Annotated in this window: 51 protein-coding genes, 1 tRNA gene and 1 pseudogene (2 of these 53 cut by a window edge); 43 read left to right on the top strand and 10 right to left on the bottom strand. The window is 60.8% G+C overall.

Features of this window, described 5'->3' with window-relative positions:
• From Q8R10_RS16640 to Q8R10_RS16610, 7 genes are all read left to right on the top strand, one after another.
• Positions 1-569, top strand: the 3' portion of a protein-coding gene (locus Q8R10_RS16640) for a TIGR04282 family arsenosugar biosynthesis glycosyltransferase (protein ID WP_305654961.1). Its footprint begins 49 nt before the window's first position; the window shows 569 of its 618 coding nt (coding positions 50-618); its start codon lies beyond the left edge, outside the window; the stop codon is at positions 567-569.
• 143 nt (positions 570-712) lie between these two features.
• Positions 713-2,374 carry a phosphoglucomutase (alpha-D-glucose-1,6-bisphosphate-dependent) gene (gene pgm / locus Q8R10_RS16635; protein WP_305654960.1) on the top strand — a complete coding sequence of 554 codons (1,662 nt, stop codon included), beginning with the start codon at positions 713-715 and terminating at the stop codon, positions 2,372-2,374.
• Positions 2,375-2,575: 201 nt separating this feature from the next.
• The gene (locus Q8R10_RS16630; protein WP_305654959.1) at positions 2,576-2,932 is read left to right on the top strand and encodes a metalloregulator ArsR/SmtB family transcription factor; all 357 of its coding nucleotides are present in this window, start codon (positions 2,576-2,578) and stop codon (positions 2,930-2,932) included.
• A 42-nt stretch (positions 2,933-2,974) separates the two neighbouring features.
• Positions 2,975-3,691 carry an arsenical resistance protein ArsH gene (gene arsH / locus Q8R10_RS16625; RefSeq protein ID WP_305654958.1) on the top strand — a complete coding sequence of 239 codons (717 nt, stop codon included), beginning with the start codon at positions 2,975-2,977 and terminating at the stop codon, positions 3,689-3,691.
• Between the two features lie 29 nt (positions 3,692-3,720).
• Positions 3,721-4,725 (top strand): ArsJ-associated glyceraldehyde-3-phosphate dehydrogenase, encoded by a 1,005-nt coding sequence (locus Q8R10_RS16620; RefSeq protein WP_305654957.1) that lies wholly within the window; start codon positions 3,721-3,723, stop codon positions 4,723-4,725.
• A 136-nt stretch (positions 4,726-4,861) separates the two neighbouring features.
• Entirely contained in the window at positions 4,862-6,091 is a 1,230-nt protein-coding gene (arsJ, locus tag Q8R10_RS16615) for an organoarsenical effux MFS transporter ArsJ (protein ID WP_305654956.1), read from the top strand.
• 95 nt (positions 6,092-6,186) lie between these two features.
• Positions 6,187-6,888: a peptidase C39 family protein gene (locus tag Q8R10_RS16610; protein ID WP_305654955.1), complete on the top strand. Its 702-nt coding sequence runs from the start codon at positions 6,187-6,189 to the stop codon at positions 6,886-6,888.
• A gap of 37 nt (positions 6,889-6,925) precedes the next feature.
• On the opposite strand, the gene Q8R10_RS16605 is transcribed toward Q8R10_RS16610, so the two are convergent.
• Positions 6,926-8,209, bottom strand: a complete 1,284-nt coding sequence (locus tag Q8R10_RS16605; RefSeq protein ID WP_305654954.1) for an FAD-binding oxidoreductase — start codon at positions 8,207-8,209, stop codon at positions 6,926-6,928.
• A 183-nt stretch (positions 8,210-8,392) separates the two neighbouring features.
• On the opposite strand from Q8R10_RS16605, the gene Q8R10_RS16600 reads away from it, so the two are divergent.
• Together Q8R10_RS16600 and Q8R10_RS16595 are read left to right on the top strand one after the other, a co-directional pair.
• Positions 8,393-8,469 (top strand) — tRNA-Val (locus tag Q8R10_RS16600).
• A gap of 132 nt (positions 8,470-8,601) precedes the next feature.
• Positions 8,602-8,997, top strand: a pseudogene (locus Q8R10_RS16595) (SDR family oxidoreductase); the annotation flags it as partial.
• 35 nt (positions 8,998-9,032) lie between these two features.
• Here Q8R10_RS16595 and Q8R10_RS16590 read toward each other — a convergent pair.
• On the bottom strand, positions 9,033-9,959 hold the full coding sequence (locus tag Q8R10_RS16590) for a LysR family transcriptional regulator (protein WP_305655145.1): 927 nt from the start codon (positions 9,957-9,959) through the stop codon (positions 9,033-9,035).
• A 68-nt stretch (positions 9,960-10,027) separates the two neighbouring features.
• Here Q8R10_RS16590 and Q8R10_RS16585 point away from each other — a divergent pair, with 68 nt between their 5' ends.
• Entirely contained in the window at positions 10,028-10,639 is a 612-nt protein-coding gene (locus Q8R10_RS16585) for a LysE family translocator (RefSeq protein WP_305654953.1), read from the top strand.
• A gap of 243 nt (positions 10,640-10,882) precedes the next feature.
• Here the strand turns inward: Q8R10_RS16585 and Q8R10_RS16580 are convergent, their stop codons facing one another.
• The 5 genes from Q8R10_RS16580 to Q8R10_RS16560 all read right to left on the bottom strand — a co-directional run bounded on the left by Q8R10_RS16580 (position 10,883) and on the right by Q8R10_RS16560 (position 14,411).
• A complete protein-coding gene (locus tag Q8R10_RS16580) occupies positions 10,883-11,188 on the bottom strand; it encodes a hypothetical protein (protein WP_305654952.1) in 306 nt (101 codons plus the stop codon).
• A gap of 74 nt (positions 11,189-11,262) precedes the next feature.
• Positions 11,263-11,703 carry a hypothetical protein gene (locus Q8R10_RS16575; protein ID WP_305654951.1) on the bottom strand — a complete coding sequence of 147 codons (441 nt, stop codon included), beginning with the start codon at positions 11,701-11,703 and terminating at the stop codon, positions 11,263-11,265.
• 112 nt (positions 11,704-11,815) lie between these two features.
• Complete coding sequence (locus tag Q8R10_RS16570; RefSeq protein WP_305654950.1) at positions 11,816-12,154, bottom strand: DUF2834 domain-containing protein; 339 nt, start codon at positions 12,152-12,154, stop codon at positions 11,816-11,818.
• A 105-nt stretch (positions 12,155-12,259) separates the two neighbouring features.
• The gene (locus tag Q8R10_RS16565) at positions 12,260-12,859 is read right to left on the bottom strand and encodes a DJ-1/PfpI family protein (RefSeq protein WP_305654949.1); all 600 of its coding nucleotides are present in this window, start codon (positions 12,857-12,859) and stop codon (positions 12,260-12,262) included.
• A 91-nt stretch (positions 12,860-12,950) separates the two neighbouring features.
• Complete coding sequence (locus tag Q8R10_RS16560; RefSeq protein ID WP_305654948.1) at positions 12,951-14,411, bottom strand: hypothetical protein; 1,461 nt, start codon at positions 14,409-14,411, stop codon at positions 12,951-12,953.
• Positions 14,412-14,843: 432 nt separating this feature from the next.
• Here Q8R10_RS16560 and Q8R10_RS16555 point away from each other — a divergent pair, with 432 nt between their 5' ends.
• The 10 genes from Q8R10_RS16555 to Q8R10_RS16510 all read left to right on the top strand — a co-directional run bounded on the left by Q8R10_RS16555 (position 14,844) and on the right by Q8R10_RS16510 (position 27,735).
• A complete protein-coding gene (locus Q8R10_RS16555; protein WP_305654947.1) occupies positions 14,844-16,598 on the top strand; it encodes a carboxylesterase/lipase family protein in 1,755 nt (584 codons plus the stop codon).
• Positions 16,599-16,759: 161 nt separating this feature from the next.
• Complete coding sequence (edd, locus tag Q8R10_RS16550; protein WP_305654946.1) at positions 16,760-18,586, top strand: phosphogluconate dehydratase; 1,827 nt, start codon at positions 16,760-16,762, stop codon at positions 18,584-18,586.
• Entirely contained in the window at positions 18,583-19,557 is a 975-nt protein-coding gene (locus tag Q8R10_RS16545; RefSeq protein ID WP_305654945.1) for a glucokinase, read from the top strand. Before edd ends, Q8R10_RS16545 begins: the two co-directional genes overlap by 4 nt.
• Positions 19,558-19,660: 103 nt before the next feature.
• A complete protein-coding gene (locus Q8R10_RS16540) occupies positions 19,661-20,389 on the top strand; it encodes a response regulator (protein WP_305654944.1) in 729 nt (242 codons plus the stop codon).
• Positions 20,382-21,833, top strand: coding sequence for an ATP-binding protein (locus Q8R10_RS16535; protein ID WP_305654943.1), 1,452 nt, complete (start codon positions 20,382-20,384; stop codon positions 21,831-21,833). Before Q8R10_RS16540 ends, Q8R10_RS16535 begins: the two co-directional genes overlap by 8 nt.
• Before the next feature lie 170 nt (positions 21,834-22,003).
• A complete protein-coding gene (locus Q8R10_RS16530) occupies positions 22,004-23,257 on the top strand; it encodes an ABC transporter substrate-binding protein (RefSeq protein ID WP_305654942.1) in 1,254 nt (417 codons plus the stop codon).
• 154 nt (positions 23,258-23,411) lie between these two features.
• Entirely contained in the window at positions 23,412-24,320 is a 909-nt protein-coding gene (locus Q8R10_RS16525; protein ID WP_305654941.1) for a carbohydrate ABC transporter permease, read from the top strand.
• The gene (locus Q8R10_RS16520; protein WP_305654940.1) at positions 24,313-25,158 is read left to right on the top strand and encodes a carbohydrate ABC transporter permease; all 846 of its coding nucleotides are present in this window, start codon (positions 24,313-24,315) and stop codon (positions 25,156-25,158) included. The genes Q8R10_RS16525 and Q8R10_RS16520 overlap by 8 nt, the downstream gene beginning before the upstream one ends.
• Positions 25,159-25,243: 85 nt before the next feature.
• A complete protein-coding gene (locus Q8R10_RS16515) occupies positions 25,244-26,401 on the top strand; it encodes an ABC transporter ATP-binding protein (RefSeq protein WP_305654939.1) in 1,158 nt (385 codons plus the stop codon).
• A gap of 110 nt (positions 26,402-26,511) precedes the next feature.
• Positions 26,512-27,735, top strand: coding sequence for a carbohydrate porin (locus Q8R10_RS16510; RefSeq protein ID WP_305654938.1), 1,224 nt, complete (start codon positions 26,512-26,514; stop codon positions 27,733-27,735).
• 49 nt (positions 27,736-27,784) lie between these two features.
• On the opposite strand, the gene Q8R10_RS16505 is transcribed toward Q8R10_RS16510, so the two are convergent.
• Positions 27,785-28,645: a MurR/RpiR family transcriptional regulator gene (locus Q8R10_RS16505; RefSeq protein ID WP_305655144.1), complete on the bottom strand. Its 861-nt coding sequence runs from the start codon at positions 28,643-28,645 to the stop codon at positions 27,785-27,787.
• Between the two features lie 171 nt (positions 28,646-28,816).
• Between Q8R10_RS16505 and zwf the strand changes: the two genes are divergently transcribed.
• Genes zwf through Q8R10_RS16485 form a run of 4 tightly spaced genes read left to right on the top strand, consistent with a single transcriptional unit; the run spans position 28,817 to position 33,372 of the window.
• Entirely contained in the window at positions 28,817-30,283 is a 1,467-nt protein-coding gene (zwf, locus tag Q8R10_RS16500; RefSeq protein ID WP_305654937.1) for a glucose-6-phosphate dehydrogenase, read from the top strand.
• Positions 30,270-30,986 (top strand): 6-phosphogluconolactonase, encoded by a 717-nt coding sequence (gene pgl, locus Q8R10_RS16495; RefSeq protein WP_305654936.1) that lies wholly within the window; start codon positions 30,270-30,272, stop codon positions 30,984-30,986. The genes zwf and pgl overlap by 14 nt, the downstream gene beginning before the upstream one ends.
• 19 nt (positions 30,987-31,005) lie before the next feature.
• A complete protein-coding gene (locus tag Q8R10_RS16490) occupies positions 31,006-31,698 on the top strand; it encodes a bifunctional 4-hydroxy-2-oxoglutarate aldolase/2-dehydro-3-deoxy-phosphogluconate aldolase (protein WP_305654935.1) in 693 nt (230 codons plus the stop codon).
• A gap of 48 nt (positions 31,699-31,746) precedes the next feature.
• Entirely contained in the window at positions 31,747-33,372 is a 1,626-nt protein-coding gene (locus Q8R10_RS16485; RefSeq protein WP_305654934.1) for an NADP-dependent glyceraldehyde-3-phosphate dehydrogenase, read from the top strand.
• A 98-nt stretch (positions 33,373-33,470) separates the two neighbouring features.
• Here the strand turns inward: Q8R10_RS16485 and pobA are convergent, their stop codons facing one another.
• The gene (gene pobA / locus Q8R10_RS16480) at positions 33,471-34,655 is read right to left on the bottom strand and encodes a 4-hydroxybenzoate 3-monooxygenase (RefSeq protein WP_305654933.1); all 1,185 of its coding nucleotides are present in this window, start codon (positions 34,653-34,655) and stop codon (positions 33,471-33,473) included.
• A gap of 139 nt (positions 34,656-34,794) precedes the next feature.
• On the opposite strand from pobA, the gene Q8R10_RS16475 reads away from it, so the two are divergent.
• The 13 genes from Q8R10_RS16475 to pcaC all read left to right on the top strand — a co-directional run bounded on the left by Q8R10_RS16475 (position 34,795) and on the right by pcaC (position 48,101).
• Positions 34,795-35,664 carry a helix-turn-helix domain-containing protein gene (locus Q8R10_RS16475; protein ID WP_305654932.1) on the top strand — a complete coding sequence of 290 codons (870 nt, stop codon included), beginning with the start codon at positions 34,795-34,797 and terminating at the stop codon, positions 35,662-35,664.
• A gap of 77 nt (positions 35,665-35,741) precedes the next feature.
• Complete coding sequence (gene pcaQ, locus Q8R10_RS16470; RefSeq protein ID WP_305654931.1) at positions 35,742-36,671, top strand: pca operon transcription factor PcaQ; 930 nt, start codon at positions 35,742-35,744, stop codon at positions 36,669-36,671.
• Between the two features lie 267 nt (positions 36,672-36,938).
• A complete protein-coding gene (gene pcaH, locus Q8R10_RS16465; protein ID WP_305654930.1) occupies positions 36,939-37,658 on the top strand; it encodes a protocatechuate 3,4-dioxygenase subunit beta in 720 nt (239 codons plus the stop codon).
• Positions 37,659-37,670: 12 nt separating this feature from the next.
• A complete protein-coding gene (gene pcaG / locus Q8R10_RS16460) occupies positions 37,671-38,276 on the top strand; it encodes a protocatechuate 3,4-dioxygenase subunit alpha (RefSeq protein ID WP_305654929.1) in 606 nt (201 codons plus the stop codon).
• 236 nt (positions 38,277-38,512) lie between these two features.
• Positions 38,513-39,604, top strand: coding sequence for an extracellular solute-binding protein (locus Q8R10_RS16455; RefSeq protein ID WP_305654928.1), 1,092 nt, complete (start codon positions 38,513-38,515; stop codon positions 39,602-39,604).
• Positions 39,605-39,663: 59 nt separating this feature from the next.
• Positions 39,664-40,503, top strand: a complete 840-nt coding sequence (locus Q8R10_RS16450) for an IclR family transcriptional regulator C-terminal domain-containing protein (protein ID WP_305654927.1) — start codon at positions 39,664-39,666, stop codon at positions 40,501-40,503.
• A gap of 319 nt (positions 40,504-40,822) precedes the next feature.
• Positions 40,823-42,172, top strand: coding sequence for an MFS transporter (locus Q8R10_RS16445; protein ID WP_305654926.1), 1,350 nt, complete (start codon positions 40,823-40,825; stop codon positions 42,170-42,172).
• A 346-nt stretch (positions 42,173-42,518) separates the two neighbouring features.
• Positions 42,519-43,385 (top strand): CoA transferase subunit A, encoded by an 867-nt coding sequence (locus Q8R10_RS16440; protein WP_305654925.1) that lies wholly within the window; start codon positions 42,519-42,521, stop codon positions 43,383-43,385.
• On the top strand, positions 43,382-44,164 hold the full coding sequence (locus Q8R10_RS16435; protein ID WP_305654924.1) for a CoA-transferase subunit beta: 783 nt from the start codon (positions 43,382-43,384) through the stop codon (positions 44,162-44,164). Before Q8R10_RS16440 ends, Q8R10_RS16435 begins: the two co-directional genes overlap by 4 nt.
• On the top strand, positions 44,161-45,366 hold the full coding sequence (pcaF, locus tag Q8R10_RS16430; RefSeq protein ID WP_305654923.1) for a 3-oxoadipyl-CoA thiolase: 1,206 nt from the start codon (positions 44,161-44,163) through the stop codon (positions 45,364-45,366). Before Q8R10_RS16435 ends, pcaF begins: the two co-directional genes overlap by 4 nt.
• A gap of 152 nt (positions 45,367-45,518) precedes the next feature.
• Positions 45,519-46,880 carry a 3-carboxy-cis,cis-muconate cycloisomerase gene (locus Q8R10_RS16425; RefSeq protein WP_305654922.1) on the top strand — a complete coding sequence of 454 codons (1,362 nt, stop codon included), beginning with the start codon at positions 45,519-45,521 and terminating at the stop codon, positions 46,878-46,880.
• 9 nt (positions 46,881-46,889) lie between these two features.
• The gene (pcaD, locus tag Q8R10_RS16420; RefSeq protein WP_305654921.1) at positions 46,890-47,693 is read left to right on the top strand and encodes a 3-oxoadipate enol-lactonase; all 804 of its coding nucleotides are present in this window, start codon (positions 46,890-46,892) and stop codon (positions 47,691-47,693) included.
• A gap of 15 nt (positions 47,694-47,708) precedes the next feature.
• On the top strand, positions 47,709-48,101 hold the full coding sequence (pcaC, locus tag Q8R10_RS16415; RefSeq protein WP_305654920.1) for a 4-carboxymuconolactone decarboxylase: 393 nt from the start codon (positions 47,709-47,711) through the stop codon (positions 48,099-48,101).
• Between the two features lie 30 nt (positions 48,102-48,131).
• Here pcaC and Q8R10_RS16410 read toward each other — a convergent pair whose 3' ends face one another.
• Complete coding sequence (locus Q8R10_RS16410) at positions 48,132-48,596, bottom strand: MarR family winged helix-turn-helix transcriptional regulator (protein WP_305654919.1); 465 nt, start codon at positions 48,594-48,596, stop codon at positions 48,132-48,134.
• A 165-nt stretch (positions 48,597-48,761) separates the two neighbouring features.
• Here Q8R10_RS16410 and Q8R10_RS16405 point away from each other — a divergent pair, with 165 nt between their 5' ends.
• From Q8R10_RS16405 to mhpT, 6 genes are all read left to right on the top strand, one after another.
• On the top strand, positions 48,762-49,862 hold the full coding sequence (locus Q8R10_RS16405; protein ID WP_305654918.1) for a polyamine ABC transporter substrate-binding protein: 1,101 nt from the start codon (positions 48,762-48,764) through the stop codon (positions 49,860-49,862).
• Positions 49,863-50,216: 354 nt separating this feature from the next.
• The gene (locus Q8R10_RS16400; RefSeq protein WP_305654917.1) at positions 50,217-51,047 is read left to right on the top strand and encodes a p-hydroxycinnamoyl CoA hydratase/lyase; all 831 of its coding nucleotides are present in this window, start codon (positions 50,217-50,219) and stop codon (positions 51,045-51,047) included.
• 70 nt (positions 51,048-51,117) lie between these two features.
• Positions 51,118-52,566 carry an aldehyde dehydrogenase gene (locus Q8R10_RS16395; protein ID WP_305654916.1) on the top strand — a complete coding sequence of 483 codons (1,449 nt, stop codon included), beginning with the start codon at positions 51,118-51,120 and terminating at the stop codon, positions 52,564-52,566.
• A 138-nt stretch (positions 52,567-52,704) separates the two neighbouring features.
• Positions 52,705-54,585 (top strand): feruloyl-CoA synthase, encoded by a 1,881-nt coding sequence (locus Q8R10_RS16390; protein WP_305654915.1) that lies wholly within the window; start codon positions 52,705-52,707, stop codon positions 54,583-54,585.
• On the top strand, positions 54,582-55,916 hold the full coding sequence (locus tag Q8R10_RS16385) for a thiolase family protein (RefSeq protein ID WP_305654914.1): 1,335 nt from the start codon (positions 54,582-54,584) through the stop codon (positions 55,914-55,916). The genes Q8R10_RS16390 and Q8R10_RS16385 overlap by 4 nt, the downstream gene beginning before the upstream one ends.
• A gap of 11 nt (positions 55,917-55,927) precedes the next feature.
• On the top strand, positions 55,928-56,659 hold the 5' portion of the coding sequence (mhpT, locus tag Q8R10_RS16380; RefSeq protein WP_305654913.1) for a 3-(3-hydroxy-phenyl)propionate transporter MhpT. It continues 501 nt past the right edge of the window; 732 of the gene's 1,233 nt are visible here — the first part of the coding sequence; the start codon lies at positions 55,928-55,930; its stop codon lies beyond the right edge, outside the window.

The following is a 56,659-nucleotide window of genomic DNA, read 5'->3' as shown; positions in this document are numbered from 1 at the left end:
CGCCGCAGCCGGGCTTGGCCAAAACCCGCTTGATCCCGGCGCTAGGCGCTGCGGGCGCGGCGCAACTGGCGCGGCGCATGCTGGACACGACCCTGGCCAACGCCGTTGCCGCAGACATAGGCACCGTTGAGCTGTGCCTGACGCCGACGCCGCACGATCAGGCTTGGCAGGGTTTTGTTTGGCCGCCGGCGGTGCAACTCAGCGGGCAAGGCGAGGGCGATCTCGGTCAACGGCTGGCATCGGCCGCCAGTCGTGGTCTGCAGCAGGGCGAGCTGATTATGCTGATCGGCACCGATTGCCCAGCATTGACGCCGGCGTTGTTGCGCGCGGCGGCGGTCGCGCTGCAAACCCATGACGCGGTATTGCACGCCACCCATGACGGCGGCTACGCCTTGCTGGGCCTGCAACACGACAACCCACGGGTGTTTGCCGAGATCGCCTGGAGCACCGACAGCGTGGCCGCCAGCACCCGGGCGCGGATTGCCGAGCTGGGCTGGCGCCTGTTCGAGGGCGTGCGTTTGCACGATATCGATACCGGCACCGATCTGCAGTGGTTGCCAGCAGACTAGCGCGTGCCGAAGTGAAGGAACTCGCTGCCGGGCTATATTTATTGCTTGGGCGCAGTTGCCGGTCGAAATGATCCGGTTAGACTGCGCGCCTTAATCCAGCCATCATCTTTGCAGTCAGCATATTTTAGACATGGAGTATTTCGATGAGCAGTGCACCTGGTATTCATCCACTGGCTGGCACGCAGGTTTTGCCGCACATGCTGGTCAATCTGCCGGCGCTGGTTAGCGCCTACTACACCGGCCAGCCGGACCCCGCGATCAGCAGCCAGCGAGTGGCTTTTGGCACCTCGGGGCATCGCGGCTGCTCGTTTGATCTGAGTTTCAATGAGTGGCATGTGCTGGCCATCAGTCAGGCCATTTGCGAATACCGCCATATTCAGGGCATCAGCGGCCCGTTGTTTCTCGGCATCGATACCCATGCCTTGTCGACCCCGGCCAGTTGCAGCGCGCTGGAAGTGTTGGCGGCCAATGGCATCGAGGTGATGCTGGCGGCGGATGATGAGTACACGCCAACCCCGGCGATTTCCCATGCGATTCTCTGTTTTAACCGTGGTCGCACCAGCCGATTGGCCGATGGCATCGTCATTACGCCATCGCACAACCCGCCGGAAAGTGGCGGTTTCAAGTACAACCCCACTAATGGTGGCCCGGCCGACGCTGATATCACCCGCTGGATCGAAAATCGCGCCAACGAGTTGCTCGCCGACGGCCTGAATGGCGTCAAACGCATGGGCTACGCCCAGGCCCTGCGCGCGCCCACTACCCATCGCCGGCACGACTACCTGCACCATTACGTGCGCGACCTGAGCAATGTAATCGACATGCAGGCCATCGCCGACTCGGGCTTGCGTCTGGGCGTCGACCCACTGGGTGGTGCGGGTGTGCACTACTGGTCGGCGATTGCCGAGTACTACAAGCTCAATCTGGATGTGGTGAATAAGCAGGTCGATCCGACCTTCCGCTTTATGACCCTCGACTGGGACGGCCGGGTGCGCATGGACCCGTCTTCCAAGCACGCCATGCAAGGCCTGCTGGCACTGAAAGACCGCTATCAAGTGGCCTTTGCCTGCGACCCGGACCACGACCGCCACGGCATAGTCACGCCGAGCATGGGGCTGATGCAGCCGAATAATTACCTGGCAGTGAGCATCGATTACCTGTTCCAGAATCGCCCGCAGTGGCGCGCGGATGCGGCCATTGGCAAAACCGTGGTGAGCAGCGCCCTGATCGACCGCGTCGCGCGCAAGCTCAACCGCCGTTTGTATGAAGTGCCGGTAGGCTTTAAGTATTTCGCCCCAGGGCTGTTCGATGGCTCCCTGGGTTTCGGTGGCGAAGAAAGCGCCGGGGCGTCGTTCTTGCGCCGTGACGGCACGGTTTGGAGCACCGATAAAGATGGTCTTATTCCGGCCTTGCTGGCTGCCGAGATGACCGCTTGTACGGGGTGCGATCCGGCTGAGCGCTATCAGGCCTTGGTGCGCGAATTGGGCGAGCCACAGTCCACCCGCATCGATGCGGCCGCGACGCCTGCGCAGAAGAAACTGCTGAGCAAATTGTCGCCTGAGCAAGTGCATTCCACCGATTTGGCGGGCGAGAAAATCACCCAGATCCTCAGCCATGCACCGGGCAACAACGAAGCCATTGGCGGCTTGAAAGTGATGACCGAAAACGGCTGGTTCGCCGCAAGGCCGTCCGGCACCGAAGATATCTACAAGATCTACGCCGAAAGCTTTCTTGGCACCGAGCATCTGCAGCGTTTGGTGGCTGAGGCGCAGCAACTGGTCGATGCCGCCATCACGCCAAGCTAACAGGCTGTGTGAAAACTACTGCGCTCGGTTATGCGGTCTGCTAGGCAGTAGTTTTGTCATGTAAACCAGAGGCTCAGCTCCTTCAGGACTGAGCCTCTGTCGTTTTACCCCTCTTTAAAACTTCACTGCGAATCATGGGTCTTTACAGGATATGCGAATTTTCATATATTCGATTTCCCGTATATCTATGGCGCGCCGCTGATGACCGAAGTCCTAACGCCGGTAACCCTGTTCAAGGCCCTGGCCGATGAAACCCGTTTACGCATCGCCTTGCTGGTGACCCGCGAGCAGGAGTTGTGCGTGTGCGAGTTGACCTGCGCGCTGGACCTGAGCCAACCGAAAATCTCCCGCCATCTGGCGCAGCTGCGTAGCGCCGAAATTTTGGCCGACCGCCGTCAAGGCCAGTGGGTCTATTACCGCCTGCATCCGCAATTACCCGAGTGGGCGCACAACCTGCTGCACGGCACGCTGGCGGCCAATTTGCAGTGGCTGCAGGGCGATTCACTGCGCCTGCAAGACATGGGCGAGCGCCCGCAACGGCTGGTTAGCTGCTGTTAATCCGCTTGGCGTCCTCGATCCCCCAATTCAGGAGTAACCCTTATGCATGACGAACAGATGCCCAATCTGGCTGCCGAGCTGGTCGATTTGCCCAGTCTGGCAAAGCTTGCTGGCGCCGCGGATTTCAATCATCCACCGCGCATCCTGCTGCTCTATGGCTCGACTCGCGTGCACTCCTATAGCCGGTTGATGGTGCAGGAGGCGGCGCGTCTGTTGCAGCTGCTCGGCGCCGAGACGCGGATCTTCGATCCGTCCGGTTTGCCGCTGCCGGATGACGCGCCAGACACGCACCCCAAGGTGCAGGAGCTGCGCGAATTAATGCAGTGGTCGGAAGGTCAGGTCTGGTGCTCGCCGGAACGCCACGGTTCGATGAGCGCGGTGTTCAAGGCGCAGATCGACTGGGTGCCGCTGGCAATCGGCGCGGTACGGCCGACCCAGGGCAAAACCTTGGCGGTGATGCAGGTTTGTGGCGGCTCGCAGTCGTTCAATGTGGTCAATCAACTGCGGGTATTGGGCCGTTGGATGCGCATGTTCACCATCCCTAATCAGTCGTCGGTGCCCAAGGCTTTTCTGGAGTTCGATGCCAGTGGGCGGATGAAACCCTCATCTTTCTATGACCGGCTGGTGGACGTGATGGAGGAATTGGTCAAGTTCACCCTGCTGCTGCGCGAACGCCAGGACTATCTGGTCGACCGCTACTCGGAGCGCAAAGAGTCGGCCGAGGCCTTGTCCAAACGAGTCAATCAGCGCGCGCTGTAAATCGTTCTATTCAATCTGAGAGTGAGTTCATGGCTATAAAAGTCGGTATCAACGGTTTCGGTCGTATCGGTCGCTTGGCGCTGCGCGCTGCCTGGGGCTGGCCGGAATTTGAGTTTGTGCAGATCAACGACCCGGCCGGCGATGCGGCCACCCATGCGCACCTGCTGAATTTCGACTCGGTGCATGGCCGCTGGCAGCATGAAGCCAGCAGCGAAGGCGAGTGCATCGTGATCGATGGCCAGCGCATCACCGTCACGGCTAACAAGGCGATTAGCGATACCGACTGGTCCGGCTGCGACCTGGTGATCGAAGCCAGCGGCAAGATGAAGACCGTCGCCGTGCTGCAGGGCTATCTCGACCAAGGCGTCAAACGGGTGGTGGTGAGCGCACCGGTGAAGGAGGCGGGCGCGTTGAATGTGGTGATGGGCGTCAACCAGCAGCTGTTCGATCCGGCCTTGCATCGCATAGTGACCGCCGCGTCGTGCACCACGAACTGCCTGGCGCCGGTGGTTAAGGTGATTCATGAAAAGCTCGGCATTCGCCACGGCTCGATCACCACCATCCACGACCTGACCAACACCCAGAGTATTCTCGATCAGCCGCACAAAGACCTGCGCCGCGCCCGCGCATCTGGCATGAGTTTGATCCCCACCAGCACCGGCTCGGCCACGGCGATTGCCGAGATTTTTCCCGAACTCAAGGGCCGGCTGAATGGTCACGCGGTGCGCGTACCCCTGGCCAACGCCTCGCTGACCGACTGCGTGTTCGAGGTTGAGCGGGCGACTACGGCGGAAGAGGTTAATCAGTGGTTCAAGGAGGCGGCGGCGGGCGAGTTGGCCGGCATTCTGGGTTATGAGGAGCGGCCGCTGGTGTCGATCGATTACCGCACCGATCCGCGCTCCTCGATCATAGATGCGCTGTCGACCATGGTCATCAACGGCACCCAGGTGAAAATCTACGCCTGGTACGACAACGAGTGGGGCTACGCCAATCGCACCGTCGAGCTGGCGCGGCTGGTGGGTTTGGCGGGCTGATGTGCACTCCGTCGGTGGGTTACGCCGCTTCGCGGCTAACCCACCCTACGAAACTCGCGCCATCGAACGAGACAGTTCGTAGGATGGGTTGAGCGTAGCGATACCCATCAAACCTTAAGCACAACAGGACTCTCCGATGCACGCCTTATCTCGTCTCGCTCCAGAAGTACGCCAATATTTGCTGGTCACCGGCAATTATTGGGCGTTTACCCTGACCGACGGCGCCTTGCGGATGTTGGTGGTACTGCACTTTCATGGGCTGGGTTACAGCCCGCTGCAGATCGCCATGCTGTTTGTGTTCTACGAGCTCTTCGGCGTGGTGACCAATCTGCTCGGTGGTTATCTGGGCGCGCGGCTGGGGCTTAATCGCACCATGAATGTCGGTTTGGCGCTGCAAGTGTTGGCGTTATTACTGCTGACAGTACCGGCTGCACTCTTGACCGTGCCTTGGGTGATGGCGGCCCAGGCGCTGTCGGGCATCGCCAAAGACCTGAACAAGATGAGCGCCAAAAGCTCGATCAAGTTGCTGGTACCGGCCGGTGAGCCGGGCAGGTTATATCAGTGGGTGGCGATCCTGACCGGCTCGAAGAATGCGCTCAAGGGCGTCGGCTTCTTCCTCGGTGGGGCATTGCTGGCGCTACTGGGTTTTCAAGGTGCGTTGCTGCTGATGGCGGCCATGCTGGGGCTGATCTGGTTGGCCAGCCTGTGTCTGCTGAAGAAGGACTTGGGCAAGGCTCGCGCCAAGCCTAAGTTTCGCGAACTGCTGTCCAAGAGCCGGGCCATCAACCTGTTGTCGGCGGCGCGCTTGTTGCTGTTCGGCGCCCGCGATGTCTGGTTTGTGGTGGCCTTGCCGGTGTACCTGAATACGGTGTTTGGTTGGGATTTCTGGCAGGTGGGTGGTTTTCTGGCGCTGTGGATCATCGGCTATGGCCTGGTGCAGTCCTTTGCGCCGGTCATCACCGGTAAGCGCAACGGGCAGTTGCCGGATGGGCGCGGCGCCTTTGTTTGGGCGGTGGCGCTGGCTGGTCTGCCGGCGGCCATTGCCCTGGGGCTGGCTGCGGGGTTCTCTGCGCATATCGTATTGCTCGGCGGCTTGCTGCTGTTTGGCGCACTGTTTGCGGTCAATTCATCGCTGCACAGCTACCTGATCGTGTCCTATGCCAAAGAGGACGGCGTGTCGCTGGATGTGGGTTTCTATTACATGGCCAATGCCATGGGCCGGCTGCTCGGTACCTTGCTCTCCGGCTGGGTGTTTCAGGCCTATGGGCTGGCGGCCTGTTTGTGGATCTCGAGCCTGTTCGTGCTGCTGGCGGCGTTGATTTCCCTGGGTTTGCCGCGTCATCCGCAGCCCTTAACTGCTGCCTAACTATCGAACAGGCGAAAAACGCAGGGTTCTGTCAATATCAGGCCCATCTTGCCGGCGCGATTCTAGCGTGCGGCGTTGCTTAGAAGGACATCCCTTTGTTGCATCTTCGCCATTGCGCACCTGGTCTATCGCTGCTGTTTACCCTGTGCATCGGTTTGGCCGGTTGCGGCGGTCCAACGGCCTTGCAGCAGTCGTTGCGGCATATGCCCGAGCGCGTCGAGTTAACGGGCGTGCCGGCATTTCCGGAGCGCGCTTATTTTGGCGCGCCGAGTGCGCTGAGCAGCTTGTTGGTGCAGCAAGGGGTAGACACCTCGCCGGGGGCGGTCTCCAAACAACTGCAATTGCCCCAGCAAGAGGCGCTGCTGGAGCAAAACATCCAGGCGCAAGTGAATGCCAATGGCTTGCTGGTTTATCCATTGCAGCCGCACTTGGCGGACTTGCTCAAACAAGTCGCCGCCGGCTACCCGGTATTGCTGCGTTTTAATGAAGGCCTGTCCTGGATCGATATGCCGCTTTATGCATTGCTGATCGGCTACGACCGTGAACAACAAACACTGCTGCTGCGCGCCGGCAATAGCCGGCGCTGGGAGACCAGTTTTTCCAGCTTTGAGTCGTCTTGGGTATCGTCCGGCGCCTGGGCGGTGCTGGTGCTGGCGCCGTTGCAGCTGCCCGCCGAGGTCGATTCGCAGCGCTGGCTGCAGGCGGCAGATGAGTTGCAGCGCGCCGGGCATACTGCCGCGGCGGCCAATGCCCGGCAGGTATTGCAGCGCCGCGCGGGGGTTGCTGCGCAGAAATAAAAACGGCGCTCAGAGCGCCGTTTTTGTTGAGTTCGGTTTAAATGCCGAACTTGTCGCGCAGTGCGTAGTACCAGGCGCCGATGGCGGTGAAGGGTATGCGCATTAACTCGCCGCCTGGGAACGGGTAGTGCGGCAGCCCGGCGAAGGCATCGAAACGTTCGGCTTGGCCGCGCAGTGCTTCGCCAAGGATCTTGCCGGCCAGGTGGGTGTAGGTGACGCCGTGACCGCTGCAGCCTTGCGAGTAATAGATGTTCTCGCCGATGCGGCCCACTTGCGGCAGACGCGACAGGGTCAGCAGGAAGTTGCCGGTCCAGGCGTAGTCGATCTTGACGTTTTTCAGTTGCGGGAAGGTTTTCAGCATCATCGGCCGGATGATCGCTTCGATGTTGGCCGGGTCGCGTGCGCCGTAGACCACGCCGCCGCCGTAGATCAGGCGGTTGTCGCCGGTCAGGCGGAAGTAGTCGAGCAGGTAGTTGCAGTCTTCCACGCAGTAATCTTGTGGCAACAGGCTCTTGGCCATTTCTGCGCTCAATGGCTCGGTGGCGACCACTTGGCTGCCGCACGGCATGGTCTTGGCGGCCAGTTCGGGTACCAGGTTGCCCAGATAGGCGTTGCCGGCAACTACGATAAACTTGGCTTTCACTCGGCCATTAGGGGTGTGCACCACTGGATTGGCGCCGCGCTCGATACGGGTGGCAGGTGATTGTTCGTAGATGGTGCCGCCGAGGGATTCCACCGCAGCCGCTTCGCCGAGCGCCAGGTTGAGCGGGTGAATGTGACCGCCGCTCATGTCCAGCAGGCCGCCAAGGTAGTTTTCGCTGCCGACCACTTCACGAATGCGTTCTTGATCGAGCAGTTCCAGCTGGGTGTGGCCGTAGCGTTCCCAGAGCTTTTTCTGCGACTCCAGATGGCCCATTTGCTTCTTGGTAAAGGCGGCGAACACGCCACCGTCTTTCAAATCGCACTTGATGTCGTACTTGGCGATGCGCTCGCGAATGATCCGGCCACCTTCGAAGGCCATTTGCCCTAGCAGTTGTGCCTGCTTGGGACCGACGCTGCGCTCGATTACATCGATATCGCGGCTGTAGCTGTTAACTATCTGCCCGCCGTTACGGCCGGAGGCGCCGAAGCCGACTTTGGCCGCCTCAACAATACACACCTTAAAGCCGTTTTCCAGCAGGGAGATGGCCGTCGACAGACCGGTGTAGCCAGCGCCGATCACGCACACGTCTGTCTCAACATCGCCTTGCAGTTCAGGGCGGGCAGGAACCGGATTAGCCGAAGCGGCGTAAAAAGATTCTGGATATGGAGTGTGCGTCATCTTGCAACCTCTGTTAATTATTCTTTACGGATGTTGAGATGCTACCCGAGTTGAAAATCGCCGGCTAGCCCCTGTGCAAAATTTAAAACACCCGACACTGAAGTAAAAAACGCGCATTTTCATGCAGTTATGGATAAAGCTCTTGACGCTGATGGCTTTCTCCGTAGAATGCGCCTCCATTGCAGACGCGTAGCTCAGTTGGTTAGAGCACCACCTTGACATGGTGGGGGTCGCTGGTTCGAGTCCAGTCGCGTCTACCAAACAAACCCGCGTTACGCTGGGCTTAGAGGCCAATCCGAAAGGGTTGGCCTTTTTCGTTTGGGCAAACTTTGGGCAAACGATTTTTAAGACTGTAGTTTAAGGTCTGCGCCGACGCGCATGAATGCCACCTCAAGGGCGGCGCGACGGTGCAGGCGCGGATTATCAACACCAGCTCCGGCGCCGGCTTGCAGGGCTCCATTGGCCAGTCCAACTACGCCGCGGCCAAGGGTGGCATCGCCGCCCTGACCCTGGTGCAGGCCGCCGAACTGGGTCGCTACGGCATCACCGCCAACGCCCTGGCCCCGGCCGCGCGCACCGGTATGACCGAGCAGGTGTTCGCCACGATCATGCAGAAGTCAGAACACGGTTTCGACTACTTCGCCCCGGAAAACATCGCGCCACTGCTGGTCTGGCTTGGCTCGGCAGAGTCCCAGTCGGTCAGTGGCCAGATCTTCGAGGTCGAGGGCGGCAAGCTGTCGATCGCCGATGGCTGGCGCAAAGGCCCGGAGCTGGACAAGGGCGGCCGCCGTTTCGCTTCGTGTCCTTATGCCATCGTTGCTGCTCAGTTCTTTGCGGCCTGGCGTAGCCAGGTGAGCAGTTGTGCCGCTGCACCTTTTTCGCCAATGGGCTCTGGCGTTAACAAGTAGTAACTCGAACCGTCGGCGATAAAACCCAGCGGCGCTGCCAGCAAGCCATTGGCCAGGTCATCCCTGACCAGCTGCCGCGGGCCAATTGCCAGACCGAGGCCGGCGCTGGCGGCTTGCAGGCTGAAGTAGAAATGCTCGAATACCTGCTCGTCACCCTGCGCCGCAGACATTCCGCTTTGTTCGGCCCAGGTGCGCCAGGCCGAGGGGCGGGTCGCGCTTTGCAGGCGTGGGGCGTCGGCTTTCAATTGCAGCCCATCTGCTCCTGCCAGCGTCCAGTCAGCGACTCGGGAGGGGTGGCAGACGGGGCTGATTTCCTCATCGAACAACCAGTGTGCGTGCATCCCCGCTGCCCATGGGAAGTCATTGCGCCTGATCGCAAAATCAATGCCTTGGCTGAAAGAGAACGCTCCCCCGCCAGCGATCAATTGCACGGGGATTTCTGGATGGCTGGCCATGAAGGCCGGCATGCGTGGAATCAGCCAACGCATAAGCAGCGTCGGCTCGCACGAGACTCGCATGAGATTTTCCTGGGCGGGCTTGCGTATCTCGCGGGTGGCGTCGTCTATCAGCGCGAATGCGCGCTCAGTGGCCGCCAGCAGCTTCTCACCCGCAGCGCTGAGATAAACCCGCTGGTTGCGTCGCTCGAACAGCACGCTGCCAAGGTCGTCCTCCAGTGAGCGGACAGCACGGCTGACAGCTCCGTGGGTCAGGCACAGTGCTTCGGCGGCCTTGCTGAAGTTCTCCAGTTGTGCGGCCATTTGAAAACAACGCAAGGCGTTCAGAGAGCGCAGAGGGCGTTCCATATATTGTGATTTTTTATCACCACTGTTGTCAGTATTCATCGCTTTCAACTGGGCTATAGGCCTTGATAGATTCGGCTCTATATTCAACACAATGAAAGAGTTCGTAAATGCCTGAGTTGTTAGCTTTTATCACAATAACCTTGCTGGCTGTGATCAGCCCAGGACCAGATTTCGCCATGGTGTCAAGGAACAGCCTCGTGCACTCCCGAAGCGCCGGGGTGATCACCGCTGTTGGCATCGGACTGGGCGTGATGGTGCACGTGAGCTACAGCATCTTCGGCATCGGCATTCTGGTTCGTGAATCGGTACACCTGCTCGGGGCCCTCAAGTTGGCTGGCGCCGCCTACCTGGTTTACCTGGGGCTGCGCATGCTGCTATCCAAAGCGCAGCCTAAACAGGAGATGGCGTCGCGGCCAACTGACTCGGCCATGGCCATGCTGCGTACGGGGTTTCTTACCAATGCGCTAAACCCCAAGACCTGTATCTTCGTTGTGAGCCTGTTCGTTCAGGTCATCGAGCCTGGGGCAGGGGTGGGTGTGCAACTGGGCTATGGGGCCTTTATTGTCTTGGCGCATGTGGCTTGGTTTAGCCTGGTGGCCTATTTCTTCTCGGCGGCGAGCATTCGTTCGAGACTGATGAGGGTTCGGCAGCGAATTGATCAGGTATTCGGCGTCATGTTGGTCGGATTCGGGGCCTTGCTCGGGGTGAAAGGGGCTTGAGCAATGCTATGTAAAACCGGCCCGAGTTTGCGTAATCAGCAGAGACAGAGTTCGTATAGAAACGCGATCTTCGCTCCCGCTTAGGCCGCCAAACCAATCCCCAAACGTTTTTACCCTGCCTCGGCCAATAGCGGATCGACCTGTTGAACACTCCACAGCTGCGTGCTGCCTTTTGGCTTACTGACATTTACCGGTGAAATTAGCGAAGCGAACGTAACAATCTTGAACGATTTGTTCGGCGCGTTACTTGAATGAACCTGCTTCAATTTTGTCTTCATATTGGTTCAGCTTGGATGTAACTTGTTTGTTGTTGATGTACTTAGATTTTAGTTTCGCTAGAGCTGCATCGGTGCCAGTACACAGCTCTAACATGTTTTTCTCGAGAAAGGCTCGGCGCTCTTCATTGTATGGATCTTCACCGCGAAAATGATCGCATAGATCTCTTTGCTCGACAAAGGATGAAGCATCTGTTGGTAATGAAATATTGTCATCGGCAGCGTATGTGATACTTGATATAAGAAGTAGAAAAGCAATGGTTGGTATTTTCATAAGTTCCTAACGTTTAGGTTAAGGGGCTGCGGTACGCAGTCCCAGAGAGCGAAGCGAACGATTTTAACCGCTTGTTATACGCTGGTAGAAATTTCAGGTGGGATTGTTTTTTTGCTTTTAAAGTATAGATAGCTAAATGTAATAAGCAATAAAAACGCAGATGAAAAATAACCTATAAGCATGGGGGTTTTAACGAAGTCAAAAGCAGTATTGAAATTCAAGCTATTAACCTCCATTGCGTGATATATGACTCCAAAACTACCGCCTGAAATAGTACACATAATTAATGAGAGCAAATAACCCATAAGCGAAACTACTTGCGGGATGGTGTTATTGAATTTGTTGGTGCTGAATGCAACGCAATATAGATATGAAATTACTGCGGCGCTTATGAACATTCCAAGCGTCATCGCCCAGCGTGCTAAATCTTTACCTTCAGATGGAGCGGCATATATAGCAAGCAGGGTGGCGAGCACGCCTAAGCTAGCTGTGATTATTATATTTGCTGAACGCATGATTTTCTCTTGTGTATAACGCCCGGCTCACCGAGCAAGTTTTTGATGGCGACATTTTTGCGTGTCTTTGCAGGAATAGTGACTGCGAACATTTGTCCGGCGGGGCTGTTTGTTATGCATTTTTTGATACCTGAGTAATTTGGGGATGACGAATCAAAAAATACACTGCAAAGCCTACAGCTACCCCCGGAACTATACCAAGTACTAGGCACATCCAACCATGTTTTACTGATAAGGCCTTGGCCTCATAAGCAACCAAAATCGCCAAGGCTAACCAGCAAGATAAAACATCGGAGGAATAGCCAGCAGCATAAGGGTTTACAAAGCCTGCTGCAAATGCGCCTAGCACATCGGGATTCTCAATTAAGGGAGGCACTACTACAACACAGAAAACCAATGAAAAGCCAATAGCTACCAATACGAGAGCTAACTTGTAATGCTTATCGTTCATCTATAAACCTATCGATTACTTTGATTACAGTGCCTAACGTTTAGATTAAGGGGCCGTGCGAAGCGAACGATTTGAACCGTTTGTTGGGCATCATATGACGTAGGACTACGGGAGATAAGAAGCGATATTTTTCATTGCTCGGGAAACGTATTCTTCCTTTTCGCCGACTGGGGCGACGTAGTGAAGTGCGCTCTTTGCAGCTTCCTCTCCCTCAGTGCGCGCGATGATCCATGCGGCAAGATACTGCGACGCAAAGCAGCCACCGGCGGTTGCAACGTTACCTTGAGCGTAGAAAGGCTGATCGAGAATCTCGATGCCAGCCTCCTGTACCCATGGTTTCGTTATTAGGTCAGTACACGCAGGAACGCTACCAAGGAGACCGAGCTTCGCCAGCAGCAGCGTGCCGGAACATTGGGCGCCGATTAACTGGCGTGCAGGATCTAACCTGAGCTTTGCCATGATCTCTGGGGTGTTTGCGATATCCCTAGTTTGAATGCCGCTCCCGATGATGACCGCATCCGCCGCGCAGGCTTCGGCCAACGTTGACTGTGCACGAACGGTTACTCCGTTCATCGAAGTTACAGACGGTGTGGGGCATGAGAGCGTTACTCGCCAGCCAGGTTGCTTGACACGGTTGAGCACGCCCAGCGCGATCAAGGAGTCGAGTTCGTTGAATCCTTCGAAGGTGAGGATGGCTATGTGCATTGCTATATGGCCTATGAGGTCCAACGCCGCGCTCTGCGGAAATTTAGGAGCGCTAGCGAGTAAATTTTCCGTAGTAGCGCCTGGTTATATTTCATTTCCCTTTTGCTCTCGAGATCACGCCCATCATGGAGTGAGAAAACTGTCCAACTTCAGCTTTTTCGTCGAATTTATCGGAAACATATTTACCTGTAGCTACAGTCGCCCCCAAGGGGAGTAACCCGCCTAAGAAAGGAGCTAAAACGGGAAGCATTGTTACTGCCAATGTGCCCCCAGCAATTAAAGCCGTGTATTTATGTTTTGCTTGATATTTATCATTAAATGATGAAATCTGCCTCTCATGTTTCGATATTGCCCTTTCAATATGAGAGCATACTTCGGCAGCAACATACCCTAAATCTTCAAGCTTGGTATTAGGTAAACTGTTAACTAAATCTCTTAATTCTCTCCTGAATTCTACATTCTCATCTGTCTTTCTCAATGCCACGAGTTGCGAGTCTTTGATGTTAGCCAAAAAATCGAGTCTTTTAGACATGAGAGACTGTAAAATTGCTGAGGTAGATGGATCAAATGACACGGCTTCTCCAGCAGATTCATTCTTCATGCTTGCGATAAGTTGGTAATAATGCGCCTGTGCATTGATACACAGAAATGGATGACTTCTGAGCTCATCAGCATTTTCCAGTAAATGGTAGATTGGCATAATACGTTCAAAAATCGCGTTAGTTACAACACTAGCATCACCTTTCGTAAATAACTCATTACACCAATCTTCTGACCTCCACTGTCTCATTTCAGCCTTGTAATTTTCTAACTCTACCTTTATGTGCTCTCCAGGTTCCGAGCCCGGCGAGACAAAAAGCCTTGCTTCTTCGATTCTTTTAAAGTACTGGCCAGGGTGTTTTGTAGCAAATTCCATAATATCTTGAGGGTGCGCTATACCTGAATCTACATAATGTGAGAATACATCGGTGATAAGTTGAATACTATTTTCTTGCGTTTGCTGATCATGCTCTTCAAGCAACTTCTCAAAGCTTGGAAATACAAAAAATGGTGGAAGGTCAAATTCATCCCCTTTAAGGTCACATAAATGCAATAAGAAAAATGCCATCTGAAGAGGAATGACATGATCAAACTGTTCTTCATCACGTTTTTTCTCTAACCATGGCATTACGGGATCTGGAATTAAAACTGTATCGGAATATAGTAGTGATTTGCGTGTGGCATTTAACTGTGTTTGTAAGAAGCGGCTGCTTCCACCCAAATTCAACTTACATGCATCTAATTTCTTAGCTGCGCTAAAAGCTTTGCCACCTTCTTCCGAATATAATATCTTAAGTTTTTTTTCGAGAGTTGAAAATGCCATCATAGACTTTTCAGCTCTACTAGGGTTGTCTCTTAAAGTAATGGCCATTCTTTGGATAGATTCGGAGAAGCTATCCAGAGCTGAAAAGTCACGTGGCAGACAGCCTGTCACGTTGAGGAAAAACTCGGTCAATATCTCAAAGTATCTATCTTGATAAATAATTAAGTCGTGTAATTCCTGCTGGCTCACTTAAAAACTCCGTTTGAAATCTAACTATTTATTAAGCGACATGCGATAACGCGCTTACTGTCGCAATAGCGTGTCGCATAACTTTCCTTGTCGTTCTAATCAGTCCTTATCTAGCTTCGAGATGGTCGCAGCCAACGCGACACAAATCAGGGAGAAAGGAGGTCTGGATAACGGCAAGCCCTGCTGCCTTCTAGCAGTCGAAAGCAGCAGCGCTGACGCTATCTATTTGCCATCGCGCTGTCCACCGCCTGTTACTGGCCGCTTTCCGCCTGCTGTTTGAACGGTAAAGTCGCTGACTAGAAAAGACGCGAAATTCCACTGCCCACGCTTTTGCGCTTACTTCTGTTGTCCAACGGATTAGCGGTTAGGCTCACCAGCCTGAATCCTTTCCTAAGTCCGCTGATCACTCGCGGCCAGATCGAGACAATACTTATGAAATGGATTTCGCAACAGCTCCTGCGCGGCTGCCTGCTTGGCAGCTCCCTGTCGCTACTCACTGCTTTGGCCGGCAGCGCTCAGGCCGCCGATAGTCAGTCACTTACTCGATCCATCACCTCCCTGGGTGGCGCGCAGGTGCTGGGTGTCGCCGATACCAACAACACCCAATCCTGGCGCGCGATTCCCTACGCGGCACCGCCGGTGGCTGGTTTGCGTTGGCGCGCGCCGCGTAACCCGGCGAGCTGGAGCGGTGTACGCGACGCCAGCGGGTTCTCCAGCATCTGTTCGCAACTGGGCAGCTACTTTGGCGCGCCGAATCCCAGCACCTTCGGTCAGCCCATAGGTTCGGAGGACTGCCTGTACCTCAACGTTTGGCGGCCAAAGAGCACGGCAAGCAACTTGCCGGTGCTGTTCTGGATTCACGGCGGCTCCAACCTCAAGGGCGCCGCTTCCGAGCTGCTCTACAACGGCGCCAATTTCGCCCGTAACGCCAACGCCATCGTGGTGTCGGTGAACTACCGGGTGGGCAGTCTGGGCTGGCTGTATAACAGTGCCCTGCACGATGGCGATGCCTTGGATAATTCCGGCAATTTCCTCACCCTGGACCTGATCAAGAGCCTGGAGTGGGTGCGCGACAATATCAGCCAGTTTGGCGGCAATCCCAATAGCGTCACCATCGCCGGGCAGTCAGCCGGTTGCATCAATGCCTGGGGCCTGCTGCAGTCGCCGCTGGCGGATGCCTTGGTCGACCGCATGATCTGCATGTCGGGCCTGCCCAATGCCTACCCGACGGCACTGGGTCAGCTGCAGTCCAACGCCATGCTTGAGCAGTTGCTGATCGAGAAGGGCTACGCCAACGACAAGCAGCAGGCGGCCGCGTTTCGCCAAGGGCAGAGCGCCAGCTGGGTTCGCGCCTTTCTGCGTGGCCTGCCGGCGGCCGACATAGTGCGCCACACGCCGTCGCCGGTGGTGATGGGGCACTTTACCGACGGCACCGTGATCCCCTGGGACGGTTACGCCGACCTGGTACTCGGCGGCTACAACCAAGTGCCGATGATCCTGGGCACCACTAAGGATGAGGGCAGCTATTTCGCCGGCGAGCTGCAGAGCTACTTCAAACCGGATCACGCGCAGATGTGGGATATGGTCAACAACCAGAACCCGGCCAACTTGAGCATTACCGATGTGGTCAAGCCGGAGCTCTACTCGAGCTTCCGTCCGGCGCATCGCGCCCTCAGCCTGGGCATAGATCTGGCGGTGGACAATATCTGCCGCTATTTGCGTCTGCTGCAGGGCAATATCTACCGCTACAACTTCGACTGGGACGATGCTCCGGCGCCCTGGAAGGAAGCCTTTGGTGCGGTGCACGGCATCGATATCCCGTTTATGTTCGGCAACTTTCCCGTGGCGCCGCAGCAGGACCTGATGCGTTTTATCAGTAGCAGCGCCAACCAGAGTCAGCGTACGGCGCTGTCCGCTAAGTTCACCAAGTACCTGGCCCAATTTATGCGCACCGGCAACCCGAACAAGGAGTTTGACGGCTTGCCCGACTGGCCTGACTGGTCGAATTTCTGGATTTTTCAGAAGCGTCTGGTGCTGGATAACACGGTGAGCAGCAGTGCGCGCAACCTCTGGCGGTCGGACGTCAACGATGCGCTGAATCAGCTGGATACCGACGATAGGCAAAAGGTGCAGGAGGCCATGAGCGGCCAACAGGTGCCGCTGGAGGACGCCGACGTCAGCGACTAAATAGTTGTGTTCGAAGGTACGAGACGGAGCCCACACAGCCGATCCGACAAAATGTTGTTTATATAATAAAATAAAATCCAATTAATAGTTATTTATTCAAATTTATAGGAGTATTGTGGTTAGTATGACGATATGTAAATTCGCCACCTGGAGTCGATCCCATGCATCCCCGCGTTCTTGAGGTAACCGATCGAATTGTCGTGCGCAGTCGTGCCATGCGCGAGCGCTATCTGGCCATGATTCACGCGGCCGCCAGCGAGGGGCCGCAACGCGGCAAGCTGCAATGCGCCAACTTCGCTCACGGCGTGGCGGGCTGCGGCAGCGCAGACAAGCAAACCCTGCGCCTGATGGATGCGGCCAACGTGGCGATTGTCTCGGCGTATAACGACATGCTCTCGGCGCACCAGCCTTACGAGCCTTTCCCCGAACAGATCAAGCAGGCCTTGCGTGAGATCGGCTCGGTCGGCCAGTTCGCCGGTGGCGTGCCGGCCATGTGCGATGGCGTGACCCAAGGCGAGCCGGGCATGGAGCTGGGTATCGCCAGCCGTGAGGTGATCGCCATGGCCACTGCCGTGGCGCTGTCGCACAACATGTTCGATGCCGCCCTGTGCCTGGGTATCTGCGACAAAATCGTCCCCGGCCTGATGATGGGCGCCCTGCGTTTCGGTCACTTGCCGACTCTGTTTATACCGGCCGGGCCGATGCCTTCCGGGTTGTCGAACAAGGAGAAGGCCGACGTGCGTCAGCGTTATGCCGAGGGCAAGGCCAGCCGCGACGAGTTGCTGGAAGCCGAGATGGCCGCCTACCACAGTCCCGGCACCTGCACCTTCTACGGCACCGCCAACACCAACCAGTTGCTGATGGAAGTGATGGGCCTGCATTTGCCAGGAGCCTCCTTCATCAACCCCAACACCCCGCTGCGCGCTGCGCTGACCCGCGAAGCGGCGCAGCAGATCACTCGGCTGACCAAGCAAAGCGGGCAATTTATGCCGCTTGGCGAGATCGTCGACGAGCGCTGCCTGGTCAACTCGATAGTCGCGCTGAGTGCCACCGGCGGTTCGACCAACCACACCCTGCATATGCCGGCCATCGCCCTGGCGGCGGGCATCCAGCTGACTTGGCAGGACATGGCCGACCTCTCCGCCGTGGTGCCGACCCTGGCCCACGTTTATCCCAACGGCAAATCCGATATCAACCACTTCCAGGCGGCCGGCGGCATGGCCTTCCTGATTCGTGAACTGCTCGACGCCGGGCTGCTGCACGAGGACGTCAACACCGTGGCCGGTCATGGCCTCAGTCGCTACACCCGCGAGCCGTTTCTTGAAGAGGGCAAGCTGGTGTGGCGCGACGGGCCGAGCAAGAGCTATGACGAAAACGTGCTGCGCCCAGTGGCGCGGCCGTTCTCCCCGGAAGGTGGCCTGCGGGTGATGGAGGGCAACCTCGGCCGTGGGGTGATGAAGGTCTCGGCCGTAGCGCTCGAGCATCAGCTGGTCGAGGCCCCGGCGCGAGTATTTGAGGATCAGCAGGAGCTGGTCGATGCCTTCGAGGCCGGCGAGTTGGAACACGACTTCGTCGCGGTGATGCGTTTCCAGGGCCCGCGCAGCAACGGCATGCCGGAGCTGCACAAGATGACGCCGTTCCTTGGCGTGCTGCAGGATCGTGGCTTCAAGGTGGCGTTGGTCACCGACGGGCGGATGTCTGGTGCCTCGGGCAAGATCCCCGCGGCTATCCATGTCTGCCCCGAAGCTTACGGTGGCGGTCCGCTGGCACGGGTGCGCGATGGCGACATGATCCGCCTCGACGGTCACACCGGTGAATTGCAGCTGCTGCTCAGTGCCGAGGAGCTGGCGGCGCGTGAGCCGGCAATCGGCACGCTGGACAATGCCGTGGGTTGCGGCCGCGAGTTGTTTGCCTTTATGCGCCAATCCTTCAGTTCGGCGGAGCAGGGCGCCTGCGCCTTTACCGGTAGCCTGGAGTCGTTGCAGTGAAGCTGGCGCTGGTCGGTGATATCGGCGGCACCAATGCGCGTTTCGCCCTCTGGTGTGACGACCAGCTGGAGTCGGTGCGGGTGTTGGCCAGCGCCGATTATCCGGGACCGGAGCAGGCGATTAGCGCCTACCTAGCCGAGCTGGGGCTGCCGCTTGGCGCAGTCGATTCGGTGTGTCTGGCCTGTGCCGGCCCGGTCAGTGGCGATCTGTTTCGTTTTACCAACAATCACTGGCGCCTCAGTCGCGCGGCGTTCTGTCGCGACTTGCAGGTGCGCGAACTGCTGCTGATCAATGATTTTTCAGCCATGGCGCTGGGCATGACCCGCTTGCGCGATGACGAGCGTATCACCGTCTGCCCTGGGCTCGCCGAAGCGGACCGGCCCGTCGTGGTGATCGGCCCGGGCACCGGTTTGGGGGTCGGCACTTTGCTGGCCCTGAGCGATGGCAGCTGGCGGGCGTTGCCGGGCGAGGGTGGGCATGTCGATCTGCCGATTGGTAGCCCGCGTGAAGCCGAGCTGTGGCAGCAGTTGTATCGCCAGCTTGGGCATGTGCGCGCCGAAGATGTGCTCAGCGGCAACGGCTTGCTGCTGCTCTATCGGAGCATGTGTGCGCTGGATGGTCATGCGCCGCGCTTGCATTCGCCGGCTGAGGTCACGGCTGCGGCGCTGGCCGGCGATGCGCTGGCCGTGGCGGTGTTGGAGCAGTTCTGTTGCTGGCTTGGCCGCGCTGCCGGCAACAATGTGCTGAGCCTGGGAGCGCGTGGCGGGGTGTACATTGTTGGCGGCGTGGTGCCACGGTTTGCCGAGTTATTTCTGGCCAGCGGCTTTGCCCGCTGTTTTCGCGACAAGGGCTGCATGAGCGATTACTTCAGCGGGATTCCTGTATGGTTGGTGACGGCCGAGTATCCGGGTTTGCTGGGTGCGGGCGTGGCCTTGCAGCAAGAGCATTCCCGTAGGATGGGTGGAGCATAGCGATACCCATCGCTCAGGATTGATGGGTATCGCGCAGCTCAACCCATCCTACAAAGTTGGTTCTTGCTCGAGATTTCTATCAGAACGTCAAAGGACGGCAGATGTGAGCCAGCCCGGAAAATCGATACTGCTGGTCGATGATGACCAGGAAACTCGCGAACTGCTGCAGACCTACCTGAGCCGTGCCGGTTTTCAGGTGCGCACCGTCGGCGATGGCGCAGGCTTTCGCCAGAGCCTCAGCGCCGAGGTGGCCGACCTGGTGATTCTCGATGTGATGCTGCCTGACGAAGATGGCTTCAGCCTCTGTCGTTGGGTGCGCGAGCATCAGCGTTTCGCCCAAATGCCAATCATCATGCTCACCGCCAGTTCGGATGAGGCCGACCGGGTTATCGGTCTGGAGTTGGGTGCCGACGATTACCTTGGCAAGCCCTTCAGTCCGCGCGAGTTGCTGGCGCGAATCAAGGCCCTGCTGCGCCGCGCGCATTTCAGTCAGGAGCGTGGCAGCGAGGTGTGGGCCTTCGACGACTGGCGCCTGGATATGGTCAGCCATCGCCTGTTCCACTGCGACGGTGAAGAGGTGTTGCTCTCCGGCGCCGACTTCGCTTTGCTCAAGTTGTTTCTCGATCACCCGCAGCAGATCCTCGACCGCGACACCATCGGCAATGCCACCCGTGGTCGTGAGCTGATGCCGCTGGAGCGCATCGTCGATATGGCGGTCAGCCGTCTGCGCCAGCGCCTGCGCGACACCGACAAGCCGGCGCGCTTGATCCGTACGGTGCGCGGCAGCGGTTACCAGTTGGCGGCGGCGGTGACGCCCTGTAGCCATGTTTAACCTGCGAAAATTGTTGCCGGTGCCACGCTCGCTGCTTGCGCGCATGTTGCTGTTGACCTTATTGGTGGTGGTGCTGGCGCAGACCTTGTCGAGCGTGATCTGGGTGTCGCAACTGCGCGCCAGCCAGATGCAAGGCCTGCTCACCAGCTCGCGCAGCCTGGCGCAGTCGATGGCCGCCAGCGTCAGCTATTTTCGCTCGCTGCCCCTTGGCTACCGGCCAATGGTTCTCGACCAGTTGCGCAATATGGGCGGCACACGGTTTTTCGTGTCGCTCAACGACAAGCCGTTGAACATGCAGGTATTGCCGCAAACCCCGCGCAAACGCGCGGTGCTCGATGCGGTGGACGCCACCCTGCGCGAGCACCTGGGCAGCAAGCTGGACCTGTTGGTGCAGTTCGTCAGCCCGGATGACCTGCGCATCTTCAATAGCGCGCTGAAGCTCGATGAGTTGCCGCGTTCCTGGGCCCATTACGCCCTGAGCCTGGAGCCGCTGAACCCGCCGGTGTTGGTCACGCAGATCCAGATCGCGCCGAACCAATGGCTGTATCTCGCCTCCTTGATGCCTGAGCCCTATACCGCTCTGGAGCAGCAAGGGCTGCCGGCCCAGCAACTGTGGTTCATCATCCTCACCAGCGGTTTCTTGCTGCTGTTCATCGGTATTTTGGTGCACTGGCAGAGTCGGCCGCTCAAGCGCTTGGCGGTGGCGGCGCGGGAAATGTCCCTGGGTTGCGAGGTCGAGCCGCTGACCGAGGCGGGCGGCAGCGAAGTGGTCGAAGTCAGCCGTGCATTCAACAGCATGCGCGAGCGCATCGGCCGTTACCTGCGTGAGCGCAGCCAGTTGTTCAGCGCCATTTCCCATGATTTGCGCACGCCGATCACCCGGTTGCGGCTGCGTGTCGAGTTGCTCGAAGACGAAGCCGTGCAAGCCAAGTTCAGCCGTGACCTCGACGAGCTGGAGATGCTGGTCAAGGGCGCGCTGCAATGCGTCAAGGACACCGACATTCACGAAAATATCGAGCCAGTAGACCTTAACTACCTGCTCAACTGCGTAGTTGAACCCTATCTGGCACCGGCTGGGAATGGCCGGGTCACGCTGGATGGTCAGATCCAGGCTGCCTATCCAGGCAAACCGTTGGCGCTTAAACGCTGTATCGGCAACCTGGTCGATAACGCCCTTAAATATGGGCAAAAGGCCCATCTGCATATCGAAGATGATGCGCGTGCCTTCGTTCTGCATGTCGATGATGAGGGGCCGGGCGTGCCCGAACAGCGCCTGGAGCAGGTGTTCGAGCCGCATTTTCGCCTGGCCGGGCAGCAGCAGGGCTACGGCCTGGGCCTGGGCATTGCGCGCAATATCGCTCACAGCCACGGCGGCGAAGTGAGCTTGCGCAACCTGCGCGAAGGCGGCCTGCGCGTGACCCTGGTGTTACCGCGTTTTGCGTAGGATGGGTTGAGCGCAGCGATACCCATCGAACAGCCCCTAGCACTTATGTAACCAGCCCGTGACCTTTGCGCATCCCTTCGTTACCCGCAGCCGCGGCGCCCGTGGTTAAACTCGACTGCAACGCAAGCACCAGACTTGCCCGTGAATAACAACAAAAAAGGAACCTACCTATGAATGTCTATTCTCGCCTGGTAACTGCAATTTCCCTTGCCTCCCTGATATCGCTGAGTGCTCATGCCGGTGAAGTCGAAGTGCTGCATTGGTGGACCTCCGGTGGCGAAAAGCGCGCCGCCGATACCCTGCAAAAACTGGTCGAGGCCAAAGGGCATGTCTGGAAGGATTTCGCCGTCGCCGGTGGTGGTGGTGAAGCGGCCATGACTGTGCTGAAAACCCGTGCGGTTTCCGGCAACCCGCCTGCCGCCGCGCAGATCAAGGGGCCGGATATCCAAGAGTGGGGCGCCCTGGGTCTGCTCGCTGACCTTAACGCCATTGCGGCCGAGCAGAAATGGGACAGCCTGCTGCCCAAGCAGGTGGCGAACATCATGAAGTACGAGGGCGACTATGTGGCGGTGCCGGTCAATGTGCACCGGGTCAACTGGCTGTGGATCAACCCCGAGGTGTTTGCCAAAGCCGGCGCCACGCCGCCGACCACCCTCGATGAATTCTTCGTCGCCGCCGACAAACTCAAGGCTGCCGGTTTCATCCCCCTGGCCCACGGTGGCCAGCCTTGGCAGGACGGCACCATATTCGAAGACTTGGCCTTCAGCATCCTGGGTGCCGACGGCTATCGCAAAGCCTTCGTTGAGCAGGACAAGGCCACTCTGACCGGGCCGAAGATGGTCGAGGTGTTCGCCGCCCTGCAAAAACTGCACGGTTATATCGATGCCGACGCCGCCGGTCGCGACTGGAATACCGCGGCGGGCCTGGTGATCAATGGCAAGGCCGGGATGCAGGTGATGGGCGACTGGGCCAAGAGTGAATGGACCGCCGCCGGCAAGGTCGCCGGTAAGGATTACCAGTGTCTGCCGTTCCCTGGCACCCAGGGCAGCTTCGCTTACAACATCGATTCCCTGGTTATGTTCAAGCTGAGCGATGCGCAGAACCGCAAGGCCCAGGAAGACTTGGCGCGAACCGTCATGGAGCCTGAGTTTCAGCAGTTATTCAGCCAGAACAAGGGCTCGATTCCGGTGCGTCAGGACGTGGACATGAGCACCTTCGATGCCTGCGCCCAGCAGTCCTCGCTCGACTTCAAAGCGGCCGCCGCCAGTGGTGGTTTGCAACCGAGCTTGGCCCACGGCATGGCTGCCTCCAGCTATGTGCAGGGCGCGGTGTTCGATGTGGTAACCAACTTCTTCAACGACCCCAAGGCCGACCCGAAACGCGCCGCTAAGCAACTCGCCGCGGCCATCCAGGCGGTCCAGTAAAGCACGCCTAGCCGCCGGTTTGCCGGCGGCTTTCCCTATCGCTGATTTCAGGTGCCCGAACGGGCGCTAGGGATTGGTGCACTCCGAAAACGCCCTTGCCCCCGGTTTCTTTGCCGCAGGCCGTGGGGGATGAGCCCAATCCAGGAGCCCCGTTATGAGTTCAACCGTCGTGTTTACCAAGGTCTCACCGCTGGATGCGCTGCAGCGCTGGCTGCCCAAGCTGGTGCTGGCGCCGAGCATGTTGATCGTGTTGGTTGGCTTCTACGGCTACATCCTCTGGACCTTCCTGCTGTCATTTACCAGTTCGCGCTTTATGCCCAGCTACCAGTGGGTCGGCTTGCAGCAGTACGAGCGGCTGCTGGACAACGACCGTTGGTGGGTGGCGAGCAAGAACCTGATGGTCTTTGGTGGCCTGTTTATCGGCATCAGTCTGGTGGTCGGCGTGCTGCTGGCGGTATTGCTGGATCAGCGCATTCGCCGTGAAGGCTTTATCCGCACCATTTTGCTCTATCCCATGGCGCTGTCGATGATCGTCACCGGCACCGCCTGGAAGTGGCTGCTCAACCCCGGCCTGGGTATCGACAAGATGCTCCGCGACTGGGGTTGGGAGGGCTTTCGGTTCGACTGGTTGGTGGACCCGGATCGGGTGGTTTACTGCCTGGTGATCGCCGCCGTGTGGCAGGCCTCGGGCTTTGTGATGGCGCTGTTTTTGGCGGGGTTAAGAGGCGTCGATCAGTCGATCATCCGCGCCGCCCAGGTGGATGGCGCCAGTTTGCCGAATATCTACCTGCGTATCGTTTTGCCGAGCCTCGGCCCGGTGTTCTTCAGTGCGCTGATGATCCTTTCGCACATCGCCATCAAGAGCTTCGACCTGGTTGCCTCGATGACCGCCGGCGGTCCCGGCTACGCCTCCGATCTGCCGGCGATGTTTATGTATGCACACACCTTCACCCGCGGCCAGATGGGCCTCGGCGCCGCCAGTGCGATCCTTATGCTCGGCGCGGTGCTGGCGATCCTGGTGCCGTATCTGTACTCCGAACTGCGAGGCAAACGCCATGACTAGTCTTGTCGGCAAATCCCCGATCCGCCTGAGCCGGTTGGCGATCTACGCCACCTTGCTGGCAGCCTGCGCGGTCTACCTGATCCCGCTGCTGATCATGCTGTTGACCAGCTTCAAGAGCCCGGACGACATCCGCAGCGGCAACCTGTTGTCCTGGCCCGAGGTGTTTACCGCCATCGGCTGGCTGACGGCCTGGGACAGTGTCGGCGGCTACTTCTGGAACTCAGTGAAGATCACCGTCCCGGCGGTGCTGATCTCCACCGTGGTCGGTGCGCTGAACGGCTATGTGCTGGCCATGTGGCGCTTCCGTGGCTCGCAGCTGTTCTTCGGCCTGCTGCTGTTTGGCTGCTTCCTGCCGTTCCAGGTGGTGCTGCTGCCGGCGTCCTTTACCCTCGGCCATCTCGGCCTGGCCAATACCACCAGCGGCCTGGTGCTGGTGCATGTGGTCTACGGCCTGGCCTTCACCACGCTGTTCTTTCGCAACTACTACGTCAGCGTGCCGGACGCTCTGGTGCGCGCCGCGCGGCTGGATGGGGCGGGGTTCTTCACCATCTTCGGGCGCATCCTGCTGCCCATGTCGACCCCGATCATCATGGTCTGCTTGATCTGGCAGTTCACCCAGGTCTGGAACGACTTCCTCTTCGGTGTGGTGTTCGCCAGTGGCGACACCCAGCCGATCACCGTGGCCCTCAATAACCTGGTCAACACCAGCACCGGGGCCAAGCAATACAACGTCGACATGGCCGCGGCGATGATCGCCGGGCTGCCCACCCTGGTCGTTTACATCCTGGCTGGTAAGTACTTCCTGCGCGGCCTAACCGCCGGCGCCGTCAAAGGTTGAAAGCTGCTGCGCTCGGTCATGCAGCGTTGGAATCCGGCTCGCCTGACCTTCGCTCGCGACGCTTCAACGATATTGGAGAGATGAAATGGCAACGCTCGAACTGCGCAACGTCAACAAGTCCTACGGCAGCGGCCTGGCGGACACTTTGAAAAATATCGACATCCAGATCGATTCCGGCGAGTTTCTGATTCTCGTCGGGCCGTCTGGCTGCGGTAAATCCACTCTGATGAACTGCATCGCCGGGCTGGAAGAAATCAGCGCTGGCGAGATCTTGGTGGATGGCGCCGATATCAGCGGCATGAGTCCCAAAGATCGCGACATCGCCATGGTCTTCCAGTCCTATGCGCTGTACCCGACCATGACGGTGCACGGCAACATCGCCTTCGGCCTGAAGATGCGCAAGATGGCACCGGCAGCGATCGAGGCGGAGGTCGCGCGGGTGGCCAAACTGCTGCAGATCGAGCACTTGCTGGCGCGCAAGCCCGGCCAGCTTTCCGGTGGCCAGCAGCAGCGGGTGGCCATGGGTCGGGCATTGGCGCGGCGGCCGAAGATCTACCTGTTCGACGAGCCGCTGTCCAACCTCGACGCCAAGTTGCGCGTGGAGATGCGCACCGAAATCAAGTTAATGCACCAGCGCTTGAAGACCACCACGGTCTACGTCACCCACGACCAGATCGAGGCCATGACCCTCGGCGACAAAGTGGCGGTGATGAAGGACGGCATCATCCAGCAGTTCGGCACCCCGCAGCAGATCTACAACGACCCGGCCAATCTGTTCGTGGCGAGCTTTATCGGTTCGCCACCGATGAACTTCATCCCCCTGCGTTTGCAGCGTCGCGACGGCCAGCTGTGGGCGCTGCTCGACAGTGGTCAGGCGCGCTGCGAGTTGCCGCTGGGGCTGATGGAGGACGGCTTCGAGAGCCGCGAAGTGATCCTCGGGATTCGTCCGGAGCAGATCCAGGTGGCGCCTGCCGGTAGCAGTCTGTTGCCGTCGATCCGCGCCGAGGTGCAAGTCACCGAGCCCACCGGACCGGACACCCTGGTGTTCGTCGAACTCAACCAGACCAAGGTCTGCTGCCGTATGGCCCCGGACGCTGCGCCGCAGGTGGGGCAAACCCTGGAGCTGCAATTCGATCCGAGCAAGGTGCTGCTGTTCGATGCGCAAAGCGGCGAGCGCCTGCTGGCAGGGCAAGCCCGCAGTGCTGAGCGTACGGCCAAGGTCGCGCAGTTCAAGGGGCGCTAAACGAAGTTGCAAACAAGCAGTCGCTTCGGGGTGTGCCTGTCGTATCCGCGCCCCAGAGCCCTGTGTCATGAGCGGTTAAAAAATAAAAACAATAATTGAGAGGATTGGATATGAGAGCAGCAACGAGTCTCGGCCTGGCGTTGTCCCTGGGCTACCTGGTGTTACCTCATACGGCGCAGGCCGTGGAGTTCACGGGTTATGTGCGCAGTGGCGCAGGCAGTGCGGAAAACGGCGGCTCGCAAAGCTGCTTCCAGTTGCCCGGCGCCCAGTCGAAGTACCGCTTGGGTAACGAGTGCGAGCAGTACATGGAGCTGGATCTGCGTCAGGATTTGCTCACCCTCGACGACGGTTCGGTACTCAGCGTCGAAGGCATGGCGCAGCTGTACAACGAGTATGGCCACACGCCGAAATTCACCGGCGACTACGGCTTCGCGCGGATGAACCAGATGTACGCCGAGTGGAGCAAGATGCCGGCCTTAAATGGTGGCTCGTTGTGGGCGGGGCGGCGGTTCTACAAGCGCAACGACATCCATATCTCCGACTTCTTTTACTGGAACCAGAGCGCCACCGGCTTCGGTGTCGACGAGATGGTGATCGGTGACCTGAAGTACAGCTATGTGTTCTCGCGCAAGGACAGCTACGACCAGAAACCCTATATCAACCGGCAGGATTTCAACGTCGGCGGCTTCCAGACCAACCCCGGCGGCGAACTGGAACTGGGCGTCAGCTACATCGACAAGCCCGACAGCACGGACGCGCACAGCGGCTGGGCGGTGACCGCGCAGCATGTGCAGGACGAGTTTCTGGGCGGCATTAATACCCTGGCCCTGCAATATGGCGAGGGCCCTGGTACGGGCCTGGGTTACACCGGCGACCCGACCCTGGACGCCAATGCCAAGAGCTGGCGTGCGGTGGAGTTCTTCGATTGGCAGATCACCCCGCGTCTCGGTGGTCAGGTCGAGGTGGTTTACCAAAAGGACACTCGCGTCGATGGCGCCGACCAGAATTGGCTGTCGGTGGGCGGGCGCAGCAGTTATGCCTTCACCGATCAGTTCAAGCTGGTCGGCGAGCTGGGTCGCGATCAGGTCGAGGCCGCAGGCGGCACCCGCAAGCTGACTAAATTCACCGTGGCGCCGACTTGGTCGCCGGCCGGTCCGGGCTTCTGGGCACGTCCAGAGCTGCGCCTGTATTACACCTATGCCAACTGGAACAAGGCGGCGCAGCGTGCCGCCAGTGAACTGGCGGCGGGCTCGGCGTTGTCCGATAGCGGCGCCTTCGACACCGCGCGGCATGGTTCCAACGTCGGCGTGCAGGTTGAGTACTGGTGGAAATAAGGCGGCTTGAAACTGTGTTTTGGCCGGGTTTTGCGTGCTGTCTAGCGCACTAGCCTGGCTCTTCATCGCTCGGGTAGCGGCTGGCGTTGAGGCTTTCCTTGATCTTGCGCAGGTGTGGCTGGAAGTCCACGCCGCGGCGCAGAGTCACCCCGGTGGCAAGGACGTCGAGCACGGTGAGCTGAATGATCCGCGAGGTCATCGGCATATAGATGTCGGTGTCCTCAGGCAGTGGGATGTCCAGGCTCAGGGTGCTGGCTTTGGCCAGGGGCGAGCCGGCGGCGGTCAGGCCGAGCACCGAGGCGCCGTTCTGCCGGGCCAGGCGCGCGACCTCCACCAGTTCGCGGGTGCGGCCGGTGTAGGAAATGATCACAAAGAGGTCGCCGGTGTGGGCCACCGAAGCCAGCATGCGCTGCATCAGCACATCGGAATGGGCGGATACCGCAAGGTTGAAGCGAAAGAATTTGTGCTGGGCATCCAGGGCCACCGAGGCCGAGGCGCCGAGGCCGAAGAAGTGGATCTGCCGGGCCTGGATCAGCAGATCGACGGCGCGGCTGATCAGTTGCGGGTCGAGGCTCTGGCAGGCGCTGTCCAGGGAGGTGATGGCACTGCCGAAGATTTTGCGGGTATAGGCCTCGGGGCCGTCGTCGGCTTCCACCGCGCGGCTCACGTAGGCGGCGCCGCTGGCCAGGCTTTGGGCCAGCTGCATCTTCAGTTCTGGGTAGCCGTTGACGCCGAATGCGCGGCAGAAGCGATTGACTGTCGGCTCGCTGACCTGCGCGGCCTGGGCTAACGCTGCGATGCTGAAGCGGGTGGCTTCCTGCGGGCCGCGCAGAATCACTTCGGCAACCTTGCGTTCGGCCTTGCTCAGCTCTTCGAGGCGGTTCTGGATCTGCTCCAGAAGATTTCGCACGCGGTCCATCTCTCGTCCTTAGGTCGGGGGGGTGCCTATCGTACTGAGGGTGCCCGGTTGCGGCCAGATGAATATGTGGATTGCATAAATATTGTTGTTATTACTACATAAATTTAGTGATTGCGGCTAATATCCCCACTGAAAGCTAATTTTGATAGAGGAATTGATATCATGGCTTCAACCGCTGTCGAGCCCTGTGCCTTCGCCCTGTTCGGGGCCCTGGGTGATCTGGCGCTGCGCAAGCTGTTTCCTGCTCTCTATCAGCTGGATCGTGCCGGCCTGCTGCATGCCGAGACGCGTATCCTCGCCCTGGCCCGCGAGAGCGACGAGCCTGCCACACACCTGGCGGCCATCGGCGAGCACCTGCAGCGTCATGTACCGGCTAGCGAGATCGATGCGGCGGTCATGCAGCGTTTTATGGCGCGTCTGGACTACCGGTCGATGGATTTCCTCCAGGCGGCGGACTACCCCGCACTGGCAGACAGGCTGGGCCCGGTGGAGCGACTCATCGCCTACTTCGCAACGCCCGCCTCGGTGTACGGGGCGATTTGCGCCGGGCTGGCGCAGAGCGGCTTGGCGGAGCGCACCCGGGTGGTGCTGGAGAAACCCATCGGCCACGACCTGGGCTCTTCCCGCGAGGTGAACGATGCGGTGGCGCTGCACTTCCCGGAGAACCGCACCTACCGGATCGATCACTACCTGGGCAAGGAGACGGTGCAGAACCTGATCGCCCTGCGCTTCGCCAACAGCCTGTTCGAGACCCAGTGGAACCAGAATCATATTTCCCATGTGGAGATCACCGTGGCCGAGCAGGTGGGTATCGAGGGCCGCTGGGGCTACTTCGACCAGGCCGGCCAGCTGCGCGACATGATCCAGAATCACCTGCTGCAGCTGCTCTGCCTGATCGCCATGGACCCGCCCAGCGACCTTTCGGCCGACAGCATTCGCGACGAGAAGGTCAAGGTGCTCAAGGCGCTGGCGCCGATCACCGCCGAGCAACTGGGACAACAGGTGGTGCGCGGCCAGTACATCGCCGGCGGCATCCTCGGCAAGTCGGTGCCGGGCTACTTGGAGGAGGACAACGCCAACGCCCAGAGCGACACCGAGACCTTCGTCGCCCTGCGCGCGGAAATCCGCAACTGGCGCTGGTCCGGCGTGCCCTTTTACCTGCGCACCGGCAAGCGCATGCCGCAGAAGCTGTCGCAGATCGTCATCCACTTCAAGGAGGCGCCGCATTACATCTTCTCCCCGGAGCAGCGCCCGCTGATCAGCAATCGCCTGATCATCCGCCTGCAACCGGACGAGGGCATCTCCCTGCAGGTAATGACCAAGGACCAGGGCCTGGACAAGGGCATGCAACTGCGCAGCCGCCCGTTGCAGTTGAGCTTTTCCGATAGCCACGGCTCACGGATTCCAGACGCCTACGAGCGATTGTTGCTGGAAGTCATGAAAGGCAACCAAAACCTCTTCGTGCGCAAGGACGAGATCGAGTACGCCTGGAAATGGTGCGATCAGCTGATCGCCGGCTGGCAGCGCCAAGGCGACTCGCCCAAGCCCTATGCGGCGGGCACCTGGGGGCCGATGGCGGCGATGGCATTGATCACCCGCGATGGCCGGAGCTGGTATGGCGATCTGTAATCTCGACCTGCCGGTGCAGGTCAGCGGGCTCAGCCTGAGCGGCCCCGAGCAACTCGCCGAGGAACTGGCACTGACGGTGGCCCAGGCCTTGCGCACGGCCATCGAGGCGCGGGGCAGGGCGTCCCTGGTGCTGTCCGGCGGGCGTAGTCCGATTGCCTTCTTCGAGCGCCTGTCCGGCCAGGAGTTGGACTGGTCGCGGGTGGTCGTGAGCCTGGCGGACGAGCGCTGGGTTGCGCTCAGCCATGCCGACAGCAACGAGGGGCTGGTGCGCCGTCATCTGCTGCGCGGCAACGCCGCCAGGGCAGGTTTTATCGGTCTGTATCGGCCGGCGCAGAACCTGGATGAGGCGGCGCAGCGGGCGGACCAGGCGTTGGCCGAACTGCCACAGCCCATCGACGTGTTGGTGCTGGGCATGGGCGAGGACGGCCACACCGCCTCGCTGTTCCCGAGCAGCCCGAACCTTGCGTCGGCGCTGAGCCCCGACTGCCGGCAGCGTTGCCTGCCGATGCAGGCCCCGACCGCGCCCCGGCAGCGCCTGAGCATGCCGCTGGCGTTGCTCGCCGGCGCCCGCCTGACGCTGCTGGCCATACAGGGCCAGGCCAAGCTGGCGACCCTGAGCGAAGCGCTCGCTGGCGAGGATCTGGCGCAGATGCCAATTCGCGCCTTTTTCCTTCATCCCCTCGAGATTTACTGGTGCCCATAAGCCCTAAGGATCAGCCGATATGACCAACATCCAGAACCACCGGGTGGCAGACCGTGGGGCCGTGCCGAGCATGGCCGAGAAGATCGCCCTGATCGACCAGCTCTGCGAGCGGGCGCGCATCCTTCCCGTCATCACCATCGAGCGTGAGGCGGACATCTTGCCACTGGCCGACGCCCTGGCCGCGGGCGGCCTGCACACGCTGGAAATCACCCTGCGCTCGGAGCACGGCCTGACCGCCATCCGCCTGTTGCGCGAGCAGCGCCCGCAATTGTGCATCGGTGCCGGCACGGTGCTCGACCTGCAGATGCTGGCCGCTGCCGAGGCCGCCGGGGCGCAGTTTATCGTCACTCCCGGCTGCACCACCGAACTGCTGCAGGCCGGCGTGCAAAGCCCGCTGCCGCTGCTGCCGGGGATCAGCAGTGCCTCGGAAATCATGCTCGGCTACGCCCTGGGTTATCGCCGCTTCAAGCTTTTCCCGGCTGAGATCAGTGGCGGCGTCGCGGCACTCAAGGCCCTCGGCGGCCCGTTCGCCAGCGTCCGTTTCTGCCCGACCGGGGGCGTCAACGCGAGTAATGTGCAGAGCTACATGGCGCTGCCCAATGTGATGTGCGTGGGCGGCACCTGGATGATGGGCAGCAACTGGATACGCCAGGGCGACTGGCAGCGCATCGCCGCCTGCAGCGCTGAGGCCCTGGCCAACCTCGACGCCTGAAAGGATCGACCGCTCCACCATCACCCGTTCGTTTCAGAGGGATAAGTAATGACCCACGACAAGAACCTCGACAGCCTGTTTCCTACTGCCGCCGAGATCCCCGAGCGTTATCGCCTGGGCGAACCCATCGAACAGCGCGAGTACCTGGTGAACGGCGCACTGCTGCGCTGGGACGGGCCGCTGGCTAAGGTGCGCAGCCCGATCTTCCTCGCCACCGAGCGGGGCGACGAGCAGGTGGTGCTCGGCAGCACGCCGCTGCTCGATGCCGGCGCCGCACTGACCGCGCTGGACGCTGCGGTGCAGGCCTACGATCACGGCCGGGGCGCCTGGCCGACCCTGCGTGTGGCCGAGCGGATTCAGCATGTCGAGGCCTTCCTGGCCCGCATGCGCGAGCAGCGCGAGGTGGTGGTTAAACTGCTGATGTGGGAGATCGGTAAGAACCTCAAGGATTCAGAGAAGGAGTTCGACCGCACCTGCGACTACATGGTCGACACCATCGAGGCGCTGAAAGAACTGGATCGCCACTCCAGCCGCTTCGAGCTGGAGCAGGGCACCCTCGGCCAGATCCGCCGCGTGCCGCTGGGCGTGGCACTGTGCATGGGCCCCTACAACTACCCGCTGAACGAGACCTTCACCACACTGATTCCGGCGTTGATCATGGGCAACACCGTGGTCTTCAAACCGGCCAAACTCGGTGTGCTGCTGATCCGCCCGCTGCTCGAAGCCTTCCGCGACAGCTTTCCGCCGGGGGTGATCAACATCATCTACGGCCGTGGCCGCGACACCGTCAGCGCGCTGATGGCCAGTGGCAAGGTCGACGTGTTCGCCTTTATCGGCACCAACAAAGGCGCCAGCGACCTGAAGAAGCTGCACCCGCGGCCGCACCGCCTGCGCGCGGCGCTGGGCCTGGATGCGAAGAACCCCGGAATCGTGCTGCCCCAGGTCGACCTAGATAACGCGGTCAGCGAGGCCATCACCGGCGCGCTGTCGTTCAACGGCCAGCGCTGCACGGCGCTGAAAATCCTCTTCGTCCACGAGCAGGTGCTGCAACCCTTCCTCGACAAATTTTGCGCCAAGCTGGCCGCGCTCAAGCAAGGCATGCCCTGGGAGGAGGGCGTGGCGCTGACGCCATTGCCGGAGCCCGGCAAGGTCGACTACCTCAATACGCTGCTGGCGGACGCCGTCGCCAAAGGCGCGCGGGTGGTCAACCCAGGTGGCGGCACACACCGCGAAAGCTTCTTCTACCCGGCCGTGCTGAGCCCGATGAGTAGCGAGATGCGCCTCTATCACGAAGAGCAGTTCGGCCCACTGATCCCGGTGGTGCCGTACCGCGAGCTGGAGGAGGTGATCGACTATGTGCTGCATTCCGACTACGGCCAGCAGCTGAGCATCTTCGGCAACAACTCCAAGGAAGTGGGTCGGCTGGTGGATGCCTTCGCCAACCAGGTCGGCCGTATCAACATCAATGCGCAGTGCCAGCGCGGTCCCGATACCTTCCCCTTCAACGGCCGCAAGAATTCGGCCGAAGGAACGCTCTCGGTGCATGACGCGCTGCGCGTGTTCTCCATCCGCACCCTGGTGGCGACCAAGTTCCAGGCGAACAACCAAGCGCTGATCAGCGAGATCATCCGCAACCGGGAGTCGAGCTTTATCACCACCGACTACATCTTCTGACAGGCTGCTAGGACAAAGTCAGGACAAGTCCGGCCATAGAGCTTTCTCACCATGCTGGTGTCGTTGTGACCAAGCTGGCGCGCAGCTGAGCCGGAAAACTATTCGATAGGTTCGTAGGGTAACCCGACGTAGTTTTCCGCGATGGTCTTGCGCCCGGCCTCGGAGCCGACGAAGTAGTCCAGTTCGGTCTGCTGCATGCGTTGGCTGAAGGCATCGGTGCCGGGGAATTTGTGCAGCATCGAAGTCATCCACCAGGAAAATCGCTCGGCTTTCCAGATGCGCTTCAGGCATATCGATGAGTAGCGCTCGAGCAGATCCGTGCGGCCTTCGCGATAGACCTTGAGCAGGATGCGATACAGCGTGCTGACATCGCTGGCGGCCAAGTTCAGGCCCTTGGCACCGGTGGGCGGAACTATGTGCGCGGCATCGCCGACCAAAAACAGGTGGCCGTACTGCATCGGCTCGACCACGTAACTGCGCAGCGGTGCGATGCTCTTTTCGAGCGACGGGCCAGTGATCAGGCGGGCGGCGGTTGCGGCCGGCAGGCGGCTTTTCAGCTCGTCCCAGAAACGCTGATCGGACCAGTCCTCGACCTTCTCCTCGCTGCCGACCTGCACGTAGTAACGGGTGCGGGTTGGCGAGCGCATGCTGCACAGGGCGAAGCCGCGTTCGTGGTTGGCGTAGATCAGTTCCTCGTTGACCGGCGGCGTGTCGGCCAGCACCCCCAGCCAGCCGAACGGATAGACCCGCTCGAACTCCTTGAGTACGCCCTGTGGGATCGATTGTCGGGAGATGCCGTGGAAGCCGTCGCAGCCGGCGATGTGCTCGCAATCCAGGCGCACGGTCTCGTCATTGAGGGTGAAGGTCAGGTAAGGCTTCTCGCCTTTGAGTTCGTGCAGCAGCACGTCTGGCACGCTGTACAAAGTGGTGGCGCCGCTGGCTTGGCGGGCTTCCATCAGATCGCGGGTGACTTCGGTCTGGCCGTAGATCATTACGGTCTTGCCACCGGTCAGTTGCTTCAGGTCGATGCGCTCAAGGCGGCCGTCGAAGGCCAGCTCGAAGCCGTCATGCACCAGCCCTTCGCGGTCCATGCGTTCACTCACGCCGGCTTCGCGCAGCAGGTCGACCATGCCCTGTTCCAGTACGCCAGCACGGATGCGGCTGAGCACGTAATCGGGGCTCTGGCGTTCGATGATCACGTTGTCGATGCCAGCCTGGTGCAGCAACTGACCGAGCAGCAGGCCGGACGGGCCAGCGCCGATGATGGCGACTTGAGTCTTCATTGTTATTGTCCTTAAGGAGCTTGGTGATGATCTCGCGGGTTCTGTCTTGGTTTGAAGTGCCTGTATTTTTGGTGGATAGCTGTCGCCTTTGAAGGCACTATCTGATTATCTTTCTGGATTTTTCGAGGATTTGTCTGTCATGCATAAAGGACCCGCCAGCGCCGTGCCGGTGTTCAAGCTGTATGGTGAGACGGCGGTCTGGCCGACTCCGGATCTACTGCATTGCGAGTCGATTGCCGAGCGCAGTCACCGGCACGACTGGGAGATCAAGCCGCACCGGCACAGCGATCTGGTGCAGCTGTTGTATGTGCAGAGCGGCACCGCCGAGCTGGAAGTGGAGGGCGTGGTGCATCGGGTGCAGCAGGCCTCGTTGCAGGTGGTGCCGGCGCTCAGCGTGCATGGTTTTCGGTTTTCTCAGGACGTGCAAGGTCATGTGCTGAGCCTGGCACTGCCGCTGGTGGAGCAGCTCGGTGCGCTGCTCGAGCACCGGCCATTGGCGCGCGCCGCCTGTTATCCGGTGGCGGGGCAGCAGCGTTATCTGGATACCCTGTTTGACTCCATCGCCCAGGAGTACAGCGCGCAGCAGCCGGGACGCGAGCTGATGCTGCAGTCGCTGATCAGCGCGCTGCTGGTGTGGGTTGGGCGCCGCTCGCTGGACCTCACGCGGGCCGAGGCCCAGGTGCAGGATCGCGGCCGTGAACATCTGCAGGGTTTCACTCGGCGACTGGAAACACAGTTTCGCGAGCACCTGCCAATCGAGCACTACGCCACCGAGCTGGGCATCAGCGCCGCGCACCTGAATGCCCTGTGTCGACGTCTGGCCGGCCAGTCGGCGCTGCAGATGATCAATCAGCGTCTGCTGCTAGAGGCCAAGCGCAGCCTGGTCTACACCGCCATGACCATCAATCAGGTGGCGGATAGCTTGGGGTTTTCCGAGCCGGCGTATTTCTCGCGGTTTTTCAAACGCGGTACCGGGCAGTCGCCGAAGGACTTCCGCTTGCAGCGTTAGGGTCATAACCATTTGGTTGGCTATCGGGTCGCTCAGCGTTAGTCTTGCAGACGTTCCCTTTAACGCGCAGAGCCACCGTGAATATCGATACCCGGATCAAGTTTCGTCATCTTGTGTGCTTTCTCGAAGTGGCGCGCCAAGGCACTTTGGCGCGGGCGGCCAGCAAGCTGGCGGTGAGCCAGCCGGCGATCTCGAAAACCCTCAAGGAGCTGGAAGAGTTGCTCACCGCCAGCCTGTTCGCGCGCAGCAAAACCGGCGTCAGCTTGACCGAAGCCGGGGTGGCGTTTATGCGTTACGCCGGCCCTTGCGTGCAGGCGCTGCGCGATGGGGTGAACAGCCTGCGTGAGGCGCAATATGCCTCGGGCACCTTGCGCCTGGGGGTGCTCTCGACCGTGGAGAGTCTGCTGATTCCCGAGGTGGTGCGCCGCCTGCACGAGCGCCATCCGGCACTGGTGGCTAGTGTGATCACCGGACCCAGCGCCTATCTGCTGTCTCAGTTGCATGTCGGCGAGCTGGACCTGGTGGTCGGGCGGATGACCGACAGTCCGCAGATTCAGGGCCTGACCTTCGAGCACCTGTACAGCGAGTCGATGACCCTGGTGGCGCGCGCCGGGCACCCGCTGCTGTCGGCACCGCTGCTGCGTGAACAGTTGCAGGACTATCCGCTGGTGTTGCCATTGGCTGGCACCACCATCCGCAAGTATGCCGATGCGCTGTTCGTGCAATGCGGCATCCGCCAGCCGCGCCAGCGTCTGGAGACCTTGTCGCTGGCCCTGAGTCGGCGCTATGTGCAGACCAGCGAGGCGTTGTGGATCGCGCCCTTCGATGCGGTGCAGCTGGATTTGCGCCGCGGCGAGCTGGTCGAACTCGACTTGGGGATCCGCGAGCCAGGGGGCTCGGTGGGTATCTGCAGCAACCCGAGCCTGCCGTTGTCGCTGGCCGGGCACTGGTGTGTCGAGGTACTGCGAGAACTGGGACAGGCCTACCGCGAGGGTGCCTTTCCATAGTGGCAGCGACAGCGCTTTTCGTAGGATGGGTTGAGCTTGCGATACCCATCAAGCTAAGCGACGACGCGTAAATCGCTGATGGGTATCGCTGCGCTCCACGCCATCCTACGGGCGGTGTCCAGTGCTTACGGGCACATGGTTTTCCATAACCGTATGGTTATGCGTGAGACATTTATTTTCAGTTTTACTCAGTGCCCTGACATTGGAGACTGCCGCTCAGCTTGCTGCTGATGCAGCTTTATCACTCCAAATAAGAGGAACCCCGCCATGTCCGATGCGCCGCAGAGTCGCTTCGCCATTCGCGACCGTAACTGGCATCCAAAGCCCTTTACACCCGACTACAAGACCTCGATTGCGCGCTCGCCGCGTCAGGCGCTGGTGAGCATCCCGCAGTCGATCTCGGAAACCAGCGGCCCGGACTTTTCCCATCTGCAGATGGGGCAGCACGACAACGACTTACTGCTCAACTTCAACAACGGCGGTCTGCCAATAGGAGAGCGAATCATCCTCGCCGGACGGGTCTGCGATCAGTACGGCAAGCCGATCCCGCACACCCTGGTGGAAATCTGGCAGGCCAACGCTGGTGGCCGCTACCGGCACAAGAACGACCGCTACCTAGCGCCGCTGGACCCCAACTTCGGCGGTGTCGGTCGGGTGCTGACCGACCGTGACGGTTACTACAGTTTTCGCACCATCAAGCCGGGCCCGTACCCTTGGCGCAACGGCCCGAATGATTGGCGGCCGGCGCATATCCATGTGTCTATCAGCGGCCCGTCGATTGCCGCCCGGCTGATCACTCAGCTGTATTTCGAAGGTGATCCATTGATCCCGATGTGCCCGATAGTCCGCTCGATTGCTAACCCTGACGCGGTGCAGCGGCTGATCGCCAGGCTCGACATGAGCGCGGCCAATCCCATGGATTGCCTGGCCTATCGCTTCGACATCGTGTTGCGTGGGCAACGCAGCACGCATTTTGAAAACGTCTGAGAGGGGTAAATCATGCCTATTGAATTGCTGAAAGAAACCCCATCACAAACCGCCGGTCCCTATGTGCATATCGGTCTGGCCCTGGCTGCCGCCGGCAATCCGAGTCGCGAGCAGGAAGTCTGGAGTCAGATGGCCAAGCCCGATGCGCCGGGTGAGCACATCACCTTGATTGGCCATGTCTACGACGGCAATGGCCATCTGGTGCGCGATGCCTTTCTGGAGGCCTGGCAGGCGGACCATGAGGGCCGCTATGACAAGTCCTTCAACCTGGAAAAGCCGTTCAACAGCTTCGGCCGTACCGCCACCACCTTCGATGCTGGCGAGTGGGCGCTCACCACCATCAAGCCGGGTGTGGTCAACAATGCTGCCGGGGTGCCGATGGCGCCGCATATCAACATTTCGCTGTTCGCCCGTGGGATCAATATTCATCTGCAGACTCGCCTGTACTTTGCCGACGAGGCCGAGGCCAATGCCCGCGACCCGGTGCTCAATCTGATCGAGCAGCCGCAGCGCCGCGAGACCCTGCTGGCCCAGCGTTGCACTGTGGATGGCGAGCCGGCCTATCGCTTCGATATCCGCATTCAGGGGGAGGGTGAGACGGTGTTTTTTGATTTTTGACGGCACGCCCAGGCAGCCGGCACGACCCAAAAATACAATTTTAAAAATGGCTATGTACCCGTTAACTGTTGCAGCTGTGGGGCTCGTCGTAGGATGGGTTGAGCTTGCGATACCCATCAAATAAGCGACTACGCAGAAATCCCTGATGGGTATCGCTACGCTCCACGCCATCCTACGGCCGGTGTTCCAGCGCTTAACCGGGGAAGGGTACATGCCCTTAAAAACAGGGGTAGTGAATGTTTCGTTTATATAGCTTGCTGGTACTGCTGCTGACGCCACTCTTGGCCTGCGCTGAAGAGGTTATTACGGTCTACAACTGGGAAGGTTACATTGCCCTACCAGTGCTGAAGAGCTTCGAGGCCGAGACGGGTATTCGGGTGGATTACCACACCTATACCTCGCCCAAAGAGATTGAGGGTGCATTGAGCAGCGGTGCGGCGATGGATATTTCCGTGCAGACCCACAACGACCTGCCGCGGCTGATCAAAAGCGGCAGCATTCAGGCTTTGGATTTCAATCAACTGCCTAATCGCAAGTATTTAGCCCCTCATCTGCTGGGTGCCTTGAAGGCCCTTGACCCTGGCAATCGCTATGCGGTGCCTTACCTGTGGGGGGCTACCGGTTTGGCGATCAATACGCCTCTGGCTGAAGCGGCCTTTGGTGGGCCGCTGCCCAATAGCTGGAGTCTGTTGTTCGATCCTGAGCAAAGTCGTCGTCTGGCCAGTTGTGGTGTCAGCTGGCAGGAGGGGGCCAACGAAGGCCTGACCACCTTGCTGCGTTATCAAGGTCGAGACTTAATGCGCAGCTCAACCAGCCGAATAAAAAAAGCCGGCAAACTGCTGATGGAGTTGCGCCCCAACCTCAGATACGTCAGCAGCACGCGTTATATTAATGATCTACGCGATGGCAAGCTGTGTGTCGCCATGTCTTGGGTCGGCGATGCGTTGGCCGCAGCGGCGGCGGGGCAGGATGTACGCTTTGTTATCCCGGATGAAGGCGCGACTTTTTTTATCGATAGTTTGGTCATTCCAGCGAGTGCTAAACGTCCGGATCTTGCCATGCGCTTTATCAACTATCTGCTGCGTCCGGAAATAGCCGCGCAGATCACCACAGAAACCCTGTACGGCAGTGGCACTCTGCAAGCCAAGGAGTTTGTCGACGAAAGCTTGCGCGAACAACCCGGACTTTATCCGGATAATCAAACCAAGCGCCGGCTCACCCTCTTGGAAAATATGCCGCAGAAACACGCCGATGTTAGTCAGGTTGTCTGGGCCGAATTTATCAACGCGCAAGCGCCAGCTGAGGCATCTGCTGGCGCTGCACCTTGAGTGTGCTCAGTCGCTACCGTCCTGTTGAATGAGTTGCGGCTGTTGGTTGAGGAAACTGTATGAGCGATACGCGTCTGCCCCTGTCGACCCTGGCGCCACCGATAATTGCCTCGCCAGCCAAGCGCATCGAGGCGCTGACCGGCGATCCTAATTTCATGAGCTCACTGGCCCGTGGTTTGGCGGTGATTCATGCGTTCCAGGAGCGCAAGCGCCAGCTGACCATCGCCCAGATCAGCCACCGCACCGAGATTCCCCGCGCCGCCGTACGCCGCTGCCTGCACACCCTGATCAAGCTGGGCTACGCCACCACCGATGGTCGCACCTATTCACTGCTGCCCAAAGTGCTGACCCTCGGCCATGCCTACCTGTCGTCGACGCCGCTGGCGGTCACCGCCCAGCCAATCCTCGACCGCCTCAGCGAACAACTGCACGAGGCCTGTTCGATGGCCACCCTGGAAGGCGACGAGATTCTCTATATCGCCCGCTCGGCCACCCCGCAGCGGCTGATTTCGGTCGATTTGAGTGTCGGCAGTCGATTACCGGCCTACTGCACATCGATGGGCCGCATCCTCCTGGCCGGGCTCGATGACCAGGCGCTGGAGGACTACCTGAGCGGCGCCGAGCTGCAGGTCAAAACCAGTCGTACCCTGCATACCCCAGAGGCTTTGCGCGCCAGCATCGAGACGATTCGCCAGCAGGGCTGGGTGATCATCGACCAGGAACTGGAAATGGGCCTGCGTTCGGTGGCCGTGCCTTTGAAGGACTCTGCCGGTCAAGTGCTGGCCGCGCTGAATGTCGGCACTCACGTCGGCCGGGTGTCGCAGCGGGAGCTGGAGACGCGCTTTCTGCCGGTGTTGCTGGAAGCCAGCAAAGAGCTGAGCACCCGGCTGTTTCACTGAGTGCTTGGCCGGTCTCGACTGCGGCTCATGGAATTTGCCGGGCGAGGGTTCGAGGTTCTTCCGCAAGAAATGTTCGATAAACGCCCGCTTAAGCGATTATCGAATTGAAGCCTCGGCGTTCGCTCCGTACTGTCTCTTCAGACCGTGCAGCTAACGGCCAGCCATAAGAACAATAAGAGACCGTCACGGCCACACGCCGACTGCCATGGGCCCGCACCTGGTTGCAGAAGCGCTTTGGTCCTGCCTGCTGCTCTTTCCTGTTCCGTTGGCCAGCCTTCGGGCTGCGCCGATGTGAAGCAACAACCACAGGAATCCCGCTATGACCTGCTCTGCCAAGCTGTCCGCCATCGACACCCTGGACGTCCAGTCCTTTATCAATGCTCAACCCCTGTCGCGCTACCAATGGCGCATCGTGTTGCTGTGTTTCCTGATTGTCTTTCTCGATGGCCTGGACACCGCTGCCATGGGCTTTATCGCCCCGGCGCTGACCCAGGACTGGGGCGTCGAGCGCGCCAGCCTCGGCCCGGTGATGAGCGCCGCGCTGATCGGCATGGTCTTCGGCGCCCTGGGTTCCGGGCCACTGGCCGATCGTTTCGGCCGCAAGTGGGTGCTGGTGGGGGCGGTCTTCCTGTTCGGCCTGTTCAGCCTGCTGTCCGCCTACAGCGGTAACGTCGAGCAACTGCTGGTGCTGCGCTTTCTCACCGGCATCGGCCTGGGGGCGGCGATGCCCAATGCCACCACGCTGCTGTCCGAGTACACCCCGGAGCGGCTCAAGTCGCTGTTGGTGACCAGTATGTTCTGCGGTTTCAACCTGGGCATGGCCTGTGGTGGTTTTGTCTCCGCCAAACTGATTCCGGCCTACGGCTGGCAGAGCCTGCTGCTGCTCGGTGGCGTGCTGCCGCTGGCGTTGGCTGGCGTATTGGCGCTGCGTCTGCCGGAGTCGGCGCGCTTTTTAGTGGTACGCAATCGCGGCGCCGATCAAGTGCGCCGCGTGCTGGCGCCGATAGCGCCGGCCGCAGTGGCCCTGGCCCGTGACTTCAGCGTGCCCGAGCAAAATACCGTGCAGAGCCGCAACGTGCTCAAGCTGGTGTTCTCCGGCAGCTACAGCGCCGGCACCCTGTTGCTGTGGCTGACCTATTTTATGGGGTTGGTGATCGTCTACCTGCTGACCAGCTGGCTGCCGACCCTGATGCGCGACAGCGGCGCGAGCATGGAACAGGCCGCCTTTATCGGTGCGCTGTTTCAGTTCGGCGGGGTGCTCAGCGCGGTGGGCGTCGGTTGGGCGATGGACCACTACAACCCGCACAAGGTAATCGGCTGTTTCTACCTGCTGGCTGGGGTGTTTGCCTACTGCGTCGGCCAGAGCCTGGGGGCGGTGACCCAACTGGCCACTCTGGTGCTGCTGGCCGGCATGTGCATCAACGGCGCGCAGTCGGCGATGCCGTCGCTGGCGGCGCGCTTCTACCCGACCCAGGGGCGCGCCACCGGGGTGTCGTGGATGCTCGGCATCGGCCGCTTCGGCGCCATCCTCGGTGCCTGGCTCGGCGCGACTCTGCTCGGCCTGGGCTGGAGCTTCGAGCAGGTACTGACCGCGCTGGTGCTGCCGGCGCTGATCGCCAGCGTGGCGGTGGTGATCAAGGGTTTGGTTAGTCATGCCGATGCGAGCTGAGCCTGTCGGTCTGCTGCGCGTCGGCCATACGGCGTTGAATCAGCAGTCCGGAAAGCGGCTTGCCGCTAACGCGCTTTAGCGCGGCCCGGAGGGCGAGTGAAACGAGTAATGCTCATTGACTTTGGTTGGCCATGCGGATGCCTCGTAGGTCTCCGTAGGATGAGTGGAGGAGCTGCGCGACGATACCCATCGCGCCGCATTGATGGGTATCGCTGCGCTCCACCCATCCTACAAACGTCGTTCGATAATCGAACAGATAGTCGATTATCGAATTGTTTGCCTGCGGACCTGGCAGTACCTTGCTTCTCACTGGTGGCCTGCGCCACGCAATCACAAGAGAACCCCCATGGCCGAACTTCTTTCCCTGCGCGAAGCGGTGCAACGCTTCGTTCACGACGGCGACAGCATCGCCCTCGAAGGCTTCACCCACCTGATCCCGACGGCTGCCGCCCACGAAATCATCCGTCAGGGGCGCCAGGATCTGACCTTGACCCGGATGACTCCCGATCTGGTCTACGACCTGCTGATCGGCGCCGGTTGCGCGAAGAAACTGGTGTTCTCCTGGGGGGGGAATCCGGGCGTCGGCTCGCTGCATCGGCTGCGTGACGCGGTGGAAAAAAACTGGCCGCATGCGTTGGAAATCGAAGAGCGCAGTCATGCGGACTTGGCCAACTCTTACATCGCTGGCGCCTCGGGTTTGCCGTTCGCAGTGCTGCGCGCCTATGCCGGTTCCGATTTGCCCAAGGTCAATCCATTGATCAAAAGCGTGACCTGCCCCTTTACCGGCGAGGTGCTGGCGGCGGTGCCGGCGGTGCGCCCGGACGTGACCGTGATCCATGCGCAGAAGGCCGACCGCAAGGGCAACGTGCTGCTCTGGGGCATCCTCGGCGTGCAGAAGGAAGCGGCCCTGGCGGCCAAGCGCTGCATCGTCACAGTCGAAGAGATAGTCGACGACCTCAATGCGCCGATGAACGCCTGCGTGCTGCCGACCTGGGCGCTGACGGCGGTCTGCCTGGTGCCAGGCGGTGCGCACCCGTCCTACGCCCAGGGTTACTACGAGCGCGACAACCAGTTCTATCAAGCCTGGGACCCGATTGCCCGTGGTCGCGAAACCTTCACTGCCTGGATTGATGAATATATTCGTGGCACCGCCGATTTCGCGGCTTTTCGGCAAAAACTTGGCCAAGCCAAACTCGCGGAGGCCAAGCAATGAGCACCTACAGCACCCATGAAATGATGACCGTGGCCGCCGCCCGCCGGCTGAAAAATGGCGCAGTGTGCTTTGTCGGCATCGGCCTGCCATCCAAGGCCGCTAACCTGGCACGCCTGACCTCCTCGCCGGATGTGGTGTTGATCTACGAATCCGGTCCGATTGGCGCCAAGCCTAGCGTGCTGCCGCTGTCCATCGGTGATGGCGAGCTGGCCGAAACCGCCGACAGCGTGGTGCCCACCGGTGAAATTTTCCGCTACTGGCTGCAAGGCGGGCGCATCGACATGGGCTTCCTCGGCGCCGCCCAGGTCGACAAATACGGCAATATCAACACCACGGTGATCGGCGATTACCACCAGCCGAAAGTCCGTCTGCCGGGTGCCGGCGGCGCGCCGGAAATTGCCGGCTCGGCCAAGCAGGTGCTGATCATTCTCAAGCAGTCGCACCGCACCTTTGTCGACAAGTTGGCGTTTATTACCTCGGTCGGTTTTGGCGAGGGCGGCGATCACCGCAAACGCCTGGGTCTGCCGGGCGCCGGGCCGCTGGGGATCATCACCGACCTGTGCATCATGGAGCCGGAGGCCGGAACTAACGAGTTTGTCGTCACCGCATTGCACCCGGGCGTGACCCGCAAGCAGGTGATCGCAGCTACCGGCTGGCCGATTCGTTTCGCCGAAGTGGTGGCGGTCAGCGAAGTGCCCAGCGACGTCGAGCTGAGCGCGCTGCGTGCGCTGGAAGCCCGTACTGCAGCGGCCCACGGCCAGCTGGGCGGTGAGGAATGAGCCGCGAAGTGTTTATCTGCGACGCCATTCGCACGCCGATTGGCCGCTTTGGCGGTGGCCTGGCTGGCGTGCGGGCTGACGACTTGGCGGCGCTGCCGATCAAGGCGCTGCTTGAACGCAATCCGTCCGTTGACTGGAGTCAGCTCGATGAGGTCTTTCTCGGCTGCGCCAACCAGGCCGGCGAAGACAATCGCAATGTGGCGCGCATGGCGTTGCTGCTGGCCGGCCTGCCTTCGAGCGTGCCGGGTGTGACGGTGAACCGGCTGTGTGCTTCGGGGATGGAAGCGGTGGGCAGCGCCTTTCGCGCCATCGCCAGCGGCGAGATGGAGCTGGCGATTGCCGGCGGCGTCGAGTCCATGAGTCGCGCGCCCTATGTAATGGGCAAGGCCGATAGCGCCTTCGGCCGCAGCCAGAAGATTGAAGACACCACCATCGGCTGGCGTTTTATCAACCCGCTGATGCAGGCCGAGTATGGCGTGGATGCCATGCCGCAGACCGCCGACAACGTGGCCAACGACTACCAGATCAGCCGTGCCGATCAGGACGCCTTCGCCCTGCGCAGCCAACAACGTGCTGGCCGCGCCCAGGTGCAAGGATTCTTCGCCGCAGAGATTGTCCCGGTGCGCATCCCCGGCAAGAGGGGCGACACCCTGATCGAGCAAGACGAGCACCTGCGCCCGGATACCACACTGGAAACCCTGGCCAGGCTCAAGCCGGTCAACGGTGCGAACCAGACCGTCACCGCCGGCAACGCTTCCGGGATCAACGACGGCGCGGTGGCACTAATCCTGGCATCACGCGAGGCGGTCAAGCAGCACGGCTTGACTGCGCGGGCGAAAGTGCTTGGCATGGCCAGCGCCGGCGTGGCGCCACGGGTAATGGGCATCGGCCCGGTGCCGGCGGTGCGTAAGCTGCTCACGCGCCTGCAGCTGACTATCGATGATTTCGATGTGATCGAACTGAACGAAGCCTTCGCCGCCCAGGGCCTGGCCGTGATCCGCGAGCTGGGCTTGGCCGACGACAGCGACAAGGTCAATCCCAACGGCGGCGCCATCGCCCTCGGTCATCCGCTGGGCGCCAGTGGTGCGCGCTTGATTCAGACCGCCTTGCATCAACTGGAAAAGACCGGCGGCAGGCTCGGTCTGGCGACCCTGTGCGTCGGTGTTGGCCAAGGGCTGGCATTGGCGTTCGAACGCGTTTGAGCTTTGTAGGATGGGTTGAGCGCAGCGATACCCATGCTGCTGCGATGGGTTACGCCTTTGGCTAACCCATCCTACGGTGGTAATTCATGTACCGACCATGGCTGATTGACTGTTATAAAACCCATCTTCTTTCCGCTTTCTGGAGCACCGGCTTGAACAGCCCGAGCAACCAACTCTTTGATGCCTATTTCACGGCGCCTGCCATGCGCGGGATTTTCTGCGACCACGGGCGGGTGCAGGGTATGCTCGATTTCGAGGCGGCGCTGGCCCGTGCCGAGGCGCGGCTGGGGCTGATCCCGGCAGCGGCCGTGGCGCCGATTGCTGCGGCTTGCCAGGCCGAGCTGTATGACTTCGCTGCGCTGGCCGAGGCCATAGTCACGGCCGGTAATTCGGCGATTCCGCTGGTCAAGGCGCTCGGCCAGCGGATCGCCGCCAGCGATGCGCTGGCCGAGCGTTTCGTCCACCTGGGCGCCACCAGTCAGGACGCCATGGATACCGGCCTGGTGTTGCAATTGCGCGCCGCCATCGGCCTGCTGGAAAGCGATCTGGCCCAGTTGGCCGGCGCGCTGGCTGTGCAGGCCCTGCGCTACGCGGATACGCCGCTGGCCGGGCGCACCTGGTTGCAGCACGCCACCCCGGTAACCTTAGGGATGAAACTCGCCGGCCTGCTGGGCGCCGTCACCCGTCATCGGCAGCGCTTGGCTGAGCTCAAACCACGGCTGCTGTCGCTGCAGTTTGGTGGCGCTTCCGGCAGCCTGGCCGCTCTGGGCGAGCAAGGTTTTGCGGTGGCCGAGGCGTTGGCCGCCGAACTTGGCCTGACGCTACCGGAGCAGCCCTGGCACACCCAGCGTGATCGGCTGGTGGAGTTCGCCAGCCTGCTGGGGATGCTGGCCGGCAGCCTGGGCAAGCTCGGGCGTGATATCAGCCTGTTGATGCAGACCGAGACCGCCGAGCTGTTCGAACCGGCCGCGCCGGGCAGGGGTGGTTCCTCGACCATGCCGCACAAACGCAACCCGGTCAGCGCCGCGGTGCTGATCGGTGCCGCCACCCGCGCTCCGGGGCTGGTGTCGACCATGTTCAGCGCCATGCCGCAGGAGCATGAGCGCAGCCTCGGTCTCTGGCATGCCGAGTGGGAAACCCTGCCGCAGCTGTGCTGCCTGGTTTCCGGGGCGCTGCAGCAGGCGCTGCTGCTGGTGCCGGGACTGGAGGTGGACGCCGCGCGCATGCGCAGCAATCTTGAGCTGACCCAGGGCCTGGTGCTGGCCGAGGCGGTGAGCATTGCCCTGGCCCAGCGTATCGGTCGCGATGCCGCTCACCATCTGCTCGAACAATGTTGTCGCCATGCGGTGGAGCAGGGCGTGCATCTGCGCCAGGTATTGAGCGAAACGCCGCCAGTCAGCGCCGAACTTTCCTCGGTGGAGCTGGACCGTCTGCTCGATCCGGCCCACTACCTCGGTCAGGCCCGTTTGTGGGTCGAACGTGCCGTGGCTGACCATCAGTCTTTTTCGCGTTAGGAACTGTCCATGCCCGCCGTACAACTCGCCGATGGCGAACTGCACTATTTGATAGATGAGCAGCTGCTCGAAGGCCCTGATGCTGCGCCGGTGCTGCTGCTGTCCAACTCTCTGGGCACCGACTTGCATATGTGGGATGGGCAGATTGCCGCCTTCACCCAACACTTTCGGGTATTGCGTTACGACACCCGCGGTCATGGTCAGTCACTGGTGACCGAGGGTTTTTACAGCATCGAGCAGAACGGCCGCGATGTGCTGGCGCTGCTGGATGCGCTGGCGATTGCCCAGGTGTGTTTCTGCGGTCTGTCGATGGGCGGCTTGGTCGGTCAGTGGCTGGCGATCAATGCCCCGCAGCGTTTGCAGCGGGTGGTGCTGTGCAACACCGCGGCAAAAATCGGCAACTCGGATGGCTGGAATCAGCGCATTGAAACGGTGCTGCGCGATGGTCCGGCGGCGATGCTGGCCCTGCGTGATGCGTCAATCGCGCGCTGGTTTACCCCGGCGTTTGCGGTGGCCGAACCGGCCAAGGTTGAACCTGTGCTTGGCATGCTCGCCGCCACCTCGCCGCAAGGCTATGCCGCCAATTGCGCGGCGGTGCGCGATGCCGATTTCCGTGAGCAGCTCGCCGCAATCAAGCTACCGGTATTGCTGGTCTGCGGCAGCCAGGATGGGGTGACCACGCTGGCCGATGGGGGCTTTATGCGTGAACGCATCGAGGGCGCCGAACTGCTTGAGTTGCACGCCGCGCATCTGTCTAACGTCGAGGCCAGTGAGGCCTTCAATCGGCCTGTGCTGGCCTTTCTGCAAGCCTGAAACGGAGCACCCACGATGGACGAGAAACAACGTTACGAAGCCGGCATGCAAGTGCGCCGCGCGGTGCTCGGTGATGCCCATGTGGATCGCAGCCTGGACAAGCTAACGCCGTTCAACGGCGAGTTCCAGGAAATGATCACCCGCCATGCCTGGGGCGATATCTGGACCCGGCCCGGCTTGCCGCGGCATACCCGCAGCTTGATCACCATCGCCATGCTGATTGGGATGAATCGCGAGGCTGAGCTGAAACTGCACCTCAAGGCCGCCAAGAACAACGGCGTGACCCGCGACGAGATCAAGGAAGTGCTGATGCAGAGCGCTATCTATTGCGGCATCCCGGCGGCCAACGCCAGCTTCCATCTGGCGGAAGAGGTGTGGGACGAGATGGGCGTGGAATCCCTTGGCTAGCTCTGAGGCAGCTGCGACCGACAGCTGTGCTCAGCGGTAAAGCTTGCCGAGCAGCAACAGCAATTGCTCGCGCTCTGCGGCGCTCAGTGCGCTGGTGGACTCCAGGTCGCTTTGCTGCACCACGTCCTTCAGTTGCTTGAGCAGCACTTCGCCGGCCTTGCTGAGGAACAGGCCGTAGGAGCGTTTGTCCGGATTGCTGCGTACCCGCATGGCCAGGCCGCGTTCTTCCAGTTTGTTGATCATCAGCACGGCTTGCGGCGGCTCAATCGCCAGCGCGCGGGCCAGCTCTGCCTGCATCAGCCCCGGCGATTGCTCGATGATGGTCAAGGCGGTGAAATGCGCCGGGCGTATGTCATGGGCTTCCAGTCGGGTGGCCAGATGCTGGAAGAGCTTCATCTGGGCACGGCGCAGTACATAGCCAACCAGGTTGTGCAGTGAGCTGTCGAGTACGCTGGCGACTTCGCTTTCTGACGCGGTATTGGCTTTACGAGACATGCGGATCGGACCTGTTGGCAGTTTTTTGATTAACCATGGTAACTATTATTGCCGCGAGAGGGTAGATTTAAGCCGGTTGGTTTGCTGAACGGCCTGTCCGGGCAAGTGTTGTTGCGCTGAAATCACTGTCACTCCTGCCAGCGCCAGCGCCCTTGGAGCTTATTTATGAGTCGGACTATCAACAGGCTGGCGGTGCTATTGGGCAGCACACTGCTCAGCCTGTCCTTGCCAGCTGCCGAGGGCAAAACGGTGCGCATCTATAACTGGATCGAGTACCTGCCCACGGAGATCCTCCAGGACTTCCAGGCCGAGACCGGTATTCAGCCGGTTTACGATGTGTTCGACAGTGTCGAAATGCTCGAGGCCAAGCTGCTGGCGGGGAACTCGGGGTATGACGTGGTGTTTCCCAGTAGTTCGGGGATTGCCAGGTTTATCCAGCTCGGGGCTTTCGAGCCGCTGGATCGCCGCAAGCTGAGCAACTGGCAGTATCTGGATGGCCGGTTTATGCAGGAGCTGGCCAGCAGCGACCCGGGTAATCAGTACGCGGTGCCCTACATGTGGGGCACCACGTTGATCGGCTACAACCTCGACAAGGTGCGCAAGGCCCTCGGTGCGGATGCCCAGCTGGACAGTTGGGAGCTGATCTTCCGGCCGGACAATATCGCCAAGTTGTCCGGCTGCGGGGTGGGATTTATCGACTCGGCGAGTGAAATCCTGCCTATCGCCCTGCGTTATCTGGGGCTGCCAGCGCACTCGCTGGACCCCGGTGACTACCAGAGGGCCAGGCAGCTGATGCTTGGAATTCGGCCCTATATCAGCTATTTCAACTCCTCGCGCTATGGTATGGATCTGGCCAACGGCGATATCTGTGTCGTGGTCGGCTGGTCGGGCGGCGTCGCGCAGGCAAGCAAACTTGCCAAGGCGGCAGGCAGAGGCGTGCAGATCGAGATGATCCTGCCCAAAGAAGGCGTGCCTCTGTGGGTCGATGTGATGGTGATCCCCAAGGGCACCACGCATATCGATGAGGCGCATGCCTTTATCAACTACATCCTGCGTCCCGATGTGATCGCCAAAATCAGCAATGCGCTCGGTTATCCGAACGCCAACAAGGCCGCGACAGCGCTGGTGGAGGAGAGCATCCGCGGCAATCCCGCCATGTATGTCCCGGATGACCAGCGCGCACGGCTCTATCCGCTGCAGGCCTTGCCACTGCCGATTGAGCGCCTGCGCACGCGCACCTGGAACGCCATTCGCGCTGGCAAATAGAGGGGGTTGGTGAACACTCTGCGTTGGCTCGCTGAGCGAAGCGGGGCGGGTGCGCTGCTATGGCCTAGCGGGTGATTAGTGTTGCCAGTGTTAATCAAATTCATATTTTTTAGATAAGTGGTAGGCGCCTCTGCGCTCGCTGAAAGCCTGGGTGTCTGCTTGTTATTGCCGGGTAAAGGTCATTTATCAGCGGTTAATGCTGCGTTTTCCCCGTTAAATCATCCTTTTTAGCGACTTTAGATGCTCACTGATAGCGTTGGGTTTTATCTTGAAAAATATCAATCTAGTTAATTGACATAACTAATATCTCGGCATAACTTTGCGTCAACCAAACAGACAAGCAAAGGGTGTGGCATGAGCAATTACGAAAACCGCTGGCAAACCGTGAAGGTCGAAGTGGAGGCTGGGATCGCCTGGGTGATCCTCAATCGTCCGGAAAAGCGCAATGCGATGAGCCCGACCCTCAACCGCGAGATGATCGAGGTGCTGGAAGTGCTCGAGCAGGACGCTGACGCCCGGGTGCTGGTGCTGACCGGCGCCGGAGAATCCTGGACCGCCGGGATGGACCTCAAGGAGTACTTTCGCGAAATCGACGCCGGCCCGGAAATCCTCCAGGAGAAGATCCGTCGTGAGGCTTCGCAGTGGCAGTGGAAGCTGCTGCGCATGTACACCAAGCCGACCATCGCCATGGTCAATGGCTGGTGCTTCGGTGGTGGTTTCAGCCCGCTGGTGGCCTGCGATCTGGCGATCTGCGCGGACGAGGCGACCTTTGGCCTGTCCGAGATCAACTGGGGTATTCCGCCGGGCAACCTGGTCAGCAAGGCCATGGCCGATACCGTCGGGCATCGCCAGTCGCTGTACTACATCATGACCGGCAAGACCTTCGGCGGGCAGAAAGCCGCCGAGATGGGCCTGGTCAACGAAAGCGTACCGCTGGCTCAGCTGCGCGAAACCACCATCGAGCTGGCCAACAACCTGCTGGAGAAAAACCCGGTGGTGCTGCGCGCCGCGAAGATCGGCTTCAAGCGCTGCCGCGAGCTGACCTGGGAGCAGAACGAAGACTACCTGTACGCCAAGCTCGACCAGTCGCGCCTGCTCGACACCGAAGGCGGGCGCGAGCAGGGGATGAAGCAGTTCCTCGACGACAAGAGCATTAAGCCGGGCCTGCAGGCCTACAAGCGCTGAGAGCTTGCTCCGGGGGCCTCAGGGCGTGGCCTGCGGGCCTCGCCCTCTACCTTTTTATGCGAGGTGTTCCATGTTTGACGTGCCCCTGCTGATCGCCGGTCAGGCTTGCCCGGCTGCCGATGGTCGTACTTTCGAGCGGCGCAGTCCGTTCACCGGCGAGCTGGTGTCGCGGGTAGCCGCCGCCACCCTGGAAGATGCCGATGCTGCAGTAGCGGCGGCCCAAGCGGCATTTCCCGCGTGGGCGGCGCTGGCACCTGGCGAGCGGCGTTTGCGCCTGCTCAAGGCGGCGGAGTTGATGGATGCCCGCTCGGCTGAGTTTATCGGTGCCGCCAGTGAAACCGGCGCGGCGGCCAACTGGTATGGTTTTAATGTGCAGCTGGCCGCCGGCATGCTGCGCGAGGCAGCGTCGATGACCACGCAGATTCTCGGCGAGGTGATTCCCTCCAACGTGCCCGGCAGTTTCGCCATGGGCCTGCGCCAGCCGTGCGGCGTGGTGCTGGGCATTGCACCGTGGAACGCGCCGGTGATTCTCGGTGTGCGGGCGCTGGCCATGCCATTGGCTTGCGGCAATACCGTGGTGCTCAAGGCCTCGGAACTGAGCCCCTTCACGCATCGCTTGATCGGCCAGGTGCTGCACGAAGCCGGCCTGGGTGATGGGGTGGTCAATGTGATCAGCAATGCGCCAGAAGATGCAGCGGCCATAGTTGCCCGGCTGATCGCCAACCCGGCGGTGCGGCGGGTCAACTTCACCGGCTCCACCCATGTCGGGCGGATCGTCGCCGAGCTGGCCGCGCGCCATCTGAAACCGGCCTTGCTGGAGCTGGGCGGCAAGGCGCCGCTGCTGGTGCTGGATGATGCCGATCTGGATGCGGCGGTCGATGCCGCCGTGTTCGGCGCTTACTTCAATCAGGGGCAAATCTGCATGTCCACCGAGCGGCTGATCGTGGATGCCAAGGTGGCCGATGCTTTTGTGCAGAAGTTGGCTAGCCGGGTCGCCAAGCTGCGCGCCGGTAATCCGCAGGATAGCGATGCGCTACTGGGGTCGCTGATCGATGCGGCGGCCGGCCAGCGCATTCAGACGCTGGTGGATGATGCCGTGGCCAAGGGCGCGTGCCTGGTGGCGGGTGGTGATCTGGATGGCAGCATCATGCAACCGGTACTGCTTGATCAGGTGACCGAACAGATGCGTTTGTACCGTGAGGAATCCTTCGGCCCGGTGGCGGTGGTGCTGCGCGGCGAGGGTGACGAGGAGCTGCTGCGCCTGGCCAATGACTCGGAATTCGGCCTGTCGGCGGCGATTTTCAGCCGCGATGTGTCGCGTGCCTTGGCCCTGGCCCAGCGGGTGGAATCTGGCATCTGCCATATCAATGGGCCGACCGTGCACGACGAGGCGCAGATGCCTTTCGGCGGGGTCAAGTCCAGTGGTTACGGCAGCTTCGGCAGCCGTGCCTCGATCGAGCATTTCACCCAGTTGCGTTGGGTCACGCTGCAGAACGGCCCGCGTCACTACCCCATTTGATTGATCCGGCCTGAGTGGTGGGCCGGCATGGCGCCGGTCGACAGCTCCGCGCGCGAAATAACAAGAATAGGTTGTGCGTCCAACACCTGCGCCCCGCTCGGGGTATCGGTATTGGCGCTGAAAGAGAGGAAAGGCGCAGTGAATGTTGAAGCTGAAGCGCAGCTAGGGTCGGGCAAGGTTGGCTATCGCCAGGTCGCCATCGGCAGTCCTGGCGTGCTGATCACATCAGGCAGTGACGGGGCGATCTATATGCGCCCCCGTGAATCACTGGCGCCGATACCTGTGCGTCTACTGGACCGTCTGCTGCACTGGGCGGCCCTCAAGCCAGAGGCGACCCTGGTTGCCGAACGCGGTGCCGATGGCAGTTGGCAACGCATCAGTTATGCCCAGATGCTGGCGAACGTGCGCGCTATTGCCCAGGCGCTGCTGGCTTACGGCCTGTCCGCCGAGCGGCCGCTGGTGATTCTCTCGGGCAACGATCTAGAGCATCTGCAACTGGCGTTCGCCGCCATGTACGCCGGCATTCCCTATTGCCCGGTGTCGCCGGCCTACTCGCTGCTGTCGCAGGACCTGGTCAAGCTGCGGCATATCTTCGACCTGCTGCAGCCAGGGCTGATTTTTGCCGCCGATGCCGCGCCGTTTCAACGTGCCATCGAAACCCTGGCACCGGTCGAGATGCCGCTGTTGTTCACCCGCGGCGAGCTGCCCGGCCGGCACAGTGTCGCCTTCGCCCAGTTGCTGCAAGCGGCTGGCGGTGCCGAGGCCGATAGCGCCTTTGCTGCGACTGGGCCGGACAGTATCGCCAAGTTCCTCTTTACCTCCGGCTCGACCAAGCTGCCCAAGGCCGTGCCGACCACCCAACGGATGCTCTGCGCGAACCAGCAGATGCTGCTGCAGACCTTTCCCGAGTTCGCCGTCGAGCCGCCGGTGCTGGTGGACTGGTTGCCGTGGAACCACACCTTCGGCGGCAGTCATAACGTCGGCATCGTGCTGTACAACGGCGGCAGCCTGTATATCGATGGCGGCAAACCCACGCCCCAGGGCATGCTCGAGACGCTGCGCAACCTCAAGGAGGTTTCGCCCACGGCCTACCTCACGGTGCCCAAGGGCTGGGAGGAGCTGGCAGGCGCGCTGGAGCGCGACGCCGAGTTGCGCGGGGTGTTTTTCGCGCGGATCAAGCTGTGCTTCTTCGCCGCGGCGGGCCTGTCGCAGAGCGTCTGGGACCGCCTCGACCGGCTGGCTGAACAGCACTGCGGCGAACGCATCCGCATGATGGCCGGCCTGGGTATGACCGAGGCCTCGCCGTCCTGCACCTTTACCACCGGCCCGCTGTCGGTGGCCGGCTACGTCGGCCTGCCGGCGCCGGGGTGCGAGATCAAGCTGGTGCCGCTCGATGGCAAGCTCGAAGCACGCTTTCGCGGCCCGCATATCATGGCCGGCTACTGGCGTTCGCCGCAGCAGACGGTCGAGGCCTTCGATGAGGAGGGCTTCTACCGTTCCGGCGATGCGCTGAAGTTTGCCGATGTACAGCAACCAGAGCTGGGCTTGATGTTCGACGGACGCATGGCCGAGGACTTCAAGCTGTCGTCCGGGGTGTTCGTCAGTGTTGGCCCGCTGCGCAACCGCGCAGTGCTGGACGGTACGCCCTATGTGCAGGATGTGGTGGTGGCCGGGCCGGATCGGGAGTGCCTGGGGTTGCTGGTATTCCCGCGTCTGGCCGAGTGCCGGGCGCTGGCTGGATTGGCGGCGACCGCAAGCGCTGCCCAGGTGTTGGCCAGCGCCGCGGTGCGTGGCTGGTTTGTCGAGTGGCTGCAGCGGCTGAATCGCCAGGCTACCGGCAATGCCAACCGCCTGGAGTGGATCGCTTTGTTGCAGGAGCCGCCGTCGATCAATCGGGGCGAGATCACCGACAAGGGCACCATCAACCAGCGCGCGGTGTTGCAGGGGCGCGCGGCCCTGGTGGAGGCGCTGTACCGTGGCTGGGAGCCTCAGATCATTCGCTACGATGCAGTGCCATGAGTCGGCCGCAGGGGCTGTATTCGGCCTTCGTCGACACGGCGATTCTCGCCGCGGTGCGCACGCCCTGGGTCGATTGTGGCGGCGCGCTGGCGCAGGTGTCGCCCATCGACCTGGGGATCAAGGTTGGTCGCGCAGTACTGATGCGGGCGGGCGTCGACTCTGCAGTGGTGGACTGCGTGCTGGCCGGCTCGATGGCCCAGGCCAGCTTCGACGCCTACATGCTGCCGCGGCATATCGGTCTGTACAGCGGTGTGCCGCAGGCGGTACCGGCCCTGGCGGTGCAACGGATCTGCGGCACCGGCTTCGAGTTGCTGCGCCAGGCTGGGATGGAGGTCGCCAACGGCGCCGAGCGGGTTTTGTGCGTGGCTGCCGAATCGATGTCGCGCAACCCCATCGCCGCCTATACCCATCGCGGCGGTTTTCGCCTGGGCGCGCCGGTGCAGTTCAAGGACTTCCTCTGGGAAGCCTTGTTTGATCCGGCGCCGGGTATCGACATGATCGCCACCGCGGAGAATCTGGCCAGCCGTTATGGCATTCAACGTACCCAGGTAGATGCCTTCGCCCTGGCCAGTTTCGAGCGCGCCTTGGCGGCCCAGCAGCAAGGTTGGTATGCCGAGGAGTTGGTTGCCGTTGGTAATGAACGCTTTGCATTGCCCGGCTATCAGGATCGCGCTATCGAGCTGCCCCGCGGTGTTGAACGGGTCGAGCAGGACAGCCATCCACGCTCCACCAGTCTTGCAGCCTTGGCGCGTTTGCGTGCGGTGCATGCCGGTGGCGTGCAGACCGCCGGCAACAGCTGCGCGGTGGTCGATGGCGCGGCGGCGGCGCTGGTTGGCCGCGAGTCGACCGCCAGTGGTCCGGTCCTGGCGCGGCTGTTGGCCGTCACCGCCGTGGGCGTGGCTCCCGAGGTGATGGGGATTGGTCCGGTCGAGGCTATCCGTCTGTTGCTGGCTCGTAGTGAGCTGAGCCTGGATCAGGTCGACCTGTTCGAGATCAACGAAGCCCAAGGCGCGCAGGTGTTGGCCGTGCAGCAGGAGTTGCAGATCGATAGCGCCCGACTCAATTGCTACGGCGGCTCGATCGCTTTGGGTCACCCACTGGCAGCCACTGGCTTGCGCTTGTGTATGAGTCTGGCGCGTCAGTTGCGCCAGGGCAATTTGCGCTACGGCGTGGCGGCGGCTTGCATCGGCGGCGGGCAGGGTATGGCGGTGCTGATTGAGAATCCAGGCTTCAGGCCGGAAAGCCAAAATGGAGAGCGAGAGGCATCTAGAGTCTGGATGCCACCGGCGTGGCTACCTTTGCGTGTTGCTTGTCGACTACAAAAACAATAATCGAGGTTCATATGTCCAGTTCAACCGTTTATCCGCGCCATTCGCTGCGCACCATCGGGCTCTGCTTCTTTGTCGCCCTGCTTGAAGGCCTGGACCTGCAGGCCACTGGTATTGCGGCGCCCTATATGGCGAGCGAGTTTGGTCTGTCGCCGGCGTCTCTCGGCTGGTTATTCAGTGCCGGCCTGATCGGCCTGTTGCCGGGCGCAGTGCTGGGTGGCGGGCTGGCAGATCGGTACGGCCGCAAGTCGGTGCTGATTGCAGCGGTTATTCTGTTCGGGCTGTTCTCGCTACTGACGGCGCACAGCTCGACTTATGAAGGCTTGCTGGCGGCCAGACTGGTGACTGGCCTTGGCTTGGGCGCCGCATTACCGATTCTGATCGCCCTCTCTTCCGAGACAGTGGATGAGCATCTGCGCAGCACGGCAGTCAGCCTTACCTATTGCGGGGTGCCGCTGGGCGGCGCGCTGGCTGGGTTGCTCGGCATGCTTTCGGTATCCGGTGACTGGCGTCTGGTGTTCTACGTTGGCGGCATTGCCCCGCTGCTGATCGCGTTATTGCTCACTCTCTGGTTGCCGGAGTCGCGCGCCTATCAAGGGCGCTCGGGTGCCGGCTTGTCGATGCCATTGCGTGCGATGGCGAGCTCGTTGTTCAGTCAGGGGCGTGGGAGGGGCACTCTGCTGCTCTGGGCCAGCTGTTTTTTGACCCTTACCACTTTGTACATGCTGTTGAATTGGCTGCCTACG

Source organism: Pseudomonas sp. (assembly GCF_030698175.1).
Lineage (GTDB): Bacteria > Pseudomonadota > Gammaproteobacteria > Pseudomonadales > Pseudomonadaceae > Aquipseudomonas.
The sequence above is the reverse complement of the archived record's forward strand: the minus strand, read 5'-3'. Positions and strand labels throughout refer to the sequence as shown.

Coding starts and splice junctions, on each gene's coding strand:
- Q8R10_RS16530 (WP_305654942.1), top strand. CDS start 22,004: ATGAATGTCTATTCTCGCCTGGTAACTGCAATTTCCCTTGCCTCCCTG.
- Q8R10_RS16585 (WP_305654953.1), top strand. CDS start 10,028: ATGCCTGAGTTGTTAGCTTTTATCACAATAACCTTGCTGGCTGTGATC.
- Q8R10_RS16620 (WP_305654957.1), top strand. CDS start 3,721: ATGGCTATAAAAGTCGGTATCAACGGTTTCGGTCGTATCGGTCGCTTG.
- Q8R10_RS16605 (WP_305654954.1), bottom strand. CDS start 8,209: ATGACGCACACTCCATATCCAGAATCTTTTTACGCCGCTTCGGCTAAT.
- Q8R10_RS16525 (WP_305654941.1), top strand. CDS start 23,412: ATGAGTTCAACCGTCGTGTTTACCAAGGTCTCACCGCTGGATGCGCTG.
- pgm (WP_305654960.1), top strand. CDS start 713: ATGAGCAGTGCACCTGGTATTCATCCACTGGCTGGCACGCAGGTTTTG.
- pcaD (WP_305654921.1), top strand. CDS start 46,890: ATGCCCGCCGTACAACTCGCCGATGGCGAACTGCACTATTTGATAGAT.
- Q8R10_RS16450 (WP_305654927.1), top strand. CDS start 39,664: ATGAGCGATACGCGTCTGCCCCTGTCGACCCTGGCGCCACCGATAATT.
- Q8R10_RS16440 (WP_305654925.1), top strand. CDS start 42,519: ATGGCCGAACTTCTTTCCCTGCGCGAAGCGGTGCAACGCTTCGTTCAC.
- Q8R10_RS16410 (WP_305654919.1), bottom strand. CDS start 48,596: ATGTCTCGTAAAGCCAATACCGCGTCAGAAAGCGAAGTCGCCAGCGTA.
- Q8R10_RS16565 (WP_305654949.1), bottom strand. CDS start 12,859: ATGCACATAGCCATCCTCACCTTCGAAGGATTCAACGAACTCGACTCC.
- Q8R10_RS16455 (WP_305654928.1), top strand. CDS start 38,513: ATGTTTCGTTTATATAGCTTGCTGGTACTGCTGCTGACGCCACTCTTG.
- zwf (WP_305654937.1), top strand. CDS start 28,817: ATGGCTTCAACCGCTGTCGAGCCCTGTGCCTTCGCCCTGTTCGGGGCC.
- pobA (WP_305654933.1), bottom strand. CDS start 34,655: ATGAAGACTCAAGTCGCCATCATCGGCGCTGGCCCGTCCGGCCTGCTG.
- Q8R10_RS16490 (WP_305654935.1), top strand. CDS start 31,006: ATGACCAACATCCAGAACCACCGGGTGGCAGACCGTGGGGCCGTGCCG.
- Q8R10_RS16520 (WP_305654940.1), top strand. CDS start 24,313: ATGACTAGTCTTGTCGGCAAATCCCCGATCCGCCTGAGCCGGTTGGCG.
- Q8R10_RS16555 (WP_305654947.1), top strand. CDS start 14,844: ATGAAATGGATTTCGCAACAGCTCCTGCGCGGCTGCCTGCTTGGCAGC.
- Q8R10_RS16570 (WP_305654950.1), bottom strand. CDS start 12,154: ATGAACGATAAGCATTACAAGTTAGCTCTCGTATTGGTAGCTATTGGC.
- Q8R10_RS16395 (WP_305654916.1), top strand. CDS start 51,118: ATGTTTGACGTGCCCCTGCTGATCGCCGGTCAGGCTTGCCCGGCTGCC.
- Q8R10_RS16435 (WP_305654924.1), top strand. CDS start 43,382: ATGAGCACCTACAGCACCCATGAAATGATGACCGTGGCCGCCGCCCGC.
- pcaH (WP_305654930.1), top strand. CDS start 36,939: ATGTCCGATGCGCCGCAGAGTCGCTTCGCCATTCGCGACCGTAACTGG.
- Q8R10_RS16405 (WP_305654918.1), top strand. CDS start 48,762: ATGAGTCGGACTATCAACAGGCTGGCGGTGCTATTGGGCAGCACACTG.
- Q8R10_RS16485 (WP_305654934.1), top strand. CDS start 31,747: ATGACCCACGACAAGAACCTCGACAGCCTGTTTCCTACTGCCGCCGAG.
- Q8R10_RS16510 (WP_305654938.1), top strand. CDS start 26,512: ATGAGAGCAGCAACGAGTCTCGGCCTGGCGTTGTCCCTGGGCTACCTG.
- edd (WP_305654946.1), top strand. CDS start 16,760: ATGCATCCCCGCGTTCTTGAGGTAACCGATCGAATTGTCGTGCGCAGT.
- arsJ (WP_305654956.1), top strand. CDS start 4,862: ATGCACGCCTTATCTCGTCTCGCTCCAGAAGTACGCCAATATTTGCTG.
- pcaG (WP_305654929.1), top strand. CDS start 37,671: ATGCCTATTGAATTGCTGAAAGAAACCCCATCACAAACCGCCGGTCCC.
- Q8R10_RS16385 (WP_305654914.1), top strand. CDS start 54,582: ATGAGTCGGCCGCAGGGGCTGTATTCGGCCTTCGTCGACACGGCGATT.
- pcaC (WP_305654920.1), top strand. CDS start 47,709: ATGGACGAGAAACAACGTTACGAAGCCGGCATGCAAGTGCGCCGCGCG.
- Q8R10_RS16590 (WP_305655145.1), bottom strand. CDS start 9,959: ATGAATACTGACAACAGTGGTGATAAAAAATCACAATATATGGAACGC.
- Q8R10_RS16400 (WP_305654917.1), top strand. CDS start 50,217: ATGAGCAATTACGAAAACCGCTGGCAAACCGTGAAGGTCGAAGTGGAG.
- Q8R10_RS16580 (WP_305654952.1), bottom strand. CDS start 11,188: ATGAAAATACCAACCATTGCTTTTCTACTTCTTATATCAAGTATCACA.
- Q8R10_RS16535 (WP_305654943.1), top strand. CDS start 20,382: ATGTTTAACCTGCGAAAATTGTTGCCGGTGCCACGCTCGCTGCTTGCG.
- Q8R10_RS16515 (WP_305654939.1), top strand. CDS start 25,244: ATGGCAACGCTCGAACTGCGCAACGTCAACAAGTCCTACGGCAGCGGC.
- pgl (WP_305654936.1), top strand. CDS start 30,270: ATGGCGATCTGTAATCTCGACCTGCCGGTGCAGGTCAGCGGGCTCAGC.
- arsH (WP_305654958.1), top strand. CDS start 2,975: ATGCATGACGAACAGATGCCCAATCTGGCTGCCGAGCTGGTCGATTTG.
- Q8R10_RS16475 (WP_305654932.1), top strand. CDS start 34,795: ATGCATAAAGGACCCGCCAGCGCCGTGCCGGTGTTCAAGCTGTATGGT.
- Q8R10_RS16445 (WP_305654926.1), top strand. CDS start 40,823: ATGACCTGCTCTGCCAAGCTGTCCGCCATCGACACCCTGGACGTCCAG.
- Q8R10_RS16630 (WP_305654959.1), top strand. CDS start 2,576: ATGACCGAAGTCCTAACGCCGGTAACCCTGTTCAAGGCCCTGGCCGAT.
- pcaF (WP_305654923.1), top strand. CDS start 44,161: ATGAGCCGCGAAGTGTTTATCTGCGACGCCATTCGCACGCCGATTGGC.
- Q8R10_RS16575 (WP_305654951.1), bottom strand. CDS start 11,703: ATGCGTTCAGCAAATATAATAATCACAGCTAGCTTAGGCGTGCTCGCC.